The sequence below is a fragment of the Pseudomonas sp. GW821-FHT09C09 genome (assembly GCF_059418105.1).
Window position 1 is genome coordinate 113539 of sequence record NZ_JBWKPF010000001.1, and the last position, 57091, is coordinate 170629.

Genomic DNA, 57091 nt, shown 5'->3' on the forward strand with positions numbered 1-57091 from the left:
CTGCCCAGACTCTCATTCGGATTGTTCCTCCCGACCGAGATGCTCGGCCGAGACATGGCTCAGCGTATTAATGCGGGCGACGGAGAATTGACGGCACTCTCGCGTCCCGGCGTCTTGACCGGGGTCGGTGCAGTTTGTGTGCCAGCACGCTTCAACGCGGCGTCCGGTGTTGCATTGGCGGTTCCGGTGCCGGTCAGGCTGCGGCGCACATCAAGATTGCGCGACACCACCAGCACCACGCGACGGTTCTTCGCCCGGCCTTCGGCGGTGGCGTTGTTGGCCACCGGCTGGAATTCGCCGTAACCCACCGAGGCCATGCGGCCAGGGTTGACGCCCTGCATCGCCAGCATGCGCACGATGCTCGCCGAACGCGCCGAGGACAGCTCCCAGTTGGTCGGGTACTGCGCGGTGCGGATCGGCTGGTCGTCGGTGAAGCCTTCGACGTGGATCGGGTTGTCGAACGGTTTGAGGATCGCCGCGACCTTGTCGATGATGTTGAATGCGATATCGCTCGGCATCGCATCACCGCTGCCGAACAACAGGCTGGAGTTGAGTTCGATCTCGACCCACAGCTCGTTGCCGCGCACGGTCATCTGGTTGCTTGCGATCAGGTCGCCGAACGCGGCGCTGATATCGTCGGCGATGCTTTTCAGCGGATCGCTGGCCCCGGCAATGCCGGCATCGACCTGCTCGCTGTCCTTGACCAGCGGCTTGGCCGGGGTCACGGTTTTCGGGCGTTCTTCACCGATCGGGATCGGCTTGAGCGAGCGGTCGGAGTCGGTGAAGACCCCGATCAGCGCTTCGGAGATGACCTTGTACTTGCCTTCGTTGATCGACGAGATGGAGTACATCACCACGAAAAAGGCAAAGAGCAAGGTGATGAAGTCGGCGTAGGAAACCAGCCAACGTTCATGGTTTACGTGCTCTTCATGCTGGCGACGACGTGCCATGAGGTTAGTCCCTTAATCCATGAAGCCCTGAAGCTTCAACTCGATGGAGCGTGGGTTTTCACCTTCAGCGATCGACAAAATACCTTCCAACAACATTTCGCGATAACGCGACTGCCGCAACGCAATTGACTTGAGCTTGGCTGCAACCGGCAGCAACACCAGGTTGGCACTGGCCACACCGTAGATGGTGGCGACGAATGCCACGGCGATGCCGTTGCCCAGTTGCGACGGATCGGCCAGGTTGCCCATCACGTGGATCAGGCCCATCACCGCACCGATGATACCGATGGTCGGCGCGTAGCCGCCCATGCTTTCAAAGACCTTGGCGGCTTCGATGTCGCGGGCTTCCTGGGTGTAGAAATCCACTTCGAGAATGCTGCGGATCGCTTCCGGCTCGGCGCCGTCGACCAGCAGTTGCAGGCCCTTGCGCGAGTAGGCGTCAGGTTCGGCATCCGCCACGCCTTCCAGGCCCAGCAGACCTTCCTTGCGCGCGGTGAGGCTCCAGTTGACGACACGGTCGATGCCGCCGGCCAGATCCACACGGGGCGGAAAAAAGATCCAGGCCAGAATCTGCATGGCACGCTTGAACGCGCTCATCGGCGATTGCAGCAAGGCGGCACCGATGGTCCCGCCAAGCACGATCAGCGCCGCCGGGCCGTTGGCCAGTGCGCCGAGGTGACCGCCTTCAAGGAAGTTGCCGCCGATGATGGCGACAAACGCCATGATGATCCCGATAAGGCTTAGAACATCCATCAGATACACGCCTCGACGATGTGCTTGCCGATATCGTCCAGACCGTACACCGCATCCGCGAGGTCAGCTTTGACGATCGCCATCGGCATGCCGTAGATCACGCAGCTGGCTTCGTCCTGGGCCCAGACGGTGCTGCCGCCCTGCTTGAGCAGACGCGCGCCTTCGCGACCATCGGCGCCCATGCCGGTCAGTACGACCGCCAGAACTTTGTCGCTGTAGGATTTCGCGGCGGAACCGAAGGTGATGTCCACGCAAGGCTTGTAGTTCAGACGCTCGTCGCCCGGCAGGATTTTCACCGCGCCACGGCCGTCGATCATCATCTGCTTGCCACCCGGCGCCAGCAGCGCCAGGCCCGGACGCAGGATGTCGCCATCCTCGGCTTCCTTGACGCTGATGCGGCACAGCTTGTCCAGACGCTCGGCGAAGGCCTTGGTGAAGGCGGCCGGCATGTGCTGGATCAGCACGATTGGTGCCGGGAAGTTGGCCGGCAACTGAGTCAGAACCCGCTGCAGCGCAACCGGGCCACCGGTCGAGGTGCCGATCGCCACCAGCTTGTAGGCCTTGCGTTTCGGCGCCGGCGACGAAGCGCTGGCTGCCGGAGCGCGAGCCGGTGCAGGCGCGGGTGCCGGACGAGCCGGTGCACTGTGGCTGCCAAAGCTTGATGTTGGCGCCGGAGCCGGTGCAGGCGTTGGTGCAGCGGCTGGCGCCGGCGCACTGTAGGCACTGAAACGACGGTTGCTGCGCGAGATGCTGTGCACCTTCTCGCACAGCAGTTGCTTGACCTTCTCCGGATTGCGGGAAATGTCTTCGAAATTCTTCGGCAGGAAATCCACCGCGCCGGCATCCAGCGCATCCAGGGTCACCCGGGCGCCTTCATGGGTCAGCGAGGAGAACATCAACACCGGGGTCGGGCAGCGCTGCATGATGTGCCGCACCGCCGTGATGCCATCCATCATCGGCATCTCGTAGTCCATGGTGATCACGTCCGGCTTGAGGGCCAGGGCCTGATCGATCGCCTCTTTACCGTTGGTTGCCGTACCGACAACCTGGATGCTCGGATCCGCTGAAAGAATTTCCGAGACGCGGCGGCGGAAAAAACCCGAATCGTCCACCACCAGGACTTTGACTGCCATAAACACTCCATTAGGTGCAGCGGGACGTTGTCGCCCCGCCGCCCCGGATTCAAATACGCCGTGCGGCGTAACGCTTGAGCATGCTTGGAACATCGAGAATCAGCGCAATGCGGCCGTCACCGGTAATGGTGGCGCCGGACATGCCCGGGGTTCCCTGCAGCATTTTGCCCAATGGCTTGATGACCACTTCTTCCTGGCCGACCAGTTGATCGACGACGAAGCCGATCCGCTGGGTGCCCACCGAAAGGATCACCACATGGCCTTCGCGCTGCTCTTCGTGAGCGGCGGAGCTGACCAGCCAGCGCTTGAGGTAGAACAATGGCAGCGCCTTGTCCCGCACGATCACCACTTCCTGGCCGTCCACCACGTTGGTGGTCGACAGGTCGAGGTGGAAGATTTCGTTGACGTTCACCAGCGGGAACGCGAACGCCTGGTTGCCGAGCATCACCATCAGGGTCGGCATGATCGCCAGCGTCAGCGGTACCTTGATGACGATCTTCGAGCCGGCGCCCTTGGTCGAGTAGATGTTGATCGAACCGTTGAGCTGGGAAATCTTGGTCTTCACCACGTCCATGCCGACACCACGGCCGGACACGTCGGAGATCTCGGTCTTGGTCGAGAAACCCGGGGCGAAAATCAGGTTGTAGCACTCGGTGTCGCTCAGACGGTCGGCGGCATCCTTGTCCATCACGCCGCGTTTCACGGCGATGGCGCGCAGGACGTTCGGGTCCATGCCTTTGCCGTCGTCGGAGATCGACAGCAGGATGTGGTCGCCTTCCTGCTCGGCGGCCAGGATCACTTTGCCGCCACGGGCCTTGCCCGAGGCTTCGCGTTCTTCCGGCGACTCGATGCCGTGGTCGACCGCATTGCGCACCAAGTGGACCAGCGGGTCGGCCAGCGCCTCGACGAGGTTCTTGTCGAGGTCGGTCTCTTCGCCCACCAGTTCCAGGTTGATCTCTTTCTTGAGCTGACGCGCGAGGTCGCGAACCAGACGCGGGAAGCGGCCGAAGACTTTCTTGATCGGCTGCATCCGGGTCTTCATGACAGCGGTCTGCAGGTCGGCGGTAACCACGTCGAGGTTCGACACGGCCTTCTGCATCGACTCGTCGCCGCTGTTCAGGCCCAGACGCACCAGACGGTTACGCACCAGTACCAGCTCGCCGACCATGTTCATGATTTCGTCGAGACGCGCGGTGTCCACACGCACGGTGGTCTCGGCTTCGCTCGCCGGTTTTTCCGGTGGCGGAGTCGCCGGAGCACGGGCCGGAGCCGGTGCAGCAGCGGCAGCCGGTTTGGCCGGTTCGGCTTTAGGCTCAGGCGCTTTTGCAGCAGGTTTCGCCGCAGCGGCCGGGGCCTTGGCAGCAGGCGCTGCAACAGCAGAAGCATTGCCGGCCGTCACGACGGCACCGGTGGCAACGTCAGTGAACTTGCCTTTGCCATGCAGATCGTCGAGCAGCGATTCGAACTCGTGGTCGGTGATCAGATCGCTACCGGCTGCAGCCGCTGCCGGAGCAGCATTTGCATTCGAAGGGACGGACGCAATCGCCGACTCCAGCGCATCGACAGCAAAGTTACCCTTGCCGTGCAACTGATCGAGCAAGGCTTCGAATTCGTCGTCGGTGATGTCCGAGCTGTCGCCCGCCGCCGGAGCCGCAGGCGCAGCGGCAGCCGGTGCCACGGCGTCCGCCGCGAACTGGCCCTTGCCGTGCAACTGGTCGAGCAGCGACTCGAACTCGGCGTCGGTGATTTCATCGCTGGCCGCTTCGTCGGAAGCCGGCGCAGCGGCAGCCGCCGGGGCTTCGGCTTCGGCCTTGACGGCGTTCAGCGAGTCCAGCAACTGTTCAAATTCGTTATCGGTGATGTCGCCGGAGTCGCCGGTTTCGTTTTCAACGACCAGCTCTTCGATCATCTCGGCCACAGGCGAAGCCGGAGCCTCATCCGCCGATTGCGGTTCGGCCAGGCGCGCCAGGGCGGCCAGCAGTTCCGGAGTTGCAGCGGTAATCGGGCTGCGGTCGCGGACTTCGCTGAACATGCTGTTCACCGCGTCCAGCGCTTCGAGCACCACGTCCATCAGTTCTGCATCTACGCGACGTTCACCCTTGCGCAGGATGTCGAACACGTTTTCGGCGATGTGACAGCACTCCACCAGCTCATTGAGCTGAAGGAAGCCGGCGCCCCCTTTTACAGTGTGGAAACCGCGAAAAATTGCGTTGAGCAGATCTGCGTCATCCGGGCGGCTTTCCAGCTCGACCAGTTGTTCGGACAGTTGCTCAAGAATCTCGCCGGCCTCAACCAGGAAATCCTGAAGGATCTCTTCATCGGCGCCGAAGCTCATTAATGGGGTGCTCCTACAGGTCTAAAAACCCAAAAAAACTCAAAATCCAAGGCTGGATAGCAAATCGTCCACATCGTCCTGACCGGACACAACGTCTTCTCGTTTATCGGCATGAATCTGCGGACCTTCACCCTGCGAGAGATGTTTTTGTGGATCTTTTTCAGCGAGCATCGCCGCACGGTCATGTTCGATGCCCGCAAAGCGGTCAACCTGACTGGCCATAAGGACGAGTTTGAGCAAATTGCTTTCGACTTCGGTGACCAGTTGGGTCACGCGCTTGATCACCTGACCGGTGAGGTCCTGGTAATCCTGGGCCAGCAGGATGTCGTTGAGGTTGCTCGACACCGCGCGGTTGTCCGCGCTGCTGCGTGACAGAAAACCGTCGACCCGACGCGCCAGTTCGCGGAACTCTTCAGCCCCGACTTCGCGGCGCATGAAACGTCCCCAGTCGGCACTCAACGCCTGGGCTTCATCAGCCAGACCATTGACCACCGGCGTGGCGCTTTCCACCAGATCCATGGTGCGGTTGGCCGCAGCTTCGGTCAGCTTGACCACATAGCCCAGGCGCTCGGTCGCATCAGTGATCTGCGACACTTCCTCGGCCTGCGGCATGTGCGGGTCGATCTGGAAGTTGACGATTGCACTGTGCAGTTCGCGCGTGAGCTTGCCGACTTCCTGGTACAGGCCACGGTCACGGGTCTGATTGAGCTCATGGATCAGTTGCACAGCGTCGCCGAACCTGCCTTTTTCAAGGCTTTCGACCAGTTCGACCGCGTGTTTTTTCAGCGTCGACTCGAAGTCGCCCTGTGAAGATTCTTTATGCTCCATAGCTCCCCCGCGCGTCATCAGCCGATGCGTTCGAAAATCTTCTCGATTTTTTCTTTCAGCGCCTGAGCCGTGAAAGGTTTGACCACGTAGCCGTTAACGCCGGCCTGGGCCGCTTCGATGATCTGCTCGCGCTTGGCTTCAGCGGTCACCATCAGCACCGGCAGGTGCTTGAGCTTTTCATCGGCGCGCACGTGACGCAGCAGGTCGATACCGGTCATGCCGGGCATGTTCCAGTCGGTCACCAGAAAGTCGATGCTGCCGCTGTTGAGCACCGGAATGGCGGTGGTGCCATCGTCGGCTTCAACGGTGTTGGTGAACCCGAGGTCACGCAACAGGTTCTTGATGATCCGCCGCATCGTTGAGAAGTCATCAACGATGAGGATTTTCATGTCTTTGTTCAATTCGACCTCCAAGCAGTCTTAAACGCGTCCAGCACCTGGACGCGCCATTTCAATCAATCCGGCAAAGCACTCGATGACTGTCTGGAGCACAACAGAGCAAGACCGGTGCCGTTCACCACCGCACCAGCCTCGTTCGCAGTGTCCCCACACTGCCTTCAGCGCGCTCGCCACTCCCCCAAACGCCCCCGCAAGCGGGCCGCGCACTGGCTGTGTAACTGGCTGACCCGCGATTCACTGACGCCAAGGACTTCACCGATTTCCTTGAGGTTCAGCTCTTCGTCGTAGTACAGCGCCAACACCAGTCGCTCACGCTCCGGCAAATTGGCAATCGCGTCCGCCAGCGCCGCCTGGAAGCGTTCATCTTCCAGATCGCGTGACGGCTCAAGATGAGCACTGGCGCCATCCTCGTGCAGCCCTTCGTGTTCGCCGTCCTGCAACAGGTCGTCGAAACTGAACAGTCGGCTGCCCAGGGTGTCGTTCAAAATCCCGTAGTAATCGTCGAGACTCAACTGGAGTTCGGCCGCAACCTCGTGATCTTTAGCGTCACGGCCGGTTTTAGCTTCAATCGAGCGAATCGCGTCGCTGACCATACGGGTATTGCGGTGAACCGAGCGCGGTGCCCAGTCCCCCTTGCGTACTTCATCGAGCATCGCGCCGCGGATCCGGATGCCCGCGTACGTTTCGAAACTGGCGCCCTTGCTGGCGTCGTATTTGGTCGAGACTTCGAGCAGGCCGATCATCCCGGCCTGAATCAGGTCTTCGACCTGCACACTGGCCGGCAACCGCGCCAGCAAGTGGTAGGCGATGCGTTTGACCAGTGGCGCGTAACGCTCGATCAGCTCGTACTGCGCGTCACGCGCCGACTTTTTGTAAAGGTTCATACCGCTGGCGGTCATAGCACAGGTCCTGCCGTTTGCTGCACGAGGCGCTCGACGAAAAATTCGAGATGGCCGCGCGGGTTGGCGGGCAGCGGCCAGGTGTCGACCTTTTGCGCGATCGCCTTGAATGCCAGTGCGCACTTGGAACGCGGGAAGGCTTCATAGACCGCACGCTGCTTCTGCACCGCCTTGCGCACGCTTTCGTCGTAAGGCACCGCACCGACGTATTGTAAGGCGACGTCAAGGAAGCGATCCGTGACCTTGGTCAACTTCGCGAACAGGTTGCGACCTTCCTGCGGGCTCTGGGCCATGTTGGCCAGGACGCGGAAGCGGTTCATGCCGTAATCGCGGTTGAGCAGCTTGATCAGCGCGTAGGCGTCGGTGATCGAGGTCGGCTCGTCGCAGACCACCAGCAACACTTCTTGCGCCGCGCGAACGAAACTGACTACCGAGTCACCAATACCCGCAGCGGTGTCGATCACGAGTACGTCGAGATTGTCGCCGATGTCACTGAATGCCTGAATCAGACCGGCATGCTGGGCCGGGCTCAGGTGAACCATGCTTTGCGTGCCGGAAGCGGCCGGCACGATGCGGATCCCGCCGGGACCTTGCAACAGCACGTCGCGCAGCTCGCAGCGGCCCTCGATCACATCGGCCAAAGTACGTTTGGGCGTCAGGCCCAGCAGAACGTCGACGTTCGCCAGACCCAGGTCGGCATCCAGCAGCATGACCCGACGGCCAAGCTCTGCCAGCGCCAGGGACAAGTTCACTGACACGTTAGTCTTGCCGACGCCACCTTTGCCGCCGGTCACCGCGATCACCTGTACGGGATGCATGCTGCCCATGTTATTTCTTTACCTTGTCTTGCATAGACGGAGGCCACATTACTGGCTGCGCGTTCACAACCGGAACAATGCGTGGCAGACCATCGATGTAGGTACAAAAACTGTTCATTACCTCAGCCAACCTGCTTGGTCGGGCTGTGGTAGATATCAGCGAACATGTCAGCCATGGCTTCTTCGCTGGGTTCTTCCTGCATTTGCACGCTGACGGCGCGGCTGACCAATTGATGACGGCGCGGCAGATGCAGATCATCCGGAATCCGTGGGCCATCGGTCAGGTAGGCGACCGGCAGTTCATGACTGATCGCCAGGCTCAGCACTTCGCCAAGGCTGGCCGTCTCATCCAGTTTAGTCAGGATGCACCCGGCGAGCCCGCAACGCTTGTAACTGTGATAAGCGGCGGTTAGAACCTGTTTCTGGCTGGTGGTTGCCAGCACCAGATAATTTTTCGACCGAATGCCACGACCGGCCAGGCTTTCCAGCTGCATGCGCAGTGCCGGATCGCTGGCCTGGAGGCCGGCGGTATCGATCAGCACCACGCGTTTGCGCAGCAGTGGATCCAGCGCCTGCACCAGGGACTGGCCCGGGTCGACGTGGGTCACCGACACATTGAGGATCCGGCCCAGGGTTTTCAACTGTTCCTGAGCGCCGATGCGGAAACTGTCCATGCTCACCAGCGCAATGTTCTGCGCGCCGTACTTGAGCACGTAACGGGCGGCCAGTTTGGCCAGGGTGGTGGTCTTGCCCATACCGGCCGGGCCGACCATGGCAATCACACCGCCCTCTTCCAGCGGCTCGACTTCCGGCGTGGCGATCATCCGCGCCAGATGCGCGAGCAGCATGCGCCAGGCCTGACGAGGTTCTTCGATATCGCTGGTCAGCGCCAGCAAATCGCGGGACAACGGGCCGGACAGGCCGATGCGCTGCAGACGACGATACAGATTCGCCTGAGCCGGACGGCTGCCTTGCAGCTGATTCCAGGCCAGGGTGCCGAGCTGCACTTCCATCAGCTCGCGCAGGCTGTTGAGTTCGAAACGCATCGAATCCAGCGCACGCGGATCGACTCCAGCGGCAGCCGGCGCAGGTGCCGGGGCTGGACGGGCCGGTGCGGCGTACGTCGGCTCTGTCAGAGGCTCGGCAGCCGTCAACGGCAGGCCGGCGGTCAATGGCAGACCGGAGAACAACTGGCGATTGGTGTTGCCGTCGGCCTCACCACGCATGCTCAGTTCGGCCTGGGCAGTGACGATGCGCGACTGGGTCTTGCGCAGCTCGTCTTCGAGTTCCATGTTCGGAACCCGTGGCGCCAGCGCCGAGAGTTTGTAATCCAGCGCCGCCGTCAGCTCGACGCCGCCGGCAATGCGGCGGTTGCCAATGATGGCGGCATCAGCGCCCAGCTCATCACGAACCAGCTTCATGGCCTGACGCATATCGGCGGCGAAAAAACGCTTAACTTGCATAAACCACTACCTCAGCCGTTGGGCCCTACTGTCGCAACGATGGTCACTTGCTTGTTGTCCGGAATTTCCTGGTAGGCCAGCACATGCAGTCCGGGAACTGCCAGGCGACCAAAGCGCGAGAGCATCGCGCGAACCGGGCCTGCTACCAACAGGATCACCGGCTGACCTTGCATTTCCTGACGCTGCGCCGCTTCGATGAGCGAACGTTGCAGCTTCTCGGCCATGCTTGGCTCCAGCAGAACGCCCTCTTCCGAGCCTTGTCCTGCCTTCTGCAGACTATTGAGCAATATTTGTTCCAACCTTGGCTCCAGCGTGATGACTGGCAGCTCGGACTCAGTCCCTACAATGCTTTGGACGATTGCACGGGATACGCCAACCCGCACAGCGGCCACCAAAGCGGCGGTATCTTGACTCTTGGCGGCATTGTTGGCGATGGCTTCGGCAATGCTGCGGATGTCGCGCACCGGCACGTGTTCGGCCAGCAGCGCCTGCAACACTTTCAGCAGCTGCGACAACGTGACCACACCCGGCACCAGCTCTTCCGCCAGTTTCGGCGAGCTCTTGGCCAGCAATTGCATGAGTTGCTGCACTTCTTCGTGACCAATCAGCTCGCTGGAGTGCTTGTACAGAATCTGGTTCAAGTGGGTGGCGACCACGGTACTGGCGTCCACCACGGTGTAACCGAGCGATTGCGCCTGGGCGCGCTGGCTGACTTCGATCCACACCGCCTCCAGGCCGAAAGCCGGATCTTTGGCGGTGATGCCGTTGAGCGTGCCGTAGACCTGCCCCGGGTTGATCGCCAGTTCGCGATCCGGGTAGATCTCGGCTTCGGCCAGAATCACGCCCATCAGGGTCAGGCGGTAGGCGCTCGGCGCCAGGTCGAGGTTGTCGCGGATGTGCACGGTCGGCATCAGGAAGCCCAGATCCTGCGAGAGCTTCTTTCGCACGCCCTTGATCCGCGCCAGCAACTGGCCGCCCTGGTTGCGGTCCACCAGCGGAATCAGGCGATAGCCGACTTCCAGGCCGATCATGTCGATGGGCGTCACGTCGTCCCAGCCCAGCTCCTTGGTTTCCATGGCGCGGGCCGGCGACGGCAGCAGTTCCTGCTGACGCTTGACCTCTTCCAGCGCCTGCACCTTGGCCACGTTCTGTTTCTTCCAGAACAGGTAAGCACCACCGGCGGCCAGAGCGGCCATGGTCAGGAACGAGAAGTGCGGCATGCCCGGTACCAGGCCCATGACCGCCATCAGACCGGCCGCCACCGCCAGCGCTTTCGGCGAGGCGAACATCTGGCGATTGATCTGCTTGCCCATGTCTTCCGAACCGGAAGCACGGGTCACCATGATCGCCGCAGCTGTAGATAACAACAGTGATGGCAATTGCGCCACTAAACCGTCACCGATGGTCAGCAAGGCGTAAACCTTGCCGGCGTCAGCGAAGGACATGTTGTGCTGGAAGATACCGACCGCCATGCCGCCGATGAGGTTGATGAACAGAATCAGCAGACCGGCGATGGCGTCACCGCGCACGAACTTGCTGGCACCGTCCATCGAACCGTAGAACTCTGCTTCCTGGGCCACTTCCTGACGGCGGGCCTTGGCCTGGGTCTGGTCGATCAAACCGGCGTTGAGGTCGGCGTCGATGGCCATTTGTTTGCCGGGCATCGCGTCGAGGGTGAAGCGCGCGCTCACCTCGGAAATCCGCCCCGCACCCTTGGTCACCACGACGAAGTTGATGATCATCAAGATCGCGAAGACCACGATACCGACCACGTAGTTACCGCCGATCACTACCTCACCGAAGGCCTGGATCACCTTACCGGCAGCGGCGTGGCCGTCCTGACCGTGGAGCATCACCACCCGCGTCGACGCCACGTTCAGCGCCAGTCGCAACAGCGTCGCCACCAGCAGGATCGTCGGGAACACCGCGAAATCCAGCGGCCGCAAGGCGTACACGCAGACCAGCAGCACGACGATGGACAGGGCAATGTTGAAGGTGAAGAACACGTCGAGCAGGAACGGCGGCACTGGCAACATCATCATCGCCAGCATGACCAGCAGCAACAGCGGCACACCCAGATTGCCCCGACTGAGGTCGGCAATGTTCGAGCGAGCACTGTTGATTAACTGAGAGCGATCCACCGGTTTTCCCCGTTCCTTTAAAGCAAACTTTTGACGCCCAGAGCGGACGCACGGCGGCTACTGCAAGAAGCCTTCCAACTTTTGCCGATGATTGAAACAGAGGGGTTTGAGTGTGTTTTTTCTGCTGGGCGGGATGTCGCTTTCGCAGGAAGTCAGCAAAAAGTGCCTTCTAAACTCGGGTGTTTAAAAGACACCTTCAGACACGCCTTGGAGGCTACGAATTCTTGCGCCGTTGCCTACAGCTACGCCAGAATCCGCCGGCTTGTGCGCCTTGGGGTCGGGTTCTATTGTGGGTCGGTCGCTGACGAATCAGCGATCGGGTTTAGCGACTCGCTCAGATTAAAGGTGCACCAGCGTTCCAGGCTTCGTTGCGGATCTGTATGTCTGCAATTTCGTTATGGTGGCTGTATGCGGGAGACCCTTGCGGTCTGCCGGGTGCCTTTGACCGGTTCGCTAACCTGCGTACAGCCGCCACCTTCCTGTTTAGCGACTGGATCTGGCGGCTCCACCCCAAAGGAGCTTCACCATGATCAAACCAACACCCAACCCACCTGAAACCGACCCCGCCTCGCCCTACGAATCGCTCGACTCCAGAAAGCTTCACGAAGCCGCCGACCGCGCCCTCGATCACTACCTCTGCCCGCCCGGCTCCACACCACCACCGCGCAGAACCCGCCGAATGTTTGCCGTCACCGCAGACTTCAAAAACGAAGAGCTGCTGGTCGAGCTTTGCGAAACCCTCGCTTCCGCCAGAACCATCGCCAATGACTTCGCCCATCTCATGCCCGCCTCGCAACGCAGGACGCTGACGGGTATCGGGCAACTGATCATGCTCGGGGAACTGGCTGCGAATCGGGTGTTGAATAATCTGGAACTAACGCCGTCGCAGACCTCCGTGTAAAGGCTTGAGAAATGCGTCGTGGCGGCCTCAATGCCAACGCATGTCATCGGGCATAAAAAAACCGCCACCGGGTTCAACCGGAAGGCGGTTTTTTTTCATCACCACAAAGTCAGGAATCGCGCCGCAGATCCGGCGGAATCGGCAAGTCATCCTTGAGCGGCTCGGGGAACTTGCCCTTGCCCGCGCGGTGCTGGCGGATCTGGTAGACGTAGGCCAGTACCTGAGCGACCGCCAGATACAGGCCGCCGGGAATCTCTTCTTCCAGCTCGGTGGAGTAGTAGATCGAACGCGCCAGGGCCGGCGATTCGAGCAGCATGACTTCGTTGGCCACGGCGATTTCGCGGATCTTCAGCGCCAGGAAGTCGCTGCCCTTGGCCAGCAGCACCGGCGCCCCGCCCTTCTCCGAGTCGTACTTGAGCGCCACGGCGTAGTGGGTCGGGTTGGTGATGACCACGTCGGCATCCGGGATCGCCGCCATCATCCGCCGCTGCGACATCTCGCGCTGCACCTGACGGATCCGCTGCTTGACCTCCGGCCGGCCTTCCTGGTCCTTGTGCTCGTCGCGCACTTCCTGCTTGGTCATCTTGAGTTTCTTGATGCTCTCCCAGAGCTGCACCGGGACGTCGACGGCCGCGATGATGATCAAACCGCACGCCATCCACAGCGTGCTCCAGCCCACCACTTGCAGGCTGTGAATGATGGCCCGGTCGATGGGCTCATGGGCGATGCGCAGCAAGTCGTCGACATCCCCGGACAGCACCACCAGCGCCACGGCCAGAATGATCAGGAATTTGGCCAGCGCCTTGAGCAGCTCGATCACCGACTTCGCGGAGAACATGCGCTTGAGGCCGGAGGCGGGATTCATCCGGCTGAACTTGGGCGCCAGGGAGCCGGCGGCGAACAGCCAGCCACCGAGGGCGATCGGCCCGAGAAACGCAGCCAGCAGCAAGGTGATCATGATCGGCTGGATCGCCACCAGTGCAATCAGCCCGGAGTTCATCAGGAACTTGCCCATGGCCCCCTGATCCATGATCACTTCCCGCGACAGCGTGAAGTTCATGCGCATCAGCTCCATCAGGTCCTGCGCGAGCATGCCGCCGAACACCAGCAGCGCGCCGGAACCGGCAAGCATGATCGCCAGGGTGTTGAGCTCCTTGGAGCGCGCAATCTCGCCCTTTTCCCGGGAGTCCTTTTTGCGCTTCTCCGTGGGGTCTTCTGTCTTGTCCTGACCGCTCTCGCTCTCTGCCATGACTTCAGCGCGCCTGTGCCAGTTCGCGTAGCAGCTGCAAGGCTTCGACGGCCAGCGGCTGATACTGGTTGAGAATGTCCGCCAGCCCGACCCAGACAATGAACAGGCCGAGCACGAGAGTCAGCGGGAAACCGATGGAGAAGATGTTCAGTTGCGGCGCCGCCCGGGTCATCACGCCGAACGCAATGTTGACCACCAGCAGCGCAGTGACCGCCGGCAACACCAGCATCAATGCCGCGCCCAGTACCCAACCGAGCTTGCCGGCCAGCTCCCAGTAATGCGCGGTCATCAGGCCCGCGCCAACCGGCAACGTGGTGAAACTTTCCGTCAGCACCTCGAAGACGACGAGGTGACCGTTCATGCCGAGGAACAGCAACGTCACCAGCATGGTGAAGAACTGCCCGATCACCGCCACCGACACGCCGTTGGTGGGGTCGATCATCGAGGCGAAGCCCATGCCCATCTGAATCGCAACGATCTGCCCCGCGATCACGAACGCCTGGAAGAACAGCTGCAAGGAGAACCCGAGCACGGCACCGACCAGGATCTGCTCGGCGATCAACAACAAGCCGCTGAGATCGAGAGGACTGACCGCCGGCATGGGCGGCAGGTTGGGCGAGATCACCACAGTGATCGCCAGTGCGAGGTACAGGCGGATGCGCTTGGGAACCAGCGTGGTGCCGAAGACCGGCATCACCATCAGCATCGAGCCGATGCGAAACAGCGGCAGCATGAACGTCGCCACCCAGGTACTGATCTGGGTGTCGGTCAACTGAAGCAGCGACTGCATGGCCTAGCCGATGACCAGCGGAATGTTTTTGTACAGCTGGATGATGTATTCCATGAAGGTCTGGATGATCCACGGACCGCCGACGATCAGGGTCACCAGCATCACCAGCAGACGCGGCAGAAAGCTCAGGGTCTGTTCGTTGATCTGCGTCGCCGCCTGGAACATCGACACCAGCAGGCCCACCAGCAGGCTCGGGACCACCAGGATCGCGACCATCATCGTGGTCAGCCACAAGGCCTCGCGAAAGATGTCGACCGCTACTTCTGGGGTCATGGCGAAACACCTCCGAAACTGCTGGCCAGGGTGCCGATGATCAGCGCCCATCCGTCAACCAGCACGAACAGCATGATCTTGAACGGCAAGGAAATGATCAGCGGCGACAGCATCATCATACCCATCGCCATCAGCACACTGGCCACGACCAGGTCGATGATCAGGAACGGGATGAAGATCATGAAGCCGATCTGGAACGCGGTTTTCAGCTCGGACGTGACGAAGGCCGGCACCAGAATGGTCAGCGGCGCCTGATCCGGCGTCGCGATATCGGTGCGCTTGGACAGACGCATGAACAGCTCGAGATCGCTGGAGCGGGTCTGCGCGAGCATGAAGTCCTTGATCGGCACCTGAGCCTTTTCCACCGCTTGCTGGGCGGTGAGTTTCTCCGCCAGATACGGTTGAAGGGCATCGTTGTTCACCCGGTCGAACACCGGCGCCATGATGAACAGGGTCAGGAACAGCGCCATGCCGGTGAGGATCTGGTTCGACGGCGTCTGCTGCAGGCCGAGGGCCTGACGCAGGATCGAGAAGACGATGATGATCCGGGTGAAGCTGGTCATCAGGATGACGGCGGCCGGGATGAAGCTCAGCGCCGTCATGATCAGCAGGATCTGCAGGCTGACCGAATACTCCTGCGCCCCGTTGGCGTTGGTGCCCAGAGTGACCGCCGGGATCGACAACGGATCGGCGGCGAACGCCAGTGGCGCGGCCAACATCAAGGCCAGGGTCAAGACGATGCGCAACGCACCCATTACTTCTTATCCTTCTGATCCTTGCCGAGGATCTTCAACAGATGCTGGGCAAATTCCGGAGTCGCTTTTTCGGAGGTGGCCGGGACGTCCACCGGTTCCTTGAGTACGTGCAGCGCGGTGATCGTGCCGGGACTCAGGCCAAGCAGGATCTGCTCGTTGCCGACCTGAACCAGCATCAAGCGGTCACGCGGCCCGAGCGCCCGGGAACCGATCAGCTCGATCACCTGGCCCTTGCCCGCCGGCCCTGCGTTCTGCACCCGGCGCAGCAGCCAGGCGAGGAAGAAGATCAACCCCAGCACCAGCAGCAGGCCGAACACCAGTTGCGTCAATTGCCCGGCGACGCCACTGCTGACCGCCGGAGCAATCGCGGGCGCCGCAGGGGCCGCCGCAGCAGCAGTCGCGGCCGCAGGCTCGGCGGCCATGACCGTCAATGGCAGCGCCAGCACCGCGGCCAGCAAGGAACCCAGAACCTTTTTCACTCAGCGCAGCTTCTTGATGCGTTCGCTTGGGCTGATCACGTCGGTCAGGCGGATGCCGAACTTTTCGTTGACCACGACCACTTCGCCGTGAGCGATGAGGGTGCCGTTGACCAGCACGTCCAGCGGCTCACCGGCCAGACGATCGAGCTCGATCACCGAACCCTGGTTGAGTTGCAGCAGGTTGCGGATGTTGATGTCGGTGCTGCCGACTTCCATCGAGATCGACACCGGGATGTCGAGAATCACGTCCAGGTTCGGACCGTCCAGGCTGACCGGCTCGTTGCTCTTCGGCACGCTGCCGAACTCTTCCATCGGCAGACGGTTGGAGCTCGAAACGCCAGCGTCGGCGGCCAGCAGCGCGTCGATGTCGGCCTGCCCGGCTTCACCGGTTTCTTCCAGGGCGGCAGCCCACTCGTCGGCCAGTGCCTGATCGTCCTGGGCGTTCATTTCGTCGTTCATCATTTGTCCTCGGCGGGCAACAATTCAGTTAAAGGCGTAAGGGGTGTTGCGCCGCTTCAGCGGCGCTCGATCGGCTCGATCACCTGCAACGCGAGGTTGCCTTTGTGCGAGCCCATCTTGACCTTGAAGGCCGGCACGCCGTTGGCGCGCATGATCATGTCTTCCGGCATCTCGACCGGGATCACATCACCCGGCTGCATGTGCAGGATGTCGCGCAGTTTCAACTGGCGGCGAGCCACGGTGGCACCGATCGGCACGTCGACATCGAGCACGTCCTGGCGCAGGGCGTTGACCCAGCGCTCGTCCTGGTCGTCGAGGTCCGACTGGAAACCGGCGTCGAGCATTTCGCGCACCGGCTCGATCATCGAGTACGGCATGGTCACGTGCAGGTCGCCGCCACCGCCGTCGAGTTCGATGTGGAACGTGGAAACCACGATCGCTTCGCTCGGGCCGACGATGTTGGCCATGGCCGGGTTAACTTCCGAGTTGATGTACTCGAAGTTGACTTCCATGATCGCCTGCCAGGCTTCTTTCAGGTCGACGAACGCCTGCTCCAGCACCATGCGCACTACGCGCAGTTCGGTCGGGGTGAATTCACGCCCTTCGATCTTGGCGTGACGGCCGTCGCCGCCGAAGAAGTTGTCCACCAGCTTGAACACCAGTTTGGCGTCGAGGATGAACAGCGCGGTGCCGCGCAGGGGTTTGATCTTGACCAGGTTGAGACTGGTCGGTACGTACAGCGAGTGCACGTATTCGCCGAACTTCATCACCTGCACGCCACCGACGGCAACGTCCGCCGAGCGGCGCAGCATGTTGAACATGCTGATGCGGGTGTAGCGGGCAAAACGCTCGTTGATCATTTCCAGAGTCGGCATGCGTCCACGGACGATGCGATCCTGGCTGGTCAGGTCGTAGCTTTTGACACTGCCGGGTTCGGCAGCGTTATCGGTCTGTACCAGACCATCGTCGACGCCATGCAACAGCGCGTCGATTTCATCCTGGGACAGCAGATCCTGCACGGCCATGTCGTGTTCCTACTGCAGTACGAAATTAGTGAAAAGCAACTGTTCGATCACCACTTTGCCCAGCTCTTTCTGCGCCACTTCCTGGACGCTGGCCGTGGCCTTCTGGCGCAACATCTCCTGGCCGACCGGCGTCGCCAAAGTGGCGAAATCCTGACCGGAGAAGAGCATCACCAGGTTGTTGCGGATCACCGGCATGTGCACTTTGAGCGCTTCCAGATCAGCCTGGTTGCGCGCCAGCATGGTGATGCTCACCTGCATGTAGCGCTGACGGCCGTTCTGGTTGTAGTTGGCCACGAAGGCCGGCGCCATCGGCTCGAAAATCGCCGGCTGCTTGCCGACCGGAGCGGTTTCCACGGCAGCCGCAGGTTTGCTCTGGGCGCTGTGCATGAAGAACCACGTCGCCCCCACAGACGCGCCGATGGCCAGCAGCAACCCGAGCACGATCGCGATGATCATCTTGAGTTTGCCTTTGGTTGCGGGGTCTTTTACTGCTGCTGCTTCGCTCTTCGCCATGCCAATAATCCGTCACTAATCGGGTTTTCACAGTCGCACGGCAAGGCAAGAGCAAGTGTTATGCCAGAAGTGTCGGAGGGGAATGGAGAGCGGTGGCAAAACAGACGAGGGAGCGGACAGGGCCGCTCCCTCGGGGGAGGATGAATCAGGCGTAATAGTCGACGGCGCTGGAGCCGATCACGTGAGTAGTCGCAGCAGCCGCTTCAGCCACGGCCGCAGACGTCAGCTCTTCTTCCGAAGAGTCCAGGCGACCACCGGCGGCGCTGGTGCGTCCCGTCTGGCCCTGTTGCGCCTGCTCCTGACCCTGCCCTTGCCAGCCACGGTTCTGGTCGGAAACATTGACATCGACCTGCCCCATGCCCTGCTGGGTGAACATGTCACGCAGGCGATGCATCTGGCCGTCGAGGGCTTCGCGAACGCTCGGGTGAGCACTCATGAAGGTCACCTGGGTTTGCTGGTCCGGCACCATGTTCACCCGGATATCCAGGCGACCCAGCTCAGCCGGCTGCAACTGGATATCGGCAGACTTCAGGTTGTTGCTCGACAGGTACATGACGCGGTTGACCACTTCTTCGGTCCAGCCGTTCTGATGCATGGCGATCGGCTGGTTCACCGGCACCGCGTTGGCGGTTTTCGGTGTGGCCGCCTGGGTCAGTGCCGCCAGACGGTTGGCGAAATCATCGACGCGGGTATCGCTGGTGGCGGATTTCAGGTCTTTCAGACCATCGTCGATCAGACCACTGAAGGCCTTTTCGCCGCCCTGACTGGTGCTGTCCTTGTCGGCCTGCACATCCAGCATGCTGGCCATGCCGGCGGCGAAGGTCTGGGCCGAGGTCAGTTCGCCGTCAGCCTGGGTCTGGGCCGGCGTCGCCTTGGGCTGCGACTGGCTGGAAGCGGAAATGTGACCGCTCTGCTCCATCGCCATGCGCAAGGCCGGCATCGAATCGAGTGGATCGGCCTCGGGATCGAAATCACTGTCAACGGCAGGCGTCGTCGCAGTGGCGGCAGCCGGCAATGCCGCCACCGCCGGCGCCTGGGCCTCTAGCTTCACCGGGGGCGTTTCAACGACCGGCGCAGCGACAACCGGCGGCGTGACGACAGGCTGCACGACCTGCATCAGCGCCGGGTCCAGCGTCGGATCCACAACCGGGGTGGTGTCGGCGACCGGCGTGGTCGGCGTATCGGACGTATCGTCACTGGCTACCGGGTCATCCGTTGCAGCCGACGAGGTTTTGTCGGCGGGCAAGGCTTTGCCGCTATCGGCAACCGTCGCGTCCGGAGCGGCAGACTGATCCTTGCCGGCGTCTTTCTTGCCGCTGTTGTCGGCGACCTTGTCGCGTGCGGGTTTTACCGAGTTGTCGACCGTGACGGCAGGCTTGTTCTGCCCCTGATCGGCAAACACCTGAGCGAAGCTCGAAGCCTTGTCCCCGGGGCCTGCGGCCACCACTGACGGTTTGGCAGAGGCGGCTTGCGCCTTGGCCTGGGCGGCAGTCTGAATAAGAATGTTAGGGGTTGCAGGCATGGCACGGTCTCCGCTGCACTGGGATCGTAGGTACAGTTGAACGAGATGACTGCAAGTGCCGGGCCAGTTTCGTCCGACGCCGGATAAAAACGCCGGACGGTTGACTCAATGAGCGGGAGAGCGCTGTCGCTCGGCCTCATAGACGGGACGCACATCCGCAAACTCGTCATGGATGTCGGCCACCAGCTTGATGATTTCGGACGGGCTCTTGTCCCTGGCGTGCTGTTCCAGCTCCTGACAAAGTTCAGCAAGACGGGTCGCCCCCATATTGCTGCTACTGCCTTTGAAGCTATGAGCCACCGACGACAAGGCGTCGGCATCGGCGGTTTTTTGCAGTTCACGCAGGCGCGCTTCGGAATCTGCCAGGAACGTATCCAGCAATTCCGGATAGCCATCCTCCATGACTTCTTGCAACGCACTCAGTACGTCGCGATCTACACAGGCATCAGTCACTTGTTCACTCCTTGATCAAGAATGCGCGGATTATGCCAGAGCCTCCCAGAAAAACTCCACGCGAGCACTACGACCATCGTCCGACCAGCTTGGATTCCTGCTCAATTGCCGGATCAGACTGACGCCACGCCCCGACAGGCGGACACCGTCGAGCGGCCGCTCCATCACCCGAGCCACGTCAAAGCCTTTGCCACTGTCTTCGACACGCACGATCAGACAACCGCCCTCGCCCTCTGGACGAACCTCCAGATGCACGCGCACATAACCCTCCTGCAGGGCATCGAGGCGCGCATTGCGTTGCTCATAGTAACGGGCGAAACCCGAAGCGTCGCGTTTGAGGCTGGAGTCCAGCCCCAGCACCCCATGCTCCAGCGCATTGGAATAAAGCTCGGCGAGCACGCTGTACAGTGCGCCACTCTGCGTGCGCAAGCCATGCACTTCGAGCAGCAATTGCAGCAGGTAGGGTAGCGGATTGAAGCGTTTGAGCGTGGCGCCGCGAAATTCGAAACTCACCGACCAGTCCAGCGGGCACGACTGGCCGCTGTCGGAGTACACCGGTGCCGACGGATTGACCTGCGCCATTTCCAGCAGGCTGACCTCGACCATGCTCACATCGTCCCGGGCTTCGCCGCGAAAATCCTGCAACGCCTGCTCGATCTCGGCGAACAACCGATCCGGCTGGCGATTGCCGGCAAACACCCGCTGCAGGCGTTCGACACCGAACAGCTGATCATTGGCGTCGCAGGTGTCGATCACCCCGTCGGACAACAGGAACACCCGATCGCCCACCGCCATCGACAGCACTTCGGTTTGATCGTCAAAGGCTTGCGGGCTGAGCACACCCAGCGGCAGATGCCGCGCCGCCAGCGGTACCCGCTCGCCCGTGGCGATGCGATGCAGATAACCGTCGGGCATGCCGCCGTTCCAGATCTCCACGCTGCGGCGCTGAAAACTCAGGCAGAGCAGCGTGGCGCAACAGAACATGTCCACCGGCAGGATGCGCTTGAGCTTGGCGTTCATTTCCCGCAGGGTTTCGGCCAGCCCGTAACCCTTGGCAGTCATGCCGTAGAACACTTCCGCCAGCGGCATGGCACCGACCGCCGCCGGCAGACCATGGCCGGTGAAGTCTCCAAGCAATACATGCATGTCGCCGGCCGGGGTGTAGGCCGCCAGCAGCAGATCGCCGTTGAACAGCGCATAGGGTGATTGCAGGTAACGAATGTTCGGCGCACTCAGGCAACCGGAATGCGCGACCTTGTCGAAAACCGCCTTGGCGACCCGCTGCTCGTTGAGCAGGTAGTCGTGGTGCCGGGCAATCAGGTCTCGCTGTTCAAGCACCGTGGCTTGCAGGCGACGCAAGCGATCCATCGCCTTGATTTTGGCGGACAGGATCACCTGGTTGTACGGCTTCGCCAGAAAATCGTCACCCCCAGCCTCCAGGCATCGCACCAGCGCTTCGCTCTCGGTCAGCGACGTGAGGAATATGATCGGCACCAGGTTTTCACCCGCCAGCACCTTGATCTGCCGAGCGGCCTCGAAACCATCCATGACCGGCATCATGGCATCCATCAGCACCAGATGCGGCTGCTGACTGGCAAACACCTCAACCGCTTCGGCACCGTTGGCGGCCGTCAGTACCGCATGCCCCTGGCGTCGCACGATGGTCGACAACAGCAGCCGGTCAGCGGCGCTGTCCTCGGCGATCAGGATCGTCAGGGGTTCTTGCGGCTGCATGGCCGTCAACTGATGTCGAACAGTTTGTCGAAGTTGGAGATGGCGAGGATCTTGCGCACATCCGAATTGCTGTTGACCACCCGCACGTCCGAGTCGTCGCCGCCGGCATGGTCGCGCAGCAGAAGCAGCATGCCCAGGGCCGAGCTGTCGAGATAGGTGGCATCCTTGAGATCCACCACGATGGAATCGGGCTTTTTATTGAGTCGCTCGTAGGACTCGCGAAATTCCTGATGGCGACCGAAATCGAACCGGCCCTTGATCGAGATCGTCAGCTTTTGGCCATCCGGAGAAACTTCTGTAACGACTGACATGTACTGGCTTCCTTGTCATTGACGAACCTGTACAAGGTTTAGCACTTGCAAGGGTAAGGGGCAAGGCAGGAAGTCGCTGCAAACTGTCAGAGATCAACCCGTCAGTAGGCGTCACGGCGCGGCAAGCGCTGGGACAGTTCGTCCAGCAGCTTCTGCTCACGCTTGTCTTCGACTCGCTGGGCTTCATCGCGATAGCGTTGTACAAGTTTTCGCAAGCCTTCGACCCGGGCAAACGCCTGTTGCCAGGCCTCGCGAGCCTTGTCCAGATTGTTCTGGTGCCACTGCAGGCTTTGCCGTTGCTGGTCGACCGCCGTATCGAGCTGGGTCAGAAACCCCTGGAACCCGAGCAACCACTGCCCGGACACGCCCGTGCTGCCGCGCACGATCCATTGCTCGGAGTAATCCAGACGAAAGGCATGCAGGTCGGCGAGTTTGCTTTCGGCCACTTTCACCTGCCCCTGGAAATACCCAAGACGCTGCACGGCGGTTTTTTCGGCCTTTTCGGCCATTTCCACCACCGGTGCCAGACGAGCGGCGCGGCTCAGGGCCATGGCCGGTTACCCGCCGGTCGCAGGGGCGAGAATTGTTTCGAGGTAGGCCTCGCTTTCGCCCAGGCTGATGCTGTCGTTCAGACCCTGGCGCAGGTATCTGACCAGTTGTGGCTGCAGATTGATGGCAAGGTCAGTCTCGCGATCACCGCCGGCGACGTAGGCACCGACACTGATCAGGTCGCGACTCTGCTGATAGCGTGACCACAGCTGCTTGAAGTATTGCGCCCGGACCATGTGATCAGGCGGCACCACGGCCGGCATGACCCGGCTGATCGACGCTTCGATATCGATGGCCGGGTAATGCCCTTCTTCGGCCAGACGCCGCGACAATACGATGTGACCGTCGAGCACGCCTCGCGCCGAGTCGGCAATCGGGTCCTGCTGGTCATCGCCCTCGGACAGCACGGTATAGAACGCGGTGATCGAACCCCCGCCCTTCTCCGCGTTACCGGCGCGCTCCACCAGTTTCGGCAGTTTGGCAAAAACAGAAGGCGGATAACCCTTGGTCGCCGGCGGCTCGCCGATGGCCAAGGCGATTTCCCGCTGGGCCTGGGCGAAACGGGTCAGGGAATCCATCAGCAACAGGACATTCTTGCCCTTGTCGCGGAAATATTCGGCGATACGCGTGCAGTACATCGCCGCGCGCAGCCGCATCAGTGGCGCATCGTCCGCAGGGGACGCAACCACCACGGAACGCTTGAGGCCTTCTTCACCGAGAATGTGCTCGATGAATTCCTTAACTTCTCGACCCCGCTCACCGATCAGTCCGACGACGATGATGTCGGCCTCGGTGAAGCGGGTCATCATGCCCAGCAGCACCGACTTACCGACACCGGTACCGGCAAACAGGCCCAGACGCTGACCGCGACCGACCGTCAACAAACCGTTGATGCAACGGATGCCGACGTCCAGCGGTACGCTGATCGGGTCACGGTTGAGCGGGTTGATGGTCGGGCCATCCATCGGCACCCAGTCTTCGGCCTTCATGCCGCCCTTGCCGTCCAGCGCACGTCCGGCGCCGTCCAGCACACGACCAAGCATGCTCATGCCCATCGGCAAGCGACCGGTATCGGCCAGCGGCACCACACGGGCGCCCGGCGCAATACCGGCAACACTGCCGACCGGCATCAGGAACACCTTGCTGCCGGAGAAACCCATCACTTCGGCTTCAACCTGCGACGGGTGATAGCTGTCGTCGTTGATCACCATGCAGCGCGTGCCCATGGCGGCGCGCAGGCCTTCGGCTTCGAGGGTCAGGCCGACCATGCGCAGCAGGCGTCCTTCGAGGATCGGCGCACCGGGGATTTCGGTGGCCTCCGCATAGGTGCTCAGGCGCTTGGCGAAACTGGTGCGTTCAAGGCGCATCGGGGGCGTCCGCGAGCGGCTCGTCGGTGACAGGGGCCGGTTTCGGCGCTTCCGGCAAGTCGAGGCTCAGATCCGGTTCGGCCGGGTGCAAGGCTTGTTCGTGCAGTTGATCGAACAGCTTGGCCATGACCTGGCCGACACGGGTTTCGATGCTCGCATCGATCCGGCTGTGTTCGGTTTCAACCCGGCAACCGCCCGGCAGCAGCGACTCGTCCTCGACGATGCGCCAGGATTCCTCATGGCGTTCGCGCAGGGCTTTGACCTGCTCGAAATCCTGCGGATTGACGTACAGCCGCACATTGCCCACGCCCAGCGGCAACAGCTTGAGGGCGTCGCGCATGACGTGTTCGATCTGCGTCGAGTCGATGGCCAGTTCGCGCTGGATCACCTGACGGGCAATATGCTGCACGAGGTCGACCAGCGACTTTTCAATCTGCGTGTCTTGCTCGGCGATTGGCTCGAACAGGTTTGCCATCAACTGCTCAAGGCTGTTGACCTTGGCGGTGAGAACCACTTCGGCTTCCTGGCGCACCTTGAGGGTGGCGCTATGAAAACCTTCTTTTTCGCCGATGGCGAAGCCCTCGTTGTAAGCCTCCTGACGGATGCTTTCGAGCTCTTCCAGGGTCAGTGGCTGGACTTCCTCCAGCGGCACTTCTTCCATTTCCGGCGGCTCGGGCTCCGGTTCCGGCTCGGGTTCCGGTGGTGGCGGATCGAAACTGGGGATGGCCCAGGTTTCGAAGCCGCGGACGTCCCGGGCACGGATCAGGTCCGTCACATCGTCGTCGTTCTTGCCCATGGTGTTAGATCATTTCCTCGCCGCCCTTGCCACCGAGCACGATTTCTCCGGCTTCGGCCATACGGCGGGCGATGGTGAGGATTTCCTTCTGCGCGGTCTCCACGTCGCTGACGCGCACCGGGCCTTTGGCCTCGAGGTCGTCGCGCAGCAGTTCGGCAGCACGTTTGGACATATTCTTGAAGATCTTTTCCTTGACGCCTTCGTCCGAACCCTTGAGGGCCAGCACCAGCACATCGGAGGACACTTCGCGCAACAGTGCCTGGATACCGCGGTCGTCGACATCGGCCAGGTTGTTGAACACGAACATGAGGTCTTCGATCTGACCGGACAGGTCTTCGTCGACTTCGCGGATCGAGTCCATGAGCTGGCCTTCGATCGAGCTGTCGAGGAAGTTCATGATGTCCGCCGCCCGCTTGATGCCACCCAGGGTGGTACGCGAGGCGTTCGAGTTGCCCGAGAATTGCTTCTCGAGGATCTGGTTCAATTCTTTCAGCGCGGCCGGCTGCACGGTGTTCAACGACGAGACGCGCAGGATGATGTCCAGACGCACCTTGTGGTCGAAGTTGCCCAGCACTTCACCGGCCTGGTCCGGATCGAGGTACGCGACCACGATCGCCTGGATCTGCGGGTGTTCGTAGCGGATCACGTCGGCAACGGCGCGCGGCTCCATCCATTTCAGGCTGTCGAGGCCGCTGGTGTTGCCACCCAACAGGATGCGGTCGATCAGGCCGTTGGCCTTGTCTTCACCCAGGGCCTGGGTGAGCATTTTGCGCACGTAGTCGTCGGAGCCGACGCCCAGGCTGGTCTGGTCGCCGACGATGTCGACGAACTCGCTCATGACCTGCTCGACCTGCTCACGGTGGACGTTGCCCATCTGGGCCATGGCCACGCCGACTCGCTGAACCTCTTTCGGGCCCATGTGGCGCAGCACTTGTGCAGCATCGGTCGAACCCAGGGACAGCAGCAGAATCGCGGCTTTATCGACCCGGGACAGTTTGGCGACGGCGGCTCGGTTATCACTCATCTGCGTTAATCCACTCTTTCACGACCTGGGCCACACGACCCGGGTCTTCTGCCACCAGACTCTTGATTGCGTTCAACTGAGCGTCATAGCCTTCGCTCGGGCTCGGCAGCAGGATGCTGGTCGGGCCGCCGAGGCTGACGCGATCGTTGGACAGTTCACCGTCCAGACCGCCCATGCCACCCAGCTCCACGTCACCGCCCAGACCGGCCAGTTCCTTGCCTTTGCCGCCACCGGTGATGTTGTTGAGCACCGGACGCAGCACGCCGAACACCAGCACCAGGATGAACAACACACCCAGCACTTGTTTGACGATGTCCCAGAACCATGGCTGGGAGTAGAACGGAATGTCGGCAATCACTTCGCCGCGCTCGGCAGAGAACGGCATGTTGATCACGCTGACGCTGTCGCCACGGCTGGCGTCGAAACCGACGGCGTCCTGCACCAGGCGAGTGAAGCGCGCCAATTCGTCGGCGCTCCACGGCGCACGGGTGGTTTCGCCGTTGGCCGGGTTGATCTTGACCTGATCGTCCACCACCACCGACACCGACAGGCGATTCAGGCGACCCTGCTGCTGTTTGGTGTGGCTGATGGAGCGGTCGAGTTCAAAGTTCTTGGTGGATTGTTGACGCTTGTCCGCCGGGTACGGCGCGAGCATCGGCTGGCCGGTGGCCGGGTCCATGATCTGCTGACCGTTGGCATCAACCAGTGGCTGGCCAGGTTGCACCATGCTCGTCGAAGTTGCTGCGCCGCCGGTGGTTTGTGGCGCCGAGGCTGGCGATGGCGGCTGGTTGCTCAGGGCACCCGGTACACCTTGCGGGCCGTTGCTGGCGGTGCGCTGTTCGTTGACCGACTGTTCGCTGCGCAACGCCGGCTGATCCGGGTTGAACTGCTCGGCGGTGGATTCGACGGCACTGAAATCGATGTCGGCCGACACTTCAGCCTTGTAGCGATCATTGCCCAGTACCGGTTGCAGAATATTGTGTACACGCTGGGTCAGCATGCTTTCCATGCGGCGGCTGTAATCGAACTGCTTGCCGGCCATGGTCATTTCGGCGTTTTCAGCCTGATCCGACAGCAGGTTACCCTTTTGGTCGACGACGGTGATCTGCGACTTGCTCAGCTCAGGAACGGAAGTGGCCACCAGGTTGATGATCGCGACAACCTGACCCGGCTCCAGCGAACGGCCGGAGTACAACTCGACCAGTACCGAAGCGCTTGGCTTGCGTTCGTCACGCACGAACACCGAGCTTTTCGGGATCGCCAGGTGAACGCGTGCGCCCTTGACGTTGTTCAGGGCGGAGATGGTGCGGGCCAGTTCGCCTTCGAGGCCGCGACGGTAACGGGTCGCTTCCATGAACTGGCTGGTGCCCAGACCCTGTTCCTTGTCGAGAATCTCGAAACCGATATTGCCGTCGCTGGGAGTGACACCAGCAGCGGCGAGTTTCAGTCGCGCACGGGACAGGTCATCGGCCTTGACCAGCAAGGCACCGGAGTTCGGCTCGACGGTGTAGGGAATGTCGGCGGAGGCCAGGGTATCCATGACCTGCTTGGCGTCCATACCGGCAAGGCTGCCGTACAGAGGCCGGTAGTCCGGCTGCTGCGACCACAGCACCACGGCAAAGCCAATCGCCACGCTCGCAGCCAGGCCGACCAACAGGCCCACCTGACGCAGCATGGTCATCTCGGAGAGGTTTTCCAGGAAGGACAGGCCGAACAGCGGCGGTTTGCCGTCTATCGGGGTGGCCTTGGCCGGAACGTTATCGGCGACTGCTTCTGCCATGACTCAATCTCGTCCTTAAACCGGCATCTGCATGATGTCTTGATAAGCCTGAACCAGTTTGTTGCGCACCTGGGTCAGAGCCTGGAACGACACGCTGGCCTTCTGCGAGGAAATCATCACGTCCGTCAAATCGACGCCGCTCTTGCCGATTTCGAACGCGTTGGCCAATTGGCTCGAGGCCTGTTGGGTATCGTTCACTTTGTTGATGGCCTGACCGAGCATGTCGGAAAAGCTGCTGCCCGCCACTTCAGGGACGGCTGCAGTCGATTTCGGCTTCGACATGGCGTCCATTTGCATGGCCTTCATGTCCATCATCAACCGATTAAATTCAATACCTTGGCTCATGGTCTACTCTCTTGGGCGGCCCGCAATTTTTTGACACTCACTCGGCGGGTACTCAGGTGTTAGCAACAACGGTGCCAGCTCACGGGCACCGCTTCGAGAAATGCGTTTTCAAACGTTTGCGCCACCGCTTACGTGGCGAACAGATACCCTTCGACGTCCATCCCCGCATCGCGCATCTGCGCCAGTTTGTAGCGCAATGTACGGGGGCTGATACCGAGTTTTTCGGCAGCTTCCTTGCGTCGGCCGCGTTCAGTGCGCAGGGTGTCGATGATCATCTGGAACTCGCGACGACGCAGGTCATCGCCCAGCGCGCCGGCCGAATCCGCTTCGATCTCGACCTCACGAATGACCGGCGCGACTGGCATCGTCACCGGCAACGGCGCGAACAACGCAGGCCCGGAGAGACAGAAATCCTGCGGCTGGATCAGCCCGCCCTGCTGCAGAATCAACGCCCGTTGCACCGCGTTGTCGAGCTCGCGCACGTTGCCCGGCCATGGATAACCGATCAGACACGCCTGCGCCTCGGGCGAGAACTTCGCCATCGCATGCTTCATTTTATTGACGTGTTTGGCCAGCAGGCGCTCGGCCAGCGGCAGGATATCGGCGGTGCGCTCACGCAGCGGACGCCAGGCCAGCGGAAACACCGACAGGCGATAGTAGAGGTCTTCACGGAACCGCCCCGCCGCCACTTCGCCCGCCAGATCACGGTTGGTGGTCGCGACTACACGAATGTCGAGGGTGATCGGCTTGCGTGCGCCGACCCGCTCGACTTCGCGCTCCTGCAGCACGCGCAGCAACTTGGCCTGCAGGCCCAGCGGCATTTCGGAAATCTCGTCGAGCAGAATGGTGCCACCGTCGGCCTGCTCGAACTTGCCGGCCTGCGCCGCGATGGCACCGGTGAACGAACCTTTCTCGTGACCGAACAATGTCGCTTCAAGCATGTTGTCCGGGATCGCCGCGCAGTTGATCGCAATGAACGGCTGACTGGCGCGATGGGATTGCTGGTGGATGTAGCGCGCCAGCACTTCCTTGCCGGTGCCGGACTCGCCGGAAATCAGTACAGTGGAATCGCTGCGGGCGACCCGCGCCGCCAGATCCAGCAGCTGCGCACTGGCCGGCTCGACCGCAACCGGTCCTTCTGCGTCAGCTGTACCGAGATTGCCCAGAGCATGGCGCGCAACCAGGTCCAGCAGCGCCTTGGGCTCGAATGGCTTGACCAGATAATCCGCCGCGCCCTGACGCATGGCATCGACCGCACGCTCGACTGCGCCGTGAGCCGTCATCAGCAGTACCGGCAATTGCGGCTGACGTGTGCGCAGCAAGCCGAGCAACTGGTGACCGTCCATACCCGGCATGTTGACGTCGCTGACCACCAGGCTGAACGCCTCGCACTCCACGGCTTTCAGCGCCTCCTCGGCAGAACCCACCGCGTGATAGTCGTGACCGGCCAGCAGCAGCGTATCGGCCAGCGCCTCGCGCAATGAACGGTCATCCTCGACCAGTAGAACCTTGATGCCCATGACCTTCACTCAGCTCCCTGTACAGCGGAAAACATCGGCAGGACGACCTGCGCGCACGTGCCGCGCCCGACCCGCGAGCGCAGCTGCAATTCTCCCTGATGCGCACGGGCCACGGCCTTGACCACGGTCAGGCCCAGGCCGGTGCCGGTGACCTTGGTGGTGAAAAACGGCTCGCCCAGCCGCGCCAGCACCACCGGCTCGATACCGCCGCCATTGTCACTGACGCACAGGCGCAGGGTGTTGTCGCGGGTGTAGCAATGCACTTTCAGACGCACATCACCGCCACCGGCCTGAATCGCGTTTTCAATCAGATTGAGGATTGCCCCGACCAGCGTGTCGCGATTGCACAGCAACTCGCCCGCATGGCTGTCGCACTGCCAGCGAATTGGCAGATCCTGCACATGGGTCAACGCCGCCGCCTGCAAGGACTGCATCAGGGCGTTGGGCGTGATGCGGTCGGTCAGCGGCAATTCACCACGAGCGAATACCAGCATGTCGCGCACCTGATGCTCCAGCTCATGCAGACGCTCCTTGAGGCGCCCGGCAAACCGCTGCTGGGTGGCGACCGGCAGCGCCTGCTCGGTCAAATGGCTGGCATAGAGCAACGCGGCGGACAGCGGCGTACGAATCTGATGAGCCAGCGAGGCGACCATGCGCCCCAACGATGACAGGCGTTCGTGGCGTGCCAGTTGATCCTGCAAGTGACGGGTTTCAGTCAGGTCGTTGAGCAGCACCAATTGCCCCGGCTCGGCATCCAGCGAGCGGGTGGCAATCGACAGGCGTCGACCGTTTCTCAGGGAGATTTCATGACCGTCGTCTTCACGGGGCGCGAAGCAACGGGCAATGACATGGCGCCACAGCTCGCCTTCCAGCGGCAGACCCAGCAGATCGATGGCGGCCGGGTTGGCCTCGCACACGATGCCGTGACCGTCGATGACGATGACGCCACCGGGCAACAGATCAAGGAGATTTTGCAGACGGTTGGCCAGACGTTCTTTTTCCGCCAGTTCCTGCATACGCTGGGCGCTGACCACGGCCAGTTCGCCCTTGAGCTCGGTGACCCGCGCTTCGAGCATGCTGTAGGAGTCGGTCAATTGACTCGACATCTGGTTGAACAGCGCGAACGCCTGCTCAAGCCCCTGCCGACTGGCCTGCTCTACGGACGGCAGTTGTCCCGAGGACTCGGGAACAGAAGACATCTGGGAGGCTTGGGGCATTGTGCTCTCTCGCTTGGCTGACCGTCAGTTAAACGGAACGTTGCGAGGGATGTAGCAATACCCGTGCCTAAAAAAAACCGCTTATAAATGAAGACGTTGAAAAACAGGCGTCAATCATCCGCCTGTTCATCACCTTCACGCCGGCTCATGCCGTACTTGCGCATCTTCTCCACCAGCGTGGTACGACGAATGCGCAGGCGCTCGGCGGCACGGGCCACTATGCCGTTGGCATCATCCAGTGCCTGCTGAATCAGGCCCTGCTCCAGACCACCGAGGTAGTCCTTCAGATCCAGGCCTTCCGGGGGCAGCATCGCGTTGGCGGTGAAGTCCGGCGTGTGGCCGTTGATTGCCACGCGCTCTTCCAGATCGCTGCGCAGGCTGTCGACCATTTGCTCGTCTTCGTCGTCGACGTAGCGGAATTTCTTCGGCAGTTCGACCACGCCGATCACCCCGTACGGGTGCATGATCGCCATGCGCTCCACCAGGTTGGCCAGTTCGCGGACGTTGCCCGGCCAGCCGTGACGGCACAGGGACATGATGGCGGCGGAGTTGAAACGGATCGAGCCGCGCTTCTCGTGCTCCATCCGCGAAATCAGTTCGTTCATCAGCAGCGGAATATCTTCGACGCGCTCACGCAGCGGCGCCATCTCGATCGGGAACACATTCAGGCGATAGTAGAGGTCTTCGCGGAAGGTGCCGATCTCGATCATGCTTTCGAGATTCTTGTGGGTCGCGGCGATGATCCGCACGTCGACGCTCTGGGTCTTGTTGCTGCCCACGCGTTCGAAGGTGCGCTCCTGCAGCACGCGCAGCAGCTTGACCTGCATCGGCAGCGGCATGTCGCCGATTTCGTCGAGGAACAGCGTACCGCCGTTGGCCAGCTCGAAGCGGCCGGCACGGCTGGTGATCGCGCCGGTGAAGGCGCCCTTCTCGTGGCCGAACAGTTCGCTTTCCAACAGCTCTGCCGGGATCGCACCGCAGTTGACCGGCACGAACGGCGCATCACGACGCTTGGAATGGTAATGCAGGTTACGCGCAACCACTTCCTTGCCGGTGCCGGACTCGCCGAGGATCAGCACGCTGGCGTCGGTGTCGGCCACCTGCTGCATCATCTGGCGCACATGCTGGATCGCCCGGCTGGTGCCGACGAGGCTGCGGAACAGGTTGGGTTCGCGATGACGACCGCGCTCGCGGGCCTGGTCATACATTTCGCGATAGACCTGGGCACGATGCAGGGAGTCCAGCAATTTGCTGTAGCTCGGCGGCATTTCGAGAGTCGAAAGTACCCGGCGGCGTTGGTCTTCGGGCAAGTCCACCGAAGAATTATCGCCCATCAGCAAAACCGGAAGGAACTCATCCCAGGTCGAGAGTGTCTTTAACAGGCCCAAAAGCGCACCAGGAGCATTGACCGTCCCGATCAGTACGCAAATGACCTCACGACTAGACGACAAAGAGCCGACTGCCTGCTGCCAGTCATGGCTTCCGCAGGGTAAATTTTCTTCGCCAAGAAAATTTAAAATCACCGCCAGGTCGCGGCGGCGGACGCTATCGTCATCGATCAGCAGAATTTTGGTTTCACGCCACATGCAATAGCAACTTCCCTAGTCAACTCAATGCCCGAAACGAGGGGCAAGCGAGACGCTTGCAGGACACTTCGTGCCTGTAGACGCCTGAAATCTGAAAACAGCCACTAGTTAAGTCAAAAAACCGTGCACAGTCAAATTTATGGCGCACATGTCTGGATTAACTGAGGGTTAATTAACCAAACAGATGGTAAACCTTTGCCGCGTTCTGCGCTTGGGTGATCTGCGACATCTCGTCGACTATCGCCTGACGCTCACCCATGGCGACTTCAAGAAGCTCTTTGTAGACATGCAGCAGCTCCTCGAGATTGTCACGCAGCGCGACCTCGTCCAGCGAAGCCTCACTCAAGACATCTTCCATGCAGGAACGGCAATCGAGGTCCAGTTGACCGATCGCCTCCCAGTTGCGCTCGGCCAGGGCACCGACCAACGCCACGCGGGTTTCTTCGATTCGCTGCAATACAAGACTCATGGTGATCTCCTTAAAACTGAGGAGCAGGCGTAGGAGCAATGGCATCCCAGCCTTCTTTTACCGTGCTCAGCAAGCCGGCGACTTCATCCAGAATGCGCGGATCGCTGTTGATGTTGGCCTCGGCAAGACGCTTCATCATGTAGATATACAGCCCGTCCAGATCAGCCAGCGTATCGGCGGAATTCTCCAGATCCAGGCCTTCACGCAAGCCGCTGACGATGCCAATGGCCTTGCTGATCGCCGTGCACTTGGCAGGAATGTCCTTGCGTTCGATCGCACCTTTGGCCTGGGCAATACGTGCCAGGCCACCTTCCATCAGCATTTGCACCAGACGGTGAGGGCTCGCTTCGGACGTCTGAGCGTGGGCACCCACTTTCTGGTATTGCCGAAGGGCTAACATCGGATTCATGTTCTACCTCATTTGCCACAATGACTCGTATGACCAGTGTATCGCCAGCGAGCCGAAAAACTTTAGACCACAAGACAAAAACCCGGCACACGCTCGAAAGCGTAGCCGGGTTTTTGTCGCTCTTACATGTTACTTCGCGGATTGCTGAGCGTTCAGCGAGCTGAAGAACGACGTGATGTTGCTGGCCGTTGCCTTCATCTGCCCTACCAGCAAGTCCATGGCGTTGTATTTTGCAGTCAACGTCTTGGTCATGCCGGCAACGCGTATATCCAGTGCCGTTTGCTGGGCGGTAAGGCTGCGCGCGTTACCGTTCAGGATGGTCATGCGCTGATCGAGCAAACCGGGAGATACACCATCCGCCCCTTTGAGGTACGGATCCACCGCCTTGCTCATGCGCGCCAACAAACCGTTTTTATCGGTGGTGCCAGAGAACATCTGCTGGACCTGGCCGGTCATGCCTGGCGTGCTCATCGTTTTGTTGAACGCGACCGTGTCGAAAGTCAGGTTACCGGTGAGCTTGTCAGTCATGACGCCCAGCTGCGACAGGTAGGCCATCGGACCACCGGTGGTGCCGCTTGGCATGGTCAACTGGCTACGAATATCGGCAATCAGCGAACGAGGCAGAGAGTCACCGGTGAAAGCCGCCTGAACGGTCAGCTTGCCATCTTCGTCCGGCGTTGCCTTGGACAAAGTATCGACAGTGCTCTTCAAGGTGTTGTAGGCATCTACGAACGCCTGAACCGACGTCTGCAAACCCTTGGTGTTGGCATCGACACTTACCACAACTGGCGTGCCAAGCGGATTAGGCACACTCAGCAGGTTCATCGACAAACCACTGATGGCACCGGTGACCGTGTTGCTCTTGCTGGTCACTGTCAAGCCATCGATGCTCAACGACGCGTCCTGGGCGAGCCCATTGACCGCTCCGGAATCACCCGCCGCCGGGGTGGCACTCATCCGTTTGGTGCCATCGATTTCCAGACCGGCAATACCGCTGACCGTCATGTCCGAGCCCGCGCCTGTCTTGCTCGAGCTGATGACCAGACGCGACGAACCGGTGCTATCCGTCACGATGTTGGCAGAAATACCATTGATACCCTGAGCCGTGTTGATCGCGTCACGAGTCGTCTGCAAGGTCGCATTGGCTGGAATCGTGACGTTGTAATCAGTGCCATTCTGACTGATTTTCAGAGTACCACTCGGAATGGCACTGGCAGCACCGCCGGCAAAGGATGCGCTGGCTATTTTCGAGCCGGTAGCCAGATTGTTCACAACAACACTGTAAGTGCCCGAGACCGCAGTGTTATCCGAAGTCACGCCCAGAACAGTCGGAGTACCCGAAGTGGCCGTGTAACCGGAAAACGCCGGATTGGTCTTGCTGCCCAGGTTGGTCATCGCCGTCTGGAATGCAGTCAGCGCACTCTTCAGCGTACCGACACCGGAAATCTTCAGCGTGTTGGTCTTGGTACTGGCATCGATCTGCGTCTGCTTCGCCGACTTGTCAGCGTTGACCAGCGCAGTAACGATCGCACCGATGTCCAGGCCGGAACCCAGGCCCGAACCCGGTAAAATTGGACTTGCCATGTGCATCTCCCTTGGGGTTGTTGCCAGTCTTTTGACCCTTGTCGGCGCCTAAAGAACTTCAAACACTATTCATGCCAGCTATCAGACTTTGGCGTCGAACAGCACGTGGCTCGCATTGGCGAGACTGTCTGCCAGCTTGAGAGCTTCTGCGGAGGGGATCTGTCGTACGACCTCGCCCGTCTCGCTTGCGATCACCTTGACGATGACCTTTCCGGAATGCTCATCGATCGAGAACTCCAGGTTACGCTTGATCGACTGAACAAACTTCTCGATCTCCTGCACCGCCAGCTTCAATTTGGTTTCATCCGTTTCCTGGCTCTTTTTCGAATCAGTAACAGCATCAACCACGTGAGGCTTGGTCTCCGACGGCTTGTCGGTGACGGTACTGGCTGGCTTGGGAGCCGGATAAGTCACGTTAAGCTTTACGCTCATGTCCATGCTCATCACCTCTTAACGTGAAAAAGCGAGAGAGCACGCAAGCGCACTCCCCCGCCAAAACTCATTCCGAAATTACTGAAGCAGCTTCAGTACAGCGGAAGGCAGTTGGTTGGCTTGAGCCAGAACAGAGGTCGAAGCCTGTTGCAGGGTTTGCTGCTTGGTCAGGTTAGCAGTCTCTGCGGCGAAGTCGGTATCTTGTACGCGACCTTGTGCAGCAGTGGTGTTTTCGTTGATGTTCTGCAAGTTCTGGATGGTGCTGTTCAGACGGTTTTGCGAAGCACCCAGGCTGGCACGAGTTGCACCGATTGCAGCGATAGCGGCGTCGATTGCAGTGATCGCGTTGTCGATGTTCGAAGCGGCGGCAGCCGAAGTAGCACCGGTCAGAACAACAGTACCGCTACCTACCGACAGGCTGGCGGCGTCGAACTTGGAGCTCAGTACCAGGTCGATGTGGTTAGCCGAACCGGTGTTTGCGCCAACTTGCAGAGTCACAGTACCAGCCGAACCGTCCAGCAGGTTTTTGCCGTTCAGGTTGGTCGAAGCCGAGATACGGGTGATCTCGTCGGACATTTGTGCGAATTCAGCGTTGGTAGCGGTCTGGTCAGCAGTACCGTTGGTACCGTTACGTGCTTTAACAGCCAGTTCACGCATACGCTGCAGAATGTCGGTAGTAGCTTGCAGAGCGCCTTCAGCGGTCTGAGCAACGGAGATACCGTCGTTGGCGTTCTGGATAGCCTGGGTGTTACCGCGGATCTGGGAAGACATACGGTTGGAGATCTGCAGGCCAGCGGCGTCGTCTTTAGCGCTGTTGATTTTCAGGCCGGAAGACAGGCGCTGCATCGAAGTCGACAGAGCGTCGGAGGCGCGGTTCAGGTTTTTCTGAACGTTCAACGACGTGGTGTTGGTGTTTACTGTTAAAGCCATGACGAATTCCTCGTTGGTTGGGTACTGCGGCTTCCGGCCCTGGCAACCGCCGGGTATGGCCTAGAGAACCTTCGTAATAGTTATCGTCGGGTTTGCAGGTTGCTTGAGGGCTTTTTTGAAAATTTTTGCCATCACCCTGCCACCCCCGAGAAAACAAAGACTTAGCAGCACTTCACCCTCGAAAAAATGACGCCATAAAACCGTCCGCCGCGCAAAGCTGCGGGCCAGTGCTGTCGGTGCTCTTTTATGCCGAAGAACTTTCCAGCAGCCGGATCAATTCGTACTCCATGAAATCGGCGAGACCGAGCCAGTCCTGACGTTCCTGGCAATCGAGCATCTGCGAGAGCACTTGCGCCCACGACTGCTGGATATCCGGCGAAGCGGACACCAGCAAATGCTGCGCACCCTCGAATACATCCACCATCTCCAGCGCCGCTTCGACATCCCGCCCCAGGCGAAACAGCCCGGCACAGCGCCGGCACTCGTCGACACAACCCTGCACCGCACTCATTGCACGAACTCCTGATTGAAACGCGTCCCGGCAATCAATGCGCCTGAGCGGCTGCTGTTGAAAAACTCCACCTGCGGCTGACTGGCGATGTAACGCTCCAGCACACACAGATAACCGCGAAAATTGAGCTGCGTACTGACACGCTCACCGAAGCCGTCACGCACCCAGTGCCGCGCCTGATTCACCGACGGCCCCAGATCACCGTCATCCCAGCCGGCATGGGTCTTGTTCATCGGAAACGCGAAATCGGCGCCAAACAACGTGATCCGCGCCGCGCCCATCTTCACCGCCAGATCCACCGCCGGGTGAATCACACTGCCGCCCACATGCAGCAGCCCCCGTGAATGTTGCTCTCGCAACGCCGCATAGACAGGGCTCAGCGAATAGCCGCCATAGCGTTTGCCCTTCCAGGCCTTCAATACTTCAGGGTCGCTCATGGGCAGATACACCAGCGGGATGCCGTCGGACTCTTCAAAGGGCAAATGCCGGAAGCTGATGCGCTGGTCGATGCTCACCACCAAATCGGGCACGATCCCGTGTTCACGCAGCGGCCGGTAAGCGGTATCGACGCAAATGAACAGTGGGCGCTCGTCTCGCTGGCGAATGGCGGCCAGTCGCTCGAAATGCTGCTCAAGGGTCGGCCCGGTGCCGATCACATAGATCTCCCGACCAGCGCAAGTGCCGAACAATTGCGCCACGTCATCGTCAGCGAGCAACACCGGCAGGCAGTCCCGCAGACGCTGCTGGATGAAGGGCGACTGCGGATCGAACTCACGATTGTTGAAGCTCAGGTGCACTTCACTGACCAGACGATCACGGATCTTCGCGCTGAAGTCGTCGGCCAGCAGCATCTCCGCCGGCAAGGCAAAGAACGGCGTGCAGATGTCGGGCATGTCCCCGGCGTACAGAAGCTCTACCCGCGGATCTTCCAGCCATTGCTGCTGATCGATCAGTTGCAACACCAGGGCGAACAGCGCGCCATTGAGAATGTGCACGTACAGGCGCTCTAGCCCGGCACGCTCCAGCAGCACGGTCGGCAAATCCCCGAGGCCGGTGCCATAGACGTGCAATTGCGGTTTGTCCTTTGACAGGTTCTCGGCCTGGATCCGGGCTTCATGGATGCGGTCATGGCGACTGGTGAGCTGAATGCCACCGATGCTCAGTGTCGAACCCAGCCCTTGCGTGAGCTCGGCCTGGATCGTCGAACTGTCTTCGCTCATCAACCGTGCGAACAGCGCAGGCCAGCGTCGCTCGATGACTTCAGCGTTGGCGTGGAAAAACTCGCTCATGATGCCTCGCGCTCCCTTCAGGCAAAAAAATAGCGTTCAAGGTTACCCCTTGAACGCTATTTTTGTATCCGTCGTTTTTGGCGGGTTCAAGGACGATAGATAATCGCCGAACCCCACGAAAGACCGACGCCGAAACCGCTGAGCGCCACCCGGTTCCAGCTGGAATCCAGCGCGTGCTTCTCCAGCAGCAACGGAATGCTCGATGACACGGTGTTGCCGGTCTCGACCATGTCCTTGATGAACTTCTCCGGCTCGCCTTCGAAGCGCCGCGCCACCGCATCGACAATCGCCGCGCTGCCTTGGTGAATGCAGAACGCATCGATGTCATCGGCGTTGAGGCCCGAATCGTCGAGCAACTCATGCAAGTGTGCCGGGACTTTCAACAATGCAAAGTTGAACACCTGGCGACCGTTCATGAAGAACACACCATCGGTGACTTTCAGGTGCGGCGCACCGGAACCGTCGGTGCCGAACTTGGCCTTGCCCAGTGCCCAGACCGGGTCTTCACCCATCCAGGTCGCGGTGGCGGCGTCGCCGAACAGCATCGTGGTGTTGCGGTCTTCCGGATCGACGATCTTCGAATACGGGTCGGCAGTGATCAGCAGGCCGTTCTTCAGACCGGCGGCTTCCATGAAGCCCTTGATCGCGTAGATGCCGTAGACGTAACCGGAGCAACCCAGGGAAATGTCGAACGCGGCGACATTGGTTGGCAGACCGAGCTTGTCCTGGACGATTGCAGCGGTGTGCGGCAAGCCTTCTTCGTCACCGTTCTGGGTGACGACGATCAGCGCATCGATGGATTCACGTTTCAGTTCAGGGTTGCTGGCAAACAGCGCATTGGCCGCTTCAACGCACAGATCGGAAGTTTCCTGATCTGCGTCTTTACGTGGCAGGAAGGCCGAACCGATCTTGCCGAGGATGAATTCCTCATCCTTCTCGAATTTTGCACCTTGTGCGTAATTGTCCACGCCGGCTACAGGAACGTAGCTCGCAATGCTTTTTATGCCAATCATTACGGCTTCCCAATAATAAACAGCCCAATACCACCGCTCGCAAGGATTTCGAGGGGCGCCGACAAACAGAAAACGGCCGCCACAACGGGCAGCCACGGGGAGCGCAAAGGGCTATCACTGGAGCCGCTAACGGGCCAGGCGCCATCTCCCCGGTCAATACAATACAGTGAAGATGCGCGTTATGACTCGCAGGTCACGCTATTTTGCCGAATCGGTGCAGATCGGGTTATTCGACCAGCGACCAGTCCAGCGGCGTGCCGCGTTTGATCGGCGCGCGCGCGCGGCGGCCGAGGACGGTATCGGTGTGCTTGGGCGGCAGACCGAGACCGGGACGAATGGCGCGCAGATTGGCCGCCGTGAAGGGCTCACCGGCCGCCATATCGGCCGTGACGTACAGCGACCGGCGGTAGACCAAGGACTTTTTCTCAGCCTCCGTTACGCCGTAATGCACCTGACCCATGGCCTGCCAGGCGCGCTCGGTTTCGACCACCAGGCTGGCCAGTTCCGCCGGCTCCAGCGAGAAACTGGCGTCCACCCCGCCCGCCGCGCGGTCGAGGGTGAAGTGCTTTTCAACCACCGTAGCCCCGAGCGCCACAGCGGCCACCGACACACCAACACCCATCGAATGATCGGACAGCCCCACCTGACAACCGAACAACTCACGCAAATGCGGGATGGTGCGCACATTGCTGTTGAGCGGTGTCGCCGGGTAGGTACTGGTGCATTTGAGCAGCACCAGATCCTTGCACCCGGCTTCACGGGCAGCACGCACGGTTTCGTCGAGCTCGGCGATGCTGGCCATACCGGTGGAAATGATCATTGGCTTGCCAGTCGCCGCGACGCGACGAATCAGCGGCAGATCCGTGTTTTCGAAGCTGGCGATCTTGTGGGCCGGCACGTCGAGGCTCTCGAGAAAGTCCACGGCGCTGTCATCGAACGGCGTCGAAAACGCGAGCATGCCCAGCTCCTTGGCCCGGGCGAAGATCGGCGCGTGCCATTCCCACGGCGTGTGGGCCTTTTCGTAAAGATCGTAAAGCGAGGTGCCGGCCCACAGGCTGTTCGGATCCTTGATGAAGAATTCACCTTCCGCCAGATCCAGGGTCATGGTTTCAGCGGTGTAGGTTTGCAGCTTCAAGGCATGGGCACCGGCCTTGGCCGCTGCCTCGACAATCTGCAGGGCGACGTCCAGCGACTGGTTATGGTTGCCGCTCATTTCAGCAATGATGAACGGCGGTGCGTCGGCACCGATCAGGCGATCGCCAATCTTGAAACTGTTCATGAACGGTGTTCCTTCAAATCCTTGGTGAACGCGCAGGCACTTTGGGTGAACCCGGCGTCACGAAATACATTCAATGAGGCCTGATTGGCCGGCAAGACTTGTGCGCTGATCGCGGTCAATTGCGGCCAGTGCGTCGTGACGAACGCCTCGCCCCGCGTCAGCAGCGCCCTGCCCCAGCCGAGGCCGAAACGCCCCTCCAGCAGATACAGCGAAACCTCGGCTTCAAAGCCGCGCAGATCGTAGCGCAACACACCGACCGGGCCGTCATCGGCTTCGGCGATCAACAACAGTCGTTGCGGATTGCGCAGACTGGCGGTCAACCAGTCCAGATGCTGCGACCATTCGATCACGCCGCTCTTCACCGACCAGCGCTGCACGGCGTCGGCATTGCGCCCGTCGAACAACACCTGCGCATCGTCCAGCGTCACTGCGCGCAATTTGAGCACCGCACCGGCCAGTGCCGCCGCGACCCGCAGCGCGCCGCGCCCGTCGACCAGTTGCCGTGAACGCTCGGCCAGGCTCTGCCGCAAATAAAAATTGTCGACGACAAAACCGATGGCATCGCGCAGTTGTTCGACGCTGACCTGCTCCCGCGCGCCCATGAACACATGGACCCCGGCCGCCGCCATCACCTCGCCGTTGTTCTGCTGGTTGTTCGACACGGCAATGCAGATCGTCGGCAGCCCCAGCGCCGCGCGCTCCCAACTGGTACCACCACCGGCGCCGATGAACAGATCGGCTTCAGTCATGCGCCGATGAAAATCGCTGACGAAACTGTGCAGGTGCCAGTTCGGCCGACTTTCGGCCAGTGCCTGCATTTCTGCCCATGCCGGGTTGTCTGCACCGGCGACAAAGTCCACTTCAAGCCCGGAAAAATCCGCCAGCGCCCGCATCGCGTGATGGGTCTGGCGGGCAGCGTCGAAGCCGCCGAAATTCACCAGCACCCGTCGCGCCACGGGTTTGATCTCGATGGCCGGGCCGCTGAACTCTTCGCGCAGCATGGCAAAGCGCGGGCCGAGCAACGTTCGGCAGCCTGCCGGCAGCAGCGGCTGATAGTTTTCACTGAGGCCGGAGAGATTCTGATTGAGCAGCAGATCCACGCTGTAGCGACGGGTCGCCAGATCGTCCACGGCGGCGATCCGTGGCGCGAAGCGCCGGGCAGCGGTCTGCCAGTGATGGTCAAGGCCGTAATGGTCAGCGATGACCCAGTCGAATTCGGCCTGCCCTTCCAGCTGCGTCGCCAATGCATCGATATCCGCCTGCCACGGCAGCATCGACTCGATGGCCTGCTCCGGGTCTTCACCGGCGTAGCGATCCGGCAACGCAAAAGTCTCGAAACCTTCAGCCTGCAACGCATGGAGCCGATGCCCCGGCAAGCGCCGACAGGCAAACGCCACATGACTGCCCTGGGCGCGCATCACTCGCGCCAGCGTCAGGCATCGGGCGATGTGGCCACTGCCGATGGTCGGCGAGGCGTCGGCGCGGATCAGCACTCTCATTGCAGCTCTCCGCCGGCCTTGAGTGCGGCATAGAGGTATTCGGCGCGTTTCCAGTCTTCAGCGGTGTCGATGTCCTGCACCAGATGCCGGGGCAGAATCACTGGCAGGCTGGCCGGCGAATACAGAATCTCGCCACGCAACCAGGCCTCGCTGCGCCCCCAATAGAACTGGCCGGCATCCTGAAAGGCCGCCGGCAGATCCTGCGAACGGGTATTGCGAAACTCGGGGTACAACGCCATCAGCGCGCCCTGCCCGTCCAGGGTCAAGGCGCGCTGCACCGGAAAGCCGAAATCGGTGACCGAAAAAGCAAAGGACTTGTCGGGATGCTGCTCCAGCAACTCGAGCCCCTGACGCAGGAACCGCGGCTGCAACAACGGCGCCGTGGCGTACACGCAACAGGCGAAATCAAAGTGCGGCAATTGCTGCAAGGCATGCACGATCACCGCTGCGGTACCGGTGAAGTCATCGGCCAGATCCGCCGGGCGCAAGAACGGCACTTGCGCACCATGAGCCTGCGCCAGCTCGGCGATCTCCTCATCATCGGTGCTGACCACCACCTGGTCGAACAACCCCGAATCCAGTGCCGTGCGAATCGAACGGGCAATCATCGGCACACCGTCGAACGGTTTGAGATTCTTGCGCGGAATGCGTTTGCTTCCGCCGCGGGCCGGGATGATTGCGACGTTGCTCAAGGGCGTTTTTCCAGCAGGAACCAGGTGACGTCATCCAGCGGGAATTGTGGATCACGATGATAAACGAAGCCGTAATCCAGCAGTTGCAGATCCGGATAGCGATCGAGCATTTCCCCGGCGAAATCACGCTTGAACAGCTTGCCGCTGTTGCCGCGGTAGGACACTTCCACCGGCGAGGGATTGTAGTATTCGGCGATCAGGATGTAGCGCTGGCTCAGTTCGTACAACTGCGCATAAGCGGTCGGCAACAGCTCCGGGGCCAGATGAATCAGCACGCCTTTGCTGAGCGTCAGGTCGTATTGGCGTTCACGGGGAAAGTCGAACAGCGAGCCATGCCAGATCTGCGCAATGTCCAGCGCCCGGGCCTGGGCACAGGCGCTGGCGTTGATTTCGACACCGGACAGTTCGCAGCGCGGCAATAACTGACGCAACGCCTGCAAGTTGTTGCCGGCGTTGGTGCCCAGTTCCAGCAGGCTGTCGATCCGCCCGGCCCGGGTCAGTGCCTTGGCGAACAACGCCAGATTGGCGGCCACCAGCGGTTGCCCGACGTTGCGGTCGACGTACTGGTTACCGAATTCGCCCTGCCAGAATTGTTCCTGTTCGCTCAGATCACGCATTGCCGTTTTCCATCCACCGCCGCAGCGGCACTCATTCAGTCAACCGACGCAATTGCTCGACCACGTAATCCTGTTGCTGATCGCTCAGCAACGGAAACAGCGGCAGGCTGATCGCTTCGGCGTAATAACGCTCGGCTTCGGGAAAGTCTCCCTCGGCGAAACCCAGTTCACGATAGTACGGCTGCAGATGCACCGGAATGTAGTGCAGATTCACGCCGATGCCAGCGGCGCGCAAGCCTTCGAACACCTGACGGTGGCTGAGGTTGATGCGATCGGTCTGCAAGCGCACCACGTAAAGGTGCCAGGCCGATGCGGCGTCCGGCTGGATGCCCGGCACGGTAACCGGCAAGTACGCCAGCAATCGATCGTAACGTGCGGCCAGCTCCCGGCGACGGGCGATGAAGTCGTCCAGTTTGCTCAACTGTGACAGGCCCAGCGCCGCTTGCAGGTCGGTGATCCGGTAGTTGAAACCCAACTCGACCTGCTGGTAGTACCACGGCCCGTGGCTGGGTTCGGTCATCTGTTGCGGATCGCGGGTCATGCCGTGGCTGCGCAGGCGTTGCAGGCGCTCGGCCAGCTCCGGGCGATTGGTCAGCACCATGCCGCCTTCGCCGCTGGTGATGATCTTCACCGGGTGGAAGCTGAACACCGTCATCGCCGCAAATTCGCCACAACCCACCGGACGCCCGGCGTAGCTCGCACCGACCGCGTGGGAGGCGTCTTCGATCACGGTGAAGTTGTAGCGCTCGGCCAGTTCGGCAATGCGCCGCATGTCGCAGCTCTGCCCGGAGAACGCCACTGCCACCAGCACTTTGGGCAAGGTGCCGTCGCGCTCGGCGGCGTCGAGTTTGCTGGCCAGAACTTCGGCATCAAGGTTCCAGGTCAGCGGATCGATGTCCACGAAATCAACGTCGGCGCCACAGTAACGGCCGCAGTTGGCCGACGCGAGAAAGGTGTTCGGCGTGGTCCACAAGCGGTCGCCCGCTCCCAGTCCTGCGGCCAGGCAGGCAATGTGCAGCGCCGCCGTGGCGTTGCACACCGCGACCGCGAAATCCGCCTGGCAACGCTCGGCCATCGCCTGCTCGAAGCGCTCGATGGTCGGCCCCTGAGTCAGCCAGTCCGACTGCAACACCTCGACCACCGCGTCGATGTCCGCCTGGTCGAGGCTTTGCCGACCGTAGGGAATCATACCGACAGCTTCGCGTGCAGGTCGGCGATCTGCCCCACCGAGAGGAAGTGCGGGTTGGTGTCGGAGCGGTACTCAAAGTCCTCGCCCACCGGCCGCCCGTGCTCGCCGAGTTTATCGACAGCAAAATCGACATCGACGCTGGTGAAGCGGATCGACGGCTGTATCGTATAGTGATCTTCGAACTCCAGGGTCATCCGCGCATCGTCCAGCGGCACCATCAGTTCGTGCAGCTTCTCGCCCGGACGGATACCGACGTTCTTGTGCGGCAGATGTTCGGCCATGCCACGCGCCAGATCGACAATGCGGATCGACGGGATCTTCGGCACGAACACTTCACCGCCGTGCATCCGCGCAAAACTGTCGAGGACGAACTGCACACCGTGATCGAGAGTGATCCAGAAACGCGTCATGCGCTCGTCGGTGATCGGCAGTTCGGTCGCGCCATCGGCGATCAGCTTGCTGAAGAACGGCACCACTGACCCGCGCGAACCCGCCACGTTGCCGTAGCGAACCACGGCAAAACGCGTCTGTTGCTCACCGGCAATGTTGTTGGCGGCGACGAACAATTTGTCCGACAGCAACTTGGTGGCACCGTACAGGTTGATCGGGCTCGCTGCCTTGTCGGTGGACAGCGCGACGACTTTCTTCACACCGTTATCGATGGCCGCGGCGATGATGTTCTCCGCGCCATTGACGTTGGTACGGATGCACTCGGTCGGGTTGTACTCCGCCGCCGGCACCTGCTTCAACGCCGCGGCATGCACCACGTAATCGATGCCGCGCATGGCCTGGCGCAGACGCTCGGCGTCGCGCACATCACCGAGAAAGTAACGCATGCACGGCGCGTTGAACGTCTGCTGCATCTCGTATTGCTTGAGCTCATCCCGGGAGAACACCACCACGCGCTTGGGCTGGTATTGCTCGAGCAGGCGCGCAATGAATTTGCGCCCGAACGAGCCGGTGCCTCCGGAGATGAAAATCGATTTACCGTTGAACATGTCTTGAGTCCTGTTCCCTGTGCGCCAGACTTAGGCGATCAACTGCGCCCAATTCAGCGAAGCGCTGTCGTTCAGCACAAAGCCTTTGCCACTCAGGCTCAGGTTCGCGTTGTAAGCCTGATCCTGGACGAAAGCCGCGGCCCATTTTTCCTGCAGGGCAGCCAGTGCCTGGGTTGCCGGGGCCGTTTCGGCCTGATGAATGACCTGCACCGATGGCGTCCAGACGGTGAGGAAACCCGCCTGAGCGGCTTTCAGACACAGATCGACATCGCTGAAACCCTGGGAGAACGTGCCGGTGTCCAGACCGTCCAGCCCCTCGAACAGTTCTTTGCGCACCATCAGGCACACGCTCGAAACCGCCGAGTAGTTCTGATCCACGGACAACCGGTACAGATAACCCTCAGCGTCGTGTTTCTCGCCGATGAATGCCGAGCCAACACCACCGTTCATGCCGAGAATCAACCCGGCCTGGCTGATCTTGCCGTCACGATCCACCAGTTTCGGACCGACCACGCCGACTTCCGGACGCAGGGCGTGGTTGAGCAACGAGTCGAGCCAGTTCGGGTTGACCACTTCCGCGTCGGCAGCCAGCAATACCAGATACTCGCCCTGCGCCTGCTGGCAGGCGGCGTTGTACAACGCCGGTACGCTCAGCGACTGATCGACGCGCAGCACCCGGACTTTCGGGTGCTGATAGGTGCCGAGCCAGTCATTGACTTGTGACGACTGCGCGCCCGTGGTGGCGACCAGAATTTCGTACTTTTGATAACGGGTGCGCAGTTGCACCCCCTCCAGACAGCGTTGCAGGGCCGGCAGATCGTCGCCGGCCGGCACAATGACCGACACCAGAGGACGATCGCTGTGGTGGTAGTCGATCTGGTAAATGCCCGGCACGGACGACGTGACCTTGGCCTTGTAGCCACGGTTGCCCAGATGACGCAGCAGGGCCAGACGCTCGTGAGCGTTTTCCTCCAGCACTGGCGCCTCGGTGATCAGCAGCGGCTCATCGAGGTGGGCCAGACTGTTGAGACCATCCTGCTCGATGATGCGCAGCAGCAGGTCGAATTCCAGTGCCTTGCTGAAGTCCGCCGAATAACCGCCCGCCTCGACCAGCGCATCACGACGAATCAACCAGTGACGCGCCATCATGGCCGGCAGGCTCAGCAGCAGATCCAGATTGAAGCCTGGACGGAACACGTCCACCAGCGCACCGTTTTCCGCGCGCTGGATTTCGTCGGTGGACACCGCACGGCAATCCCCGGCGTTCATCAGTTCCAGGCTGGCGCGCAACAGGCCGCTGGCCGTGAATTCATCCCCGGCCTGCGCCAGAAGCACCCAGTCGGATGGCGACTGACGGGCACTCTGGTTGAGTTTGTCGATCAGGTTGCCCGGCGTCACGCGGACAAAATGCAGGGTGTTCTGTGCGGTGGTGGCCGCCGGTGCTTCACCGGTGGTGAACACGACGATCCTGAACGTCTTGCACTGGCCTTCGAGCAAGCTATCGAGGCTGACTTGCAGCTTGTCGATATCGTTGTCCAGATCCAGCAGGAAAATGCCGAACTGCTGACCGCCACCGTTGACGGCCAGATGCTCGGTAATCGCCTCGACCTGTCCGGCTTGCGGTAGACGCGAATCCAGCCACTTGAGCAGCCGACCGGACTGCATGGCGTCGAACGTGCGATGGTGATCTTCCACCGTCAGCGCATCGAGGCGTGCAATCCAGTCACGCATTTTTTGCGCTTCTTCGTCTTCGCCCGCCAGATCCAGTTGCGCCACCAGACGCTTGTTCACGGTACGGTTGAAGGCATTGAGGTCGTGGGCCTGCCACAGACGCTCAAGCACACTGTCCTGCGTGTCGTTATTGCGTGCCTGGAGCAAATGCGCCTGGCGCGTCCACACCCCTTCGAGCCCTTGCAGTTGAACGCGGCCGGCCGGCATCGCGTGCAGCATGAATTCGAACTGCTCGAGGCGATCGAAGAATGCCTGGTTGTAGAACGGCATTTCGACGTACTGCAACGGCCCGAAACGGCGGTCCGGCACCTTGAGTACCTGGTTCCAGGTGGACTGGATAATCAGTTCCGCCGTCAGCGCCCGGCCACTTTGCAGGCTGTCGACCATGGCTTCGAAACTTTGCAGGGCAAACGCTTTACTCTGTGCTGCATCCAGGCCCTGGATCGCAGTAGGCAACCCGGCGAGGAACTCGGCAAAGGCTTCACGCTCGGCCACCGACTTGGCGTCGGCGTACGTCAGCGAGTGGTAAACCTCGGTGCTGTGCTCGGAGTTGCCGTAGTTGATCTCGCGTACCACGTAAGGAATCGGCAGGATCCGCGCCTTGGCGCTGGCCAGCAAGAAATACACATGGCCGATTTCCTGCCATTGGAAACTGGTGCCTGGCGGCAATGCCGAATGCCAGGTCTTCATCAGGTCAGTACGGGTCACCGCGTAGAACGGCGGGATGTACTGACTCATGTAATCAATGACCCGATCCTGGGCCTTCTCGGACGAGTAATCTTCCATGACTTTCTTGTCACGGCGGTAGTAGCTCACGTCACCGGCCAGCGACAGGTACATCAGGCAATAGCCGTGGCACATGCCGTAATCCTGGTTCGCTTGCAGGAAGCTCACCGACTCGGCCAGCGAGTCATGCAGGATGAAGTCGTCGTCGGCCGCCAGCACCATGTACGGCGTGGTCAGTTGCTCGACGCCGTAAGCCAGTTTGGCCTGCATGCCCCAATAGGCGAACTGCGGCACGTGATGGTAATCGACCGCAGAAAAGTCGCCTTCCGGGCGCTCGGCCGTGGAGTCCAACACCATGATCTTGCAGGGCAAGCTGCTGTAATACTTCACCGCCCGGCGCAGGAACGCCGGACGATTGTGAGTAATCAGAACCACGGTCAACAGCTCATTGAGCGGCAGCGCTTGTTCAGAACTGTACTTGCCTTGCATAACCTCTCCCCACAACCGGCAATTTGCCAAAATGACGCTTCGATGATGTTGCGAATTAACGAACGCGACGCAGATAGCCGTCCGGCGCCACGGTGATCAGCAGCTTGTTCTGCAACTGAACGTCGATTTCGAAATCCTTGTTCTCTTCCAGGTATTTCCATACGGCGGTCTTCGGGTTGTCGCCCGGGCCCCATGGACGATCCGGGAAGAAGTCGGCCGGCATGTCTTCAACCACGGTGTCCATCACCACGCAGTAGCTGTCCACCGAAACCAGTGGTGCGTAGAGGCGCAGCTCTTCGAGCACGTGGTCGTGGGTGTGGTTGGAGTCGAGCACCAGAATGACCTTCTTGCCTTCGGCAGCGGCGCGAACCTGAGCGGCGATGGCCGGGTCGATGCTCGAACCTTCGATCATCTTGATGCGCTTGCTCATCGGGTGGCTTTCGATGGCTTCACGGTTGTGGGCGCGGATGTCGAGGTCGATGCCCAGCACTTCGCCGTGACCTTGCAGTTCCAGCAACGAGGCGTAGTAGATGATCGAACCGCCGTGGGCGATACCGCACTCGATGACCAGATCCGGCTTCACCTGCCAGATGATTTCCTGCATCGCCATCATGTCTTGCGGCAACTGGATGATCGGACGGCCCATCCACGAGAAGTGGTAGCTGTACTTGTGCTTGGCCGATTCGTTGAAGAAGTCACGGGCCAGGCCGGTGAGCTTCTGGTCGTCACCCTGTTGGGCGATCTGCTCGCGGCATTCGGCTTCGAAAGCTTTGTTGATGCTGTTGTCGGTCATTTTCAAAATCTCAAGGGTCACTGGAACGAAGCGCTGTCGACGGCGTGATAGACGTAACGTCCACCGGTCATCCGCTTGATCTCTTCGAGGTAATTGGAATTCATCACAAACAGGTTGGCGCCTTCGGGCAGGGCGTCCATCGCCTCTTGCGGCGAGGACACCCGGGCGCCGCTCAGGGGCAGGTAACGCCCCTGCTTGGCCGGATTGATATCGACCACCCGATCCACCGCCACACCGGCCCGTTGCAGGAACAGCGAATAGATCACGCCTTTGGACGACGCACCCCAGATCGCCGAACCCTGCTCGGGTGCGCTCTGGATGATCTGTACCGCGCGTTCAAGGCTGGCGGTGAAGTCGTCCGGCAACACCAGGCGCGGCACCGGCTGTTCCGGGGTCAGGCGCAACGTCGCAAGGTCGGCGACGATGTACAGGTATTGGCCACCGAACAGGTGGCCGGCCTCGTGCACGGTGCCGAACATCCGGCGCAGGTCATCGAGGCGGAAGTAATTGACGTGCTCGTAGAACAAGTCGAACCAGGCGCGGTGTTCGAGAATCCAGTCGAAGCACGGCACCTCGATGTAGATCTGTCCGCCGCCCTGATTGGCCTCGGCAATCACCGCCAGAAAACCCAGCGGATCCTGGATGTGCTCCAGCACATGCCGCAGCACGATGGCGTCCGCTTCCAGGCCCAGACCACGGGTGAACGGCGCCTTGATCACGTCGGCATTCTCGCCTTCGTAGGCCGGATCGATGCCGGTGATGCGGTAGCCCAGACCTTTGAGCAGCTCGAGGAAATAGCCTTTTCCGCAGCCGACCTCGATCAGTTCCTGACCCTTGAAGTGTCGGGCAATGATGCCTTCGACATCGCTCAGGTGCTTCTGGAACTGGCCGGAATGCGCCTGTTCGTTCTGGTAGTCGGCGTCGTAGCTGAGTTTGTCGGCGTCGAACGCCGCGTTGAAGATCAGACCGCTGCGCTCATCCTGCACCAGCAGCATGTCGGCGCTGGCCGATGACCTCGCCGATTCGGGATCGGCAAAGGTGCGGTTCTGCAGCACCGGCAGGTCGGTTACCCGATACAACTCGTGCCTCATTGCAGCTCTCCCAATAACTGTTGCAAGCGCTCGGTCACCGCCCAGAACGCCAGGGGTTCGTGGGTCGGATACGGGTAGTGGCCGAGGTTCAGGCCGATAGTTGCACTGCGTTCACGCACGCGCTGTTCGACCAGCGCCCGCACCGAAACCGGTTGGCCGCTGGCGCAATTGATCGTGCCGTCGAAATCACGTTTGTGCAGGATCGCGGCGAGATGACTGGTAGCAGTTTCAATCGCCATAAAATCGCGCAACTGCTCACCGGCCGACATGTTGAACGTCGCATCGCCGGCATCAATTGCCCGGTCCAGCGCCGCCAGCAGACTGTTGGGGTTCTGCCCGGCGCCGTGCAGATAGAACAGACGCGCCCATTGCAGAGTGAACGGATGTTCCTGCTGCAGATTTTGCAAAAACAGGTGCAGCGTGTGCTTGGCCAGACCGTAGGGGTTGGCCGGCTGCGCATCGTTATGCTCGCTCAGCGGACCACTCTGCATGCCATATTCGAAGCAGGTACCGGTCACCAGCACCTGCTTCACGCCGGCTTCTACCGCACCCTTGATGAAACGGTAATCGGCCATCAGGTTGTGCTCGAAATGGAACAGCGCCCGATAGTTCGGCAACCCCGGCCAGGCCAGGTGTGCGAGTGCATCGACGCCTTCGGTCAGCGCGCCGATGTTCAGGTCCGCTGCGTGAATATCCGCGCTGACGAACTCGACGTCATTGATCCACGGCATGCCCGCCGCTTTCTGTGCATCACGCGCAACCGCCCGCACCGTGCAGCCACGGTTCAGCAATGCCGCGACCAGATGACGACCGACGAAGCCCGTGGCCCCGGTGACCAGCACCTTCACAGCACGCTCAACTCGGGCACGGCGATCACAAAGCGGCCGTCCCACTGACGCACCTGAGCCAGTTGCTGACTGACTTCGTGCAGCAGGTTCCATGGCAGCACCAGCACGTAGTCCGGCTTCTCGATATCGATCTGCGCCGGCGCGACAATCGGGATGCGGCTGCCCGGCAAAAACTTGCCCTGCTTGTGCGGGTTGGCGTCGGCGACCCAGGCCAGCAGATCCGGTTTGACCCCGGCGTAGTTGAGCAAGGTGTTGCCCTTGGCCGCAGCGCCGTAGCCGACCACACGCTTGCCATCGGCCCTGGCCTGCAACAGGAAGCGCAGCAGGTCATGCTTGATGCGTTCGGCGGCTGGCGCCAGCGTGGCGTAGTACTCGGTGGTTTTCACCCCGGCGTCGAGCTCGGCCTGCAACTGTTGTTGCACGGCCGGCTGCACGGCGCGGCGTTGGCCATCCTTGCGCTGGACGAACACCCGCAGCGATCCGCCATGGGTGGTCAACTGACTGACGTCAAACACTTCCAGACCGTTACGCTCGCACAACGTCTGTACGGCGGTCAGGGACAGGTAGGAATAGTGTTCGTGATACAGCGTGTCGAACTGCGCGCCGGCCATCAGCGTCAGCAATTGCGGGAATTCGAACGTAGCCACGCCGGTCGGTTTGAGCAGCGCGGCGAAACCGCCGAGGAAATCATTGATGTCCGGTACGTGGGCCAGCACGTTGTTGGCGGCCATCAGATCGGCAGCCCAGCCTTCGCTTTTCAGCTGCGCGGCGGTGTCACGACCGAAGAACAGCTCTCGAATCTCCAGGCCTTTTTCCCGTGCTGCCTGCGCGGTGCTGCGGGTCGGCTCGACGCCCAGGCACGGGATGCCGCGACCGGCGACGTACTGCAGCAAATAACCGTCGTTGGCGGCGATTTCCACCACCCGGCTGTCGGCGGTCAGGCCGAAGCGTTCAACCATCTCCGCCACATAACGCTCGGCATGGGCCAGCCAGGTGCTGGAGAACGAACTGAAATAGGCGTACTCGGCGTCGAACAGGCTGTCGGCGCTGGTGTAATCCTCGGTCTGTACCAGCCAGCATTGCTGGCACACGGCGACCTTCAGCGGCACCCATTGCTCGGCCTGTTCCAGCCGATCGGCATGCACGTAGGCGTTGGACGGTGGCGAGGTGCCGAGGTCGATCAGCGGCAGGCTCAGCGGTGCGGCGCACCCACGGCAATTCATAGACGCACTCCAGCAAAGTGTTGATCGAGCGCGGGATGGCTGGAATCGCGCGCTGACAAATTATTGACAGGCAACGGCCAGGCAATCGCCAGCCGTGGATCGTTCACCGACAGCCCGCCCTCGTGCTCCGGCGTGTAATCGGCGCTGTGCAGGTAAAGCAGCTCGGCATCATCGGTGAGGGTCTGGAAACCGTGGGCGAAGCCGGCCGGAATCAACAAGCTGCGACCATCGCCAGCCTTCAGGTGCTCCGCGTGCCAGTGCAGGAAAGTCTCGGAGTCCGGGCGCAGGTCCACCGCCACGTCCCACACTTCACCGCGCAGGCAGGTGATCAGCTTGGCTTCCGGCGCGTTGGCATTCTGATAATGCAGACCGCGCACGCTGCCCTTCTCGCGGGTGCAGGAATGGTTGATCTGGCGGATGTGAAATTCACTGCCGAACGCTTTCAGGCTGCCCTCGCAGAACAGCCGTGCGAAGTGCCCGCGCTGATCTTCGAAGCGTTTGTGCTGGACGCTGAACAACCCGGCCAGCGGTAACTGTTTCAAGGAAAACTCGCTCACAGCGCGCCCCGGTAAAGGTTCAGTTGGCCGAGGGTCACGGTGCGCATGTCGTCACCGTTCTGCCACGCCAGATGCCAGTCGAGGGTCTGGGTCAGGCATTGCTGCAACGACCAGCGCGGTTGCCAGCCCAGCACCTGACGGGCGCGGCTGCTGTCCAGGCGCAGCAGACCGGCTTCGTGCAGTTCGCTCGGTTCGATGCGCAGACCACGGGCCTGAGGCCAGCGGTTGGCGAGCAGTTCGACCACTTCGCCGACGCTGCACATGTCCGCTTCGCCCGGGCCGAAGTTCCACGCCCCGGCGTATTCCGGGCCTTCTTCGTAAAGCCCGGCGGCCAGTTGCAGGTAGCCGGCCAGCGGCTCCAGCGCGTGTTGCCATGGGCGCACGGCTTGCGGGTAGCGCAGGGTCACAGGTTCGTCTGCGGACCAGGCTTTCAGTACATCGGGAATCAGCCGTTCAGGGGCGAAATCACCGCCGCCCAACACGTTGCCGGCGCGCGCGGTGGCCAGAGCCAGACCGTGTTCGGCGTACTTGTCGGCCGGGAAGAACGATGCCGCGTAAGACTGCGCCAGCAACTCGCAGCAGGCCTTGCTGCTGCTGTAGGGGTCGTGGCCACCGAGGGCTTCCTCTTCGCGGTACGGCCACAGCCATTCCTTGTTGGCGTAAACCTTGTCGGTGGTCACCAGCACACAGGCCCGCACGCAACCAACCTGACGAATCGCTTCGAGCAGGTTCAGGGTGCCCATGACGTTGCTGGAATATGTACCGAGCGGATCGCGATAGCCTTCACGCACCAGTGGCTGGGCCGCAAGGTGCAGGACGATTTCAGGCTCGGTGTCGGCGATGATCTCGAGCAAGGCCCCGAGGTCACGCAGGTCGCCGCGCTGGTCGTCGATGCCTTCGTGCACCCGCGCCAGTTCGAACAGGCTCGGCTCGGTCGAAGGATCCAGGGAGAAACCGCTGACTTGCGCGCCGAGGCTTTGCAGCCACAGGGTCAGCCAGCTGCCCTTGAAACCGGTGTGTCCGGTGACCAGAACCCGCTTGCCGCGCCAGAATTCAGGACTCAGGCCCATTGCTTCCATGGGGCCTCCCCGCTCTGCCACAGCGCTTCGAGATGGTTCTTGTCACGCAGGGTGTCCATCGGATGCCAGAAGCCTTCATGCTCGAAGGCTTTCAGTTGTTCGTCCTGAGCCAGTCGAGCCAAAGGCTCCGCTTCCCAGGTGGTTTCGTCGCCAGCAATGTAGGACAGCACTTTCGGCGACAAAACGAAGAAACCGCCATTGATCCAGCCGCCGTCGCCGCGCGGTTTTTCGGTGAAACCGAGCACCTGATCGCCATGCCGCTCGAGGGCGCCGTAACGGCCCGGTGGCTGTACGGCAGTGACGGTCGCCAGACGGCCGTGACCTTTGTGGTAGTCCACCAGTTGCGCAATGTTGATGTCGGAGACGCCGTCGCCGTAGGTGAAGCAGAACGCCTCTTCATCCTTGAGGTAACGGCCGGCACGCAGCAGACGGCCACCGGTCATGGTTTCCTCGCCGGTGTCGATCAGGGTGACGCTCCACGGCTCGCTGTAGTTCTGGTGCACGTCCATGCGGTTGTTGCGCATGTCGAAAGTGACGTCGGAGGTGTGCAGGAAGTAGTTGGCGAAGAAATCCTTGATCGCGTAGCCCTTGTAGCCGAGGCAGATCACGAAGTCGTGAATTCCGTGGGCGGAATACTGCTTCATGATGTGCCAGAGAATTGGCTTGCCGCCGATCTCGATCATCGGCTTGGGCTTGAGGTGCGACTCTTCACTGATGCGCGTGCCGAGGCCACCCGCCAAAATAACTGCCTTCATCGTCTCCCCTCTTCTACGTCACAGGGCTCGGCCTCGCTATTGCAGGCCTTTGCGGCTGAACCTTTGCCAGTCCGGGCGCAGGTGAATGACCGCGAGCGCTCGTTTTATGGCGATTTGAGGGGGACTTGCAGGAAACGCGCCAGCTCCGCCAGCCCTGTGTCGGCGGCGGCATCCGGGCGCAAAAAAGGGATGAGTCCGTTACCGGACTCATCCCTCCATGTGGCTCACGTCAGCGGATCGAAGTGATCAGCCGAACATGGCAAACCCGTCGACAGTCGCCGGCAGGTCGTAGACTTGACCGTCGGCCGTCTGCAGGTGCTCGACAGTGTTGTAGCCGGCGTACCAGCCCTGGAGTTTTACGCCATTGGCCGGAACGCCGATGCTGCCGTCATTGGCGCCATGCAGGTAGGCGTCATCACCGATGCGAGTGACGTTCAACTGACCGAGATTGGCGACGGTGTTCAGGATCAAGGTGTCGTTGTAGCTGCTGCCCACATCCTGAATCGTTACCAGGCCGGCGGTATTCACCACATAGGTGTCATCACCCTCGCCACCAAACAACGAATCGTTCTGTGGCCCCTCGCCATCCAGACCGGAAGCCAGCCCGCCATAAAGAATGTCCGCACCGGCACCGCCGTGAATGACATCGTCGCCGGCACCGCCTTCCAGAATGTTGTCGCCCCAGTCACCCTCCAGCACATCATTGAAATGACTGCCACGCAGGCCTTCGATGTCGATGAAGGTGTCGTAAAGCGCAATACCGCTCTGCGCGCCCCAGTTGAGGGAAGCGCTCAAACCTTCGGTGCTGTCCTCGTAGCTGACGGTATCGATACCGGCCCCGCCTTCAAAGCGATCACCGCCCGCGCCACCCAACAGGACGTCATTGCCGGCGCCCGAAACGATGACGTTGTTCCCGTCATTGCCGTAGCCGGTGAAGTCCGCCGTGCCGGTGTAGGTCATGTTTTCAATGAACGGATCCATGTGCATCGACGACAGGCTGGTGTACACGTGGTCGGTACCACCAAAGAGGTCCGTCTCGACGATGCTCACACCGGCGCTGTTGATGATGTACACATCGTCGCCTCTTCCGCCTTCCAGCGTCACGCCCGCGGCGTTGGCGGTGAATCGGTCATCGAACGAAGTACCGATGACTTTCTCGACGTTCAGCAACGTGACATCCGGACCTGCCTGCTGACCAATGCCGATACTGACGCCATCAAAGGAGTGACGGTAGCTCACGGTGTCGTAGCCATCGGCGCCATCCACGATCATGGCGTTATCGAGCAGATACACCACGTCGTCGAAATTCGATCCCTGAATCGCCTCGATGCCGGTGAAGGTGTCGCCAGCGGCGATGGTCAATGCGTCGTAGTTCTCGAAGTCCTGGACTCTCACACCCTCGAGGCTGTCGGAATAGCTGACGGTATCGAAGCCTTCACCACCCACGAAGTGATCGGCGCCGGCGCCACCCCACAGCCAGTCGTTGCCGGCGCCACCGATGATCTCGTTGTCGCTGGCATTGCCGTAACCCTTGAAGTCGCCCGTGCCGGTAAAGGTCAGCTTCTCGATGAACGGGTCCATCTTGATGGTGTTGAGACTAGTGCGCAGCTCGTCGTAGCCGAGATGGTTTTCCTCGATGATCGTCACGCCCTCGCTGCCGACGATATACACGTCGTCACCGGCACTGCCTTCCAGCGTCACGCCGGCCACATTGCTGGTGAAGGTGTCATTTTGAAAAGTGCCGAAGACTTTTTCCACGCCGACCAGCGTATCGACCTTGCCATCAGCGGCAGTGACAGTCGTCGAAGCACTGTTGAACTCGACGTTCACGCCCGAGGACAAGGCGTAATAATTCGCCGTATCAAACCCTTCCCCGCCATCCAGCAGATCATTGCCGGCGCTTGCCAGCAACACATCATCCGACTCCAGTCCATAGAGTTGGTCATCACCGTCGGTGCCCGACAGGACATCCGCATCACTCGTTCCATTCACTACTGCCATTTGCTTCTTCCTTGCGTGGTTGAAAACAGCGTTCACCTTTCAGGCTTCAGACACACCTGCAATCGCGCTGCGCGATTGCAGGTGTGTGATTCAGATGTCAGCCGAACATCGCAAATGCATCGCTGTTGGCCGGCAGATTGATGATCTGATTATCGGCAGTCTGAATCTGCTCGATGGTGTCGGAACCGGCAAACCAACCCTTCAGGCGCACACCGTCCTGCGGCGTCTGTCCGGTTGAAAAACTGTAACGGTGCAGGTAAAGGTCATCACCGACACGATCAAGCAGCAGCTCGGAACCGCGAATGTTCGACAGCACGACTTTGTCACCACGACTGGCGCCATCGTCCTGGATTGTCACCAGTCCCGGAGCAGTGACGAAGTAGGTATCGTCCCCCTCTCCTCCGAAGGCCGATCCACTGGACTGCAGCACCAGTTTGTCATTGCCCGCGCCGCCAAACAGCGAGAAGCCAAGCCCCGTTCCGGTCAGAGTGTCCATACCCTCACCACCGTCGGCCATGCCA

Annotated in this window: 57 protein-coding genes (2 of these 57 running past the window's edge); 1 reads left to right on the plus strand and 56 read right to left on the minus strand. The window is 61.0% G+C overall.

Features of this window, described 5'->3' with window-relative positions:
• The 11 genes from AC07NR_RS00550 to flhA form a co-directional block, all read right to left on the minus strand.
• A protein-coding gene (locus tag AC07NR_RS00550) for a ParA family protein (protein ID WP_085710493.1) crosses the window boundary here: on the minus strand, window positions 1-16 show its start. 773 nt of this gene lie to the left of the window's left edge; only the first 16 of its 789 coding nucleotides appear in the window; the start codon lies at window positions 14-16; the stop codon falls past the left edge of the window.
• 43 nt (window positions 17-59) lie between these two features.
• A complete protein-coding gene (motD, locus tag AC07NR_RS00555) occupies window positions 60-950 on the minus strand; it encodes a flagellar motor protein MotD (protein WP_085710492.1) in 891 nt (296 codons plus the stop codon).
• 12 nt (window positions 951-962) lie between these two features.
• Window positions 963-1703 (minus strand): flagellar motor protein, encoded by a 741-nt coding sequence (locus tag AC07NR_RS00560; protein WP_085710490.1) that lies wholly within the window; start codon window positions 1701-1703, stop codon window positions 963-965.
• Window positions 1703-2836, minus strand: a complete 1134-nt coding sequence (locus AC07NR_RS00565; RefSeq protein WP_408987506.1) for a protein-glutamate methylesterase/protein-glutamine glutaminase — start codon at window positions 2834-2836, stop codon at window positions 1703-1705. Before AC07NR_RS00565 ends, AC07NR_RS00560 begins: the two co-directional genes overlap by 1 nt.
• 49 nt (window positions 2837-2885) lie before the next feature.
• Window positions 2886-5171 carry a chemotaxis protein CheA gene (locus AC07NR_RS00570; RefSeq protein ID WP_192553099.1) on the minus strand — a complete coding sequence of 762 codons (2286 nt, stop codon included), beginning with the start codon at window positions 5169-5171 and terminating at the stop codon, window positions 2886-2888.
• Window positions 5172-5210: 39 nt separating this feature from the next.
• On the minus strand, window positions 5211-5999 hold the full coding sequence (locus AC07NR_RS00575; RefSeq protein WP_085710486.1) for a protein phosphatase CheZ: 789 nt from the start codon (window positions 5997-5999) through the stop codon (window positions 5211-5213).
• Window positions 6000-6016: 17 nt separating this feature from the next.
• Window positions 6017-6388 (minus strand): chemotaxis response regulator CheY, encoded by a 372-nt coding sequence (locus AC07NR_RS00580; RefSeq protein WP_003183998.1) that lies wholly within the window; start codon window positions 6386-6388, stop codon window positions 6017-6019.
• Between the two features lie 167 nt (window positions 6389-6555).
• Window positions 6556-7296 carry an RNA polymerase sigma factor FliA gene (gene fliA / locus AC07NR_RS00585; RefSeq protein ID WP_007951959.1) on the minus strand — a complete coding sequence of 247 codons (741 nt, stop codon included), beginning with the start codon at window positions 7294-7296 and terminating at the stop codon, window positions 6556-6558.
• Complete coding sequence (gene fleN / locus AC07NR_RS00590) at window positions 7293-8123, minus strand: flagellar synthesis regulator FleN (protein ID WP_003222917.1); 831 nt, start codon at window positions 8121-8123, stop codon at window positions 7293-7295. The genes fliA and fleN overlap by 4 nt, the downstream gene beginning before the upstream one ends.
• Before the next feature lie 113 nt (window positions 8124-8236).
• Entirely contained in the window at window positions 8237-9577 is a 1341-nt protein-coding gene (gene flhF, locus AC07NR_RS00595; protein ID WP_085710485.1) for a flagellar biosynthesis GTPase FlhF, read from the minus strand.
• Window positions 9578-9588: 11 nt separating this feature from the next.
• Window positions 9589-11718 (minus strand): flagellar biosynthesis protein FlhA, encoded by a 2130-nt coding sequence (flhA, locus tag AC07NR_RS00600; RefSeq protein ID WP_085710483.1) that lies wholly within the window; start codon window positions 11716-11718, stop codon window positions 9589-9591.
• A 526-nt stretch (window positions 11719-12244) separates the two neighbouring features.
• Between flhA and AC07NR_RS00605 the strand changes: the two genes are divergently transcribed.
• Window positions 12245-12619: a DUF6124 family protein gene (locus tag AC07NR_RS00605; protein ID WP_134825895.1), complete on the plus strand. Its 375-nt coding sequence runs from the start codon at window positions 12245-12247 to the stop codon at window positions 12617-12619.
• 109 nt (window positions 12620-12728) lie between these two features.
• Here AC07NR_RS00605 and flhB read toward each other — a convergent pair whose 3' ends face one another.
• The 45 genes from flhB to AC07NR_RS00830 form a co-directional block, all read right to left on the minus strand.
• Window positions 12729-13868: a flagellar biosynthesis protein FlhB gene (gene flhB / locus AC07NR_RS00610; RefSeq protein ID WP_085710479.1), complete on the minus strand. Its 1140-nt coding sequence runs from the start codon at window positions 13866-13868 to the stop codon at window positions 12729-12731.
• A gap of 4 nt (window positions 13869-13872) precedes the next feature.
• On the minus strand, window positions 13873-14658 hold the full coding sequence (gene fliR / locus AC07NR_RS00615) for a flagellar biosynthetic protein FliR (protein ID WP_114881905.1): 786 nt from the start codon (window positions 14656-14658) through the stop codon (window positions 13873-13875).
• Window positions 14659-14661: 3 nt separating this feature from the next.
• A complete protein-coding gene (gene fliQ / locus AC07NR_RS00620; RefSeq protein WP_085710476.1) occupies window positions 14662-14931 on the minus strand; it encodes a flagellar biosynthesis protein FliQ in 270 nt (89 codons plus the stop codon).
• Complete coding sequence (gene fliP / locus AC07NR_RS00625) at window positions 14928-15686, minus strand: flagellar type III secretion system pore protein FliP (protein ID WP_085710474.1); 759 nt, start codon at window positions 15684-15686, stop codon at window positions 14928-14930. The genes fliQ and fliP overlap by 4 nt, the downstream gene beginning before the upstream one ends.
• Window positions 15686-16108, minus strand: coding sequence for a flagellar biosynthetic protein FliO (gene fliO, locus AC07NR_RS00630; protein ID WP_371320952.1), 423 nt, complete (start codon window positions 16106-16108; stop codon window positions 15686-15688). The genes fliP and fliO overlap by 1 nt, the downstream gene beginning before the upstream one ends.
• A 57-nt stretch (window positions 16109-16165) precedes the next feature.
• Complete coding sequence (fliN, locus tag AC07NR_RS00635) at window positions 16166-16624, minus strand: flagellar motor switch protein FliN (protein WP_085710472.1); 459 nt, start codon at window positions 16622-16624, stop codon at window positions 16166-16168.
• Between the two features lie 56 nt (window positions 16625-16680).
• The gene (gene fliM, locus AC07NR_RS00640; protein ID WP_003222890.1) at window positions 16681-17649 is read right to left on the minus strand and encodes a flagellar motor switch protein FliM; all 969 of its coding nucleotides are present in this window, start codon (window positions 17647-17649) and stop codon (window positions 16681-16683) included.
• Window positions 17650-17658: 9 nt separating this feature from the next.
• A complete protein-coding gene (fliL, locus tag AC07NR_RS00645; RefSeq protein WP_085733741.1) occupies window positions 17659-18162 on the minus strand; it encodes a flagellar basal body-associated protein FliL in 504 nt (167 codons plus the stop codon).
• Between the two features lie 145 nt (window positions 18163-18307).
• The gene (locus AC07NR_RS00650) at window positions 18308-19684 is read right to left on the minus strand and encodes a flagellar hook-length control protein FliK (protein WP_495077594.1); all 1377 of its coding nucleotides are present in this window, start codon (window positions 19682-19684) and stop codon (window positions 18308-18310) included.
• Window positions 19685-19789: 105 nt separating this feature from the next.
• Window positions 19790-20137: an Hpt domain-containing protein gene (locus AC07NR_RS00655; protein WP_085710468.1), complete on the minus strand. Its 348-nt coding sequence runs from the start codon at window positions 20135-20137 to the stop codon at window positions 19790-19792.
• A 30-nt stretch (window positions 20138-20167) separates the two neighbouring features.
• Window positions 20168-21871: an ATP-binding SpoIIE family protein phosphatase gene (locus tag AC07NR_RS00660; RefSeq protein WP_495077595.1), complete on the minus strand. Its 1704-nt coding sequence runs from the start codon at window positions 21869-21871 to the stop codon at window positions 20168-20170.
• Between the two features lie 5 nt (window positions 21872-21876).
• Window positions 21877-22182 (minus strand): STAS domain-containing protein, encoded by a 306-nt coding sequence (locus AC07NR_RS00665; RefSeq protein ID WP_119428818.1) that lies wholly within the window; start codon window positions 22180-22182, stop codon window positions 21877-21879.
• A gap of 101 nt (window positions 22183-22283) precedes the next feature.
• Window positions 22284-22733, minus strand: a complete 450-nt coding sequence (fliJ, locus tag AC07NR_RS00670; RefSeq protein WP_248737952.1) for a flagellar export protein FliJ — start codon at window positions 22731-22733, stop codon at window positions 22284-22286.
• 6 nt (window positions 22734-22739) lie between these two features.
• Entirely contained in the window at window positions 22740-24098 is a 1359-nt protein-coding gene (fliI, locus tag AC07NR_RS00675; RefSeq protein WP_207866310.1) for a flagellar protein export ATPase FliI, read from the minus strand.
• Entirely contained in the window at window positions 24088-24894 is an 807-nt protein-coding gene (gene fliH, locus AC07NR_RS00680; protein WP_248737953.1) for a flagellar assembly protein FliH, read from the minus strand. Before fliH ends, fliI begins: the two co-directional genes overlap by 11 nt.
• Before the next feature lie 4 nt (window positions 24895-24898).
• On the minus strand, window positions 24899-25918 hold the full coding sequence (gene fliG / locus AC07NR_RS00685; RefSeq protein WP_007958288.1) for a flagellar motor switch protein FliG: 1020 nt from the start codon (window positions 25916-25918) through the stop codon (window positions 24899-24901).
• Window positions 25911-27698, minus strand: a complete 1788-nt coding sequence (fliF, locus tag AC07NR_RS00690) for a flagellar basal-body MS-ring/collar protein FliF (RefSeq protein ID WP_119428822.1) — start codon at window positions 27696-27698, stop codon at window positions 25911-25913. The genes fliG and fliF overlap by 8 nt, the downstream gene beginning before the upstream one ends.
• 15 nt (window positions 27699-27713) lie before the next feature.
• Window positions 27714-28043 carry a flagellar hook-basal body complex protein FliE gene (gene fliE, locus AC07NR_RS00695; RefSeq protein ID WP_085710460.1) on the minus strand — a complete coding sequence of 110 codons (330 nt, stop codon included), beginning with the start codon at window positions 28041-28043 and terminating at the stop codon, window positions 27714-27716.
• A gap of 128 nt (window positions 28044-28171) precedes the next feature.
• Complete coding sequence (locus AC07NR_RS00700) at window positions 28172-29563, minus strand: sigma-54-dependent transcriptional regulator (protein WP_495077596.1); 1392 nt, start codon at window positions 29561-29563, stop codon at window positions 28172-28174.
• Window positions 29564-29568: 5 nt separating this feature from the next.
• Window positions 29569-30780, minus strand: coding sequence for a sensor histidine kinase (locus AC07NR_RS00705; RefSeq protein WP_495077597.1), 1212 nt, complete (start codon window positions 30778-30780; stop codon window positions 29569-29571).
• Between the two features lie 110 nt (window positions 30781-30890).
• Complete coding sequence (locus AC07NR_RS00710; RefSeq protein ID WP_003222863.1) at window positions 30891-32366, minus strand: sigma-54 dependent transcriptional regulator; 1476 nt, start codon at window positions 32364-32366, stop codon at window positions 30891-30893.
• A 172-nt stretch (window positions 32367-32538) separates the two neighbouring features.
• Window positions 32539-32835, minus strand: coding sequence for a flagellar protein FliT (gene fliT, locus AC07NR_RS00715; protein WP_085710457.1), 297 nt, complete (start codon window positions 32833-32835; stop codon window positions 32539-32541).
• A gap of 10 nt (window positions 32836-32845) precedes the next feature.
• Window positions 32846-33244, minus strand: coding sequence for a flagellar export chaperone FliS (gene fliS / locus AC07NR_RS00720; RefSeq protein WP_085710456.1), 399 nt, complete (start codon window positions 33242-33244; stop codon window positions 32846-32848).
• A gap of 129 nt (window positions 33245-33373) precedes the next feature.
• Window positions 33374-34828, minus strand: coding sequence for a flagellar filament capping protein FliD (gene fliD, locus AC07NR_RS00725; RefSeq protein ID WP_495077598.1), 1455 nt, complete (start codon window positions 34826-34828; stop codon window positions 33374-33376).
• An 81-nt stretch (window positions 34829-34909) separates the two neighbouring features.
• Window positions 34910-35266: a flagellar protein FlaG gene (locus AC07NR_RS00730; protein WP_169429398.1), complete on the minus strand. Its 357-nt coding sequence runs from the start codon at window positions 35264-35266 to the stop codon at window positions 34910-34912.
• Between the two features lie 72 nt (window positions 35267-35338).
• Window positions 35339-36190 (minus strand): flagellin domain-containing protein, encoded by an 852-nt coding sequence (locus AC07NR_RS00735; protein ID WP_085605772.1) that lies wholly within the window; start codon window positions 36188-36190, stop codon window positions 35339-35341.
• 244 nt (window positions 36191-36434) lie between these two features.
• On the minus strand, window positions 36435-36701 hold the full coding sequence (locus AC07NR_RS00740; protein WP_495077599.1) for a hypothetical protein: 267 nt from the start codon (window positions 36699-36701) through the stop codon (window positions 36435-36437).
• Window positions 36698-37990: a motility associated factor glycosyltransferase family protein gene (locus AC07NR_RS00745; protein ID WP_495077600.1), complete on the minus strand. Its 1293-nt coding sequence runs from the start codon at window positions 37988-37990 to the stop codon at window positions 36698-36700. The genes AC07NR_RS00740 and AC07NR_RS00745 overlap by 4 nt, the downstream gene beginning before the upstream one ends.
• Window positions 37991-38076: 86 nt before the next feature.
• Complete coding sequence (locus AC07NR_RS00750) at window positions 38077-39003, minus strand: ketoacyl-ACP synthase III (RefSeq protein ID WP_248737958.1); 927 nt, start codon at window positions 39001-39003, stop codon at window positions 38077-38079.
• Window positions 39004-39229: 226 nt separating this feature from the next.
• On the minus strand, window positions 39230-40282 hold the full coding sequence (gene pseI / locus AC07NR_RS00755; protein WP_495077601.1) for a pseudaminic acid synthase: 1053 nt from the start codon (window positions 40280-40282) through the stop codon (window positions 39230-39232).
• On the minus strand, window positions 40279-41781 hold the full coding sequence (pseG, locus tag AC07NR_RS00760; protein WP_495077602.1) for a UDP-2,4-diacetamido-2,4,6-trideoxy-beta-L-altropyranose hydrolase: 1503 nt from the start codon (window positions 41779-41781) through the stop codon (window positions 40279-40281). The genes pseI and pseG overlap by 4 nt, the downstream gene beginning before the upstream one ends.
• Entirely contained in the window at window positions 41778-42473 is a 696-nt protein-coding gene (gene pseF / locus AC07NR_RS00765; RefSeq protein ID WP_495077603.1) for a pseudaminic acid cytidylyltransferase, read from the minus strand. The genes pseG and pseF overlap by 4 nt, the downstream gene beginning before the upstream one ends.
• A complete protein-coding gene (locus AC07NR_RS00770) occupies window positions 42470-43090 on the minus strand; it encodes a pseudaminic acid biosynthesis-associated methylase (protein WP_495077604.1) in 621 nt (206 codons plus the stop codon). Before AC07NR_RS00770 ends, pseF begins: the two co-directional genes overlap by 4 nt.
• 31 nt (window positions 43091-43121) lie before the next feature.
• A complete protein-coding gene (gene pseC, locus AC07NR_RS00775; RefSeq protein ID WP_495077605.1) occupies window positions 43122-44279 on the minus strand; it encodes a UDP-4-amino-4,6-dideoxy-N-acetyl-beta-L-altrosamine transaminase in 1158 nt (385 codons plus the stop codon).
• Complete coding sequence (gene pseB / locus AC07NR_RS00780) at window positions 44276-45277, minus strand: UDP-N-acetylglucosamine 4,6-dehydratase (inverting) (RefSeq protein WP_085710442.1); 1002 nt, start codon at window positions 45275-45277, stop codon at window positions 44276-44278. The genes pseC and pseB overlap by 4 nt, the downstream gene beginning before the upstream one ends.
• Before the next feature lie 30 nt (window positions 45278-45307).
• Window positions 45308-48223 carry a glycosyltransferase family 2 protein gene (locus AC07NR_RS00785; RefSeq protein WP_495077606.1) on the minus strand — a complete coding sequence of 972 codons (2916 nt, stop codon included), beginning with the start codon at window positions 48221-48223 and terminating at the stop codon, window positions 45308-45310.
• Between the two features lie 55 nt (window positions 48224-48278).
• Window positions 48279-49016, minus strand: a complete 738-nt coding sequence (locus AC07NR_RS00790) for a cephalosporin hydroxylase family protein (RefSeq protein WP_064378606.1) — start codon at window positions 49014-49016, stop codon at window positions 48279-48281.
• Window positions 49017-49033: 17 nt separating this feature from the next.
• Window positions 49034-50107 carry a class I SAM-dependent methyltransferase gene (locus AC07NR_RS00795; protein WP_495077607.1) on the minus strand — a complete coding sequence of 358 codons (1074 nt, stop codon included), beginning with the start codon at window positions 50105-50107 and terminating at the stop codon, window positions 49034-49036.
• On the minus strand, window positions 50104-50955 hold the full coding sequence (locus AC07NR_RS00800; protein WP_495077608.1) for an NAD-dependent epimerase/dehydratase family protein: 852 nt from the start codon (window positions 50953-50955) through the stop codon (window positions 50104-50106). Before AC07NR_RS00800 ends, AC07NR_RS00795 begins: the two co-directional genes overlap by 4 nt.
• Complete coding sequence (locus tag AC07NR_RS00805; RefSeq protein ID WP_495077609.1) at window positions 50952-52178, minus strand: methyltransferase domain-containing protein; 1227 nt, start codon at window positions 52176-52178, stop codon at window positions 50952-50954. The genes AC07NR_RS00800 and AC07NR_RS00805 overlap by 4 nt, the downstream gene beginning before the upstream one ends.
• Window positions 52175-52735 carry a dTDP-4-dehydrorhamnose 3,5-epimerase gene (gene rfbC, locus AC07NR_RS00810; protein WP_495077610.1) on the minus strand — a complete coding sequence of 187 codons (561 nt, stop codon included), beginning with the start codon at window positions 52733-52735 and terminating at the stop codon, window positions 52175-52177. Before rfbC ends, AC07NR_RS00805 begins: the two co-directional genes overlap by 4 nt.
• Window positions 52732-53814, minus strand: coding sequence for a CDP-glucose 4,6-dehydratase (rfbG, locus tag AC07NR_RS00815; protein WP_495077611.1), 1083 nt, complete (start codon window positions 53812-53814; stop codon window positions 52732-52734). Before rfbG ends, rfbC begins: the two co-directional genes overlap by 4 nt.
• Window positions 53796-54569 (minus strand): glucose-1-phosphate cytidylyltransferase, encoded by a 774-nt coding sequence (gene rfbF, locus AC07NR_RS00820; RefSeq protein WP_007958332.1) that lies wholly within the window; start codon window positions 54567-54569, stop codon window positions 53796-53798. Before rfbF ends, rfbG begins: the two co-directional genes overlap by 19 nt.
• Before the next feature lie 246 nt (window positions 54570-54815).
• Window positions 54816-56570: a calcium-binding protein gene (locus AC07NR_RS00825; RefSeq protein WP_495077612.1), complete on the minus strand. Its 1755-nt coding sequence runs from the start codon at window positions 56568-56570 to the stop codon at window positions 54816-54818.
• Between the two features lie 97 nt (window positions 56571-56667).
• Window positions 56668-57091, minus strand: partial view of a beta strand repeat-containing protein gene (locus tag AC07NR_RS00830; RefSeq protein ID WP_495077935.1) — the 3' portion only. The gene runs 3224 nt beyond the window's last position; the window shows 424 of its 3648 coding nt (coding positions 3225-3648); its start codon lies off the right edge, out of view; the stop codon is at window positions 56668-56670.

Excerpts from the sequence above, each read along its gene's own strand:
- AC07NR_RS00565 (WP_408987506.1), bottom strand. The coding sequence starts at position 2,836 with ATGGCAGTCAAAGTCCTGGTGGTGGACGATTCGGGTTTTTTCCGCCGC.
- rfbG (WP_495077611.1), bottom strand. The coding sequence starts at position 53,814 with ATGGAAGCAATGGGCCTGAGTCCTGAATTCTGGCGCGGCAAGCGGGTT.
- AC07NR_RS00770 (WP_495077604.1), bottom strand. The coding sequence starts at position 43,090 with ATGCGTGATCTGAGCGAACAGGAACAATTCTGGCAGGGCGAATTCGGT.
- fliI (WP_207866310.1), bottom strand. The coding sequence starts at position 24,098 with ATGCGCCTTGAACGCACCAGTTTCGCCAAGCGCCTGAGCACCTATGCG.
- AC07NR_RS00605 (WP_134825895.1), top strand. The coding sequence starts at position 12,245 with ATGATCAAACCAACACCCAACCCACCTGAAACCGACCCCGCCTCGCCC.
- AC07NR_RS00650 (WP_495077594.1), bottom strand. The coding sequence starts at position 19,684 with ATGCCTGCAACCCCTAACATTCTTATTCAGACTGCCGCCCAGGCCAAG.
- fliF (WP_119428822.1), bottom strand. The coding sequence starts at position 27,698 with ATGGCAGAAGCAGTCGCCGATAACGTTCCGGCCAAGGCCACCCCGATA.
- fliE (WP_085710460.1), bottom strand. The coding sequence starts at position 28,043 with ATGAGCCAAGGTATTGAATTTAATCGGTTGATGATGGACATGAAGGCC.
- AC07NR_RS00735 (WP_085605772.1), bottom strand. The coding sequence starts at position 36,190 with ATGGCTTTAACAGTAAACACCAACACCACGTCGTTGAACGTTCAGAAA.
- AC07NR_RS00795 (WP_495077607.1), bottom strand. The coding sequence starts at position 50,107 with ATGAGGCACGAGTTGTATCGGGTAACCGACCTGCCGGTGCTGCAGAAC.
- fliO (WP_371320952.1), bottom strand. The coding sequence starts at position 16,108 with ATGGCCGCCGAGCCTGCGGCCGCGACTGCTGCTGCGGCGGCCCCTGCG.
- fliL (WP_085733741.1), bottom strand. The coding sequence starts at position 18,162 with ATGGCGAAGAGCGAAGCAGCAGCAGTAAAAGACCCCGCAACCAAAGGC.
- AC07NR_RS00710 (WP_003222863.1), bottom strand. The coding sequence starts at position 32,366 with ATGTGGCGTGAAACCAAAATTCTGCTGATCGATGACGATAGCGTCCGC.
- fliQ (WP_085710476.1), bottom strand. The coding sequence starts at position 14,931 with ATGACCCCAGAAGTAGCGGTCGACATCTTTCGCGAGGCCTTGTGGCTG.
- fliR (WP_114881905.1), bottom strand. The coding sequence starts at position 14,658 with ATGCAGTCGCTGCTTCAGTTGACCGACACCCAGATCAGTACCTGGGTG.
- pseG (WP_495077602.1), bottom strand. The coding sequence starts at position 41,781 with ATGAGAGTGCTGATCCGCGCCGACGCCTCGCCGACCATCGGCAGTGGC.
- AC07NR_RS00560 (WP_085710490.1), bottom strand. The coding sequence starts at position 1,703 with ATGGATGTTCTAAGCCTTATCGGGATCATCATGGCGTTTGTCGCCATC.
- AC07NR_RS00745 (WP_495077600.1), bottom strand. The coding sequence starts at position 37,990 with ATGAGCGAGTTTTTCCACGCCAACGCTGAAGTCATCGAGCGACGCTGG.
- AC07NR_RS00740 (WP_495077599.1), bottom strand. The coding sequence starts at position 36,701 with ATGAGTGCGGTGCAGGGTTGTGTCGACGAGTGCCGGCGCTGTGCCGGG.
- AC07NR_RS00575 (WP_085710486.1), bottom strand. The coding sequence starts at position 5,999 with ATGGAGCATAAAGAATCTTCACAGGGCGACTTCGAGTCGACGCTGAAA.
- fleN (WP_003222917.1), bottom strand. The coding sequence starts at position 8,123 with ATGGGCAGCATGCATCCCGTACAGGTGATCGCGGTGACCGGCGGCAAA.
- fliS (WP_085710456.1), bottom strand. The coding sequence starts at position 33,244 with ATGAATCCGATGTTAGCCCTTCGGCAATACCAGAAAGTGGGTGCCCAC.
- fliH (WP_248737953.1), bottom strand. The coding sequence starts at position 24,894 with ATGGGCAAGAACGACGACGATGTGACGGACCTGATCCGTGCCCGGGAC.
- fliP (WP_085710474.1), bottom strand. The coding sequence starts at position 15,686 with ATGGGTGCGTTGCGCATCGTCTTGACCCTGGCCTTGATGTTGGCCGCG.
- fliG (WP_007958288.1), bottom strand. The coding sequence starts at position 25,918 with ATGAGTGATAACCGAGCCGCCGTCGCCAAACTGTCCCGGGTCGATAAA.
- AC07NR_RS00660 (WP_495077595.1), bottom strand. The coding sequence starts at position 21,871 with ATGCAGCCGCAAGAACCCCTGACGATCCTGATCGCCGAGGACAGCGCC.
- AC07NR_RS00790 (WP_064378606.1), bottom strand. The coding sequence starts at position 49,016 with ATGACCGACAACAGCATCAACAAAGCTTTCGAAGCCGAATGCCGCGAG.
- motD (WP_085710492.1), bottom strand. The coding sequence starts at position 950 with ATGGCACGTCGTCGCCAGCATGAAGAGCACGTAAACCATGAACGTTGG.
- fliN (WP_085710472.1), bottom strand. The coding sequence starts at position 16,624 with ATGAACGACGAAATGAACGCCCAGGACGATCAGGCACTGGCCGACGAG.
- pseB (WP_085710442.1), bottom strand. The coding sequence starts at position 45,277 with ATGTTCAACGGTAAATCGATTTTCATCTCCGGAGGCACCGGCTCGTTC.
- AC07NR_RS00705 (WP_495077597.1), bottom strand. The coding sequence starts at position 30,780 with ATGCCCCAAGCCTCCCAGATGTCTTCTGTTCCCGAGTCCTCGGGACAA.
- flhB (WP_085710479.1), bottom strand. The coding sequence starts at position 13,868 with ATGGCAGAGAGCGAGAGCGGTCAGGACAAGACAGAAGACCCCACGGAG.
- fliM (WP_003222890.1), bottom strand. The coding sequence starts at position 17,649 with ATGGCCGTGCAGGATCTGCTGTCCCAGGATGAAATCGACGCGCTGTTG.
- AC07NR_RS00825 (WP_495077612.1), bottom strand. The coding sequence starts at position 56,570 with ATGGCAGTAGTGAATGGAACGAGTGATGCGGATGTCCTGTCGGGCACC.
- rfbF (WP_007958332.1), bottom strand. The coding sequence starts at position 54,569 with ATGAAGGCAGTTATTTTGGCGGGTGGCCTCGGCACGCGCATCAGTGAA.
- pseI (WP_495077601.1), bottom strand. The coding sequence starts at position 40,282 with ATGAACAGTTTCAAGATTGGCGATCGCCTGATCGGTGCCGACGCACCG.
- pseC (WP_495077605.1), bottom strand. The coding sequence starts at position 44,279 with ATGATTCCCTACGGTCGGCAAAGCCTCGACCAGGCGGACATCGACGCG.
- fliD (WP_495077598.1), bottom strand. The coding sequence starts at position 34,828 with ATGGCAAGTCCAATTTTACCGGGTTCGGGCCTGGGTTCCGGCCTGGAC.
- fliA (WP_007951959.1), bottom strand. The coding sequence starts at position 7,296 with ATGACCGCCAGCGGTATGAACCTTTACAAAAAGTCGGCGCGTGACGCG.
- AC07NR_RS00750 (WP_248737958.1), bottom strand. The coding sequence starts at position 39,003 with ATGATTGGCATAAAAAGCATTGCGAGCTACGTTCCTGTAGCCGGCGTG.
- AC07NR_RS00785 (WP_495077606.1), bottom strand. The coding sequence starts at position 48,223 with ATGCAAGGCAAGTACAGTTCTGAACAAGCGCTGCCGCTCAATGAGCTG.
- AC07NR_RS00570 (WP_192553099.1), bottom strand. The coding sequence starts at position 5,171 with ATGAGCTTCGGCGCCGATGAAGAGATCCTTCAGGATTTCCTGGTTGAG.
- AC07NR_RS00580 (WP_003183998.1), bottom strand. The coding sequence starts at position 6,388 with ATGAAAATCCTCATCGTTGATGACTTCTCAACGATGCGGCGGATCATC.
- flhF (WP_085710485.1), bottom strand. The coding sequence starts at position 9,577 with ATGCAAGTTAAGCGTTTTTTCGCCGCCGATATGCGTCAGGCCATGAAG.
- fliJ (WP_248737952.1), bottom strand. The coding sequence starts at position 22,733 with ATGGCCCTGAGCCGCGCCGCTCGTCTGGCACCGGTGGTGGAAATGGCC.
- AC07NR_RS00730 (WP_169429398.1), bottom strand. The coding sequence starts at position 35,266 with ATGGACATGAGCGTAAAGCTTAACGTGACTTATCCGGCTCCCAAGCCA.
- AC07NR_RS00665 (WP_119428818.1), bottom strand. The coding sequence starts at position 22,182 with ATGTCAGTCGTTACAGAAGTTTCTCCGGATGGCCAAAAGCTGACGATC.
- AC07NR_RS00700 (WP_495077596.1), bottom strand. The coding sequence starts at position 29,563 with ATGGGCATCAAGGTTCTACTGGTCGAGGATGACCGTTCATTGCGCGAG.
- AC07NR_RS00805 (WP_495077609.1), bottom strand. The coding sequence starts at position 52,178 with ATGAATTGCCGTGGGTGCGCCGCACCGCTGAGCCTGCCGCTGATCGAC.
- fliT (WP_085710457.1), bottom strand. The coding sequence starts at position 32,835 with ATGAGTCTTGTATTGCAGCGAATCGAAGAAACCCGCGTGGCGTTGGTC.